This is a genomic window from Parasphingopyxis sp. (assembly GCF_052168295.1).
GTDB lineage: Bacteria > Pseudomonadota > Alphaproteobacteria > Sphingomonadales > Sphingomonadaceae > Parasphingopyxis.
On the sequence record NZ_JBQLZN010000031.1, the window covers coordinates 1 to 42,488 of the forward strand.

Here is a 42,488-nt window from a genome sequence, read left to right on the forward strand (position 1 = left end):
GCGAAGGCGATATCGGTCGCCGCCGGGATCGGCGTGCTCGCCCTGCTCGGCAAGCGCGCGCCGACATCGCTCAAGCTGTTCCTCGTGACCGTCGCAATCGTCGACGATATGGGCGCGGTCGCGATCATCGCGCTGGTTTACACCCCCTCGCTGTCGACCGTCTGGCTGTTCGCATCGGCGATGGTGCTTGCCGCCATGTATTATCTCAACGCCACCGGGGTGAAGCGGCTCCTGCCCTATATCCTGATGTCGGGCCTGCTCTGGTATTTCGTGTTGCTTTCGGGGGTGCATGCGACGATCGCGGGCGTGCTGGCCGCGATGATGATCCCGATTACCAAAACACCAGGCGCGCCCGACGCCGTCGACAGCCCGCTGCACAAGATGGAGCATGCGATCGCGCCGTGGAGCGCCTTCTTCATCGTGCCGGTCTTCGGTTTCGCCAATGCCGGCGTCAATCTCGACGGCATGGGTCCGGAACAAATTCTCGCGCCACTGCCGCTCGGCATCGCGCTCGGCCTGTTCGCGGGCAAGCAGCTCGGCATTTTCGGCAGCGTCTGGCTCGCCGTGAAGTTCGGCGTGGCGGGCAAGCTGCGCGGTGCGACCTGGCTGCAGATCTACGGCACGGCGATGCTCTGCGGCATCGGTTTCACCATGAGCCTGTTCATCGGCGGCCTCGCCTTCCCGGGCAACCAGCTGCTGATCGAAGAGGCGAAAATCGGCGTGCTGCTCGGCTCCGCCATGTCCGGAGTCGTCGGTTACCTCTTGCTGCGCTTCGCGCCGCTGCACGAGAACCACACCGAGATCGAAGCCGAGGAAGCCGGAGAGATTGCGCGGGACGGCGATGTCGAGAATGTCTGCGAGGACGTGCCGCCAAAAGGCGCCGAGCAGAGCTGAGCCAAGCGCGGGAGTTGCAATTCTCGCCGACCCGCTGTATTATTACGACAATACAGCAAGGAGAAGTCCGAGTGCGCACCTTACTCATTTCGATTTTCGCATTGGCGCTCGCCGCTTGCGACGGCGTCATCGAGATCAACGGCGACGGGCTGACCAACGGTCAGACGTTGAGCGAGCTGGAGCTGGCGGAGTTCGATTCCGTGTCCCTGCGTGGTCCCGACAATGTCGAGATCGTGCTTGGCGACACCTTCGATATCCGGGTCGAGGGCGATTCCGACGTGACCGACCGGGTGCGTTTCGAAATCCGCCGGGACACGCTGCGGATCGGGCGGGAAAGCTCGTCGGGCCTGTCGATCAACGATGAGCCTGCGACCATCTATATCACGATGCCGGTCATCAACGGTGCGTCGGTGCTTGGTTCCGGCGACATGCAGGTCGCGCGCGCCGAATCGGACGCCTTCGAGCTTTCAATTGCCGGCTCGGGCAGCCTGTCGATCGCCGAGCTGGTTGCCGACCGCGCGGAATTCGATATTGCCGGCTCCGGCGACGTTACCGCCGCCGGTACGGTCCGCAATCTCGAGATCGGAATAGCCGGCTCCGGCGATGTCGAGGCCGAGGACCTCGAGGTCGAGCGCGCCGAGATCGATATCGCCGGTTCGGGCAATGTCGAGATCACGGCGTCCGGCCGGGTCGAGGGCAATCTGATCGGATCGGGCGATGTGCGCGTGCGCGGCGATGCCGAATGCAGCGCCAATTCGATCGGCTCGGGCGAAATGCGCTGCGGGTAGAGCGGAAGCCTTTCGACCAACACCTGTATCGGCACGATTAACGGCAGTTGTCGTAATTTCTGCAATCCGCTAGGTTCGGATCACCGAACAGGGAGGATAAGATGCGGATAATTCTATCGGCTATGGCGCTCGCGATCGCGGCCTGCACGAACGGCGCTGCGCAGGAAAATCGTGCCGTCGCAGGAGAGTCGAACACGCAGACGCGGCAGTCCATGGCGGTTGTGACGCGCGACTATGATGTCCGCGATTTCCGGCGGGTGGCGCTGTCGACACCCGACAATGTCGAGATTCGGCCCGGCGCCGATTTCTCTGTTCGCGCGCGGGGCCCCGCGTCGATTCTCGATGAACTTGAATTGCGTGTTGAAGACGACGTCCTCGAAATCGGTTATCGCCATCGCGAGTCGGGCCGGCGCTGGAACCGCCCAAGCGGCGAACCGGCAACAATCGTCGTAACGATGCCGAGCCTGTCCGGCGTTTCGCTCGCGGGATCCGGGGATATCGATGTCGGGCGCTTCACGGCGCAGAGTTTCGAAGCCTCGATTGCCGGCTCCGGAAACATCGCGATCGAGTCTTTGCAAACCGACGAGGCGGCATTCGAAATCGCGGGCTCGGGCGATCTCAGCGTGGCCGGCACGGCGGGTGCTGTCGATCTCGCGATCGCCGGATCGGGCGATGTCGCGGCCAATGACTTCCGGGCGCAGAGCCTCGATGTCGATATCGCAGGCTCCGGCGATGTCAGCGCCTATGTTACCGATACGGTCCAGGCGTCCTTTGTCGGCTCTGGCGATGTCGTCGTGCGCGGCGGCGCGCAGTGTCGGTCGAGCGCGATCGGTTCCGGCCGGTTGCGCTGCGACTAGGTTTGCGGAACTAGGATTTCCGGCGGGCCTTTTCGTCCAGCCCGGACATGCCGTCGCGGCGCTCCAGCTCGGCCAGCACATCGGCAAGCGGCACATCGCGCTCGGCTAGCAGGATGAGCAGATGGAACAGCGCATCGGCCGCTTCGGCGGCCAGCGCCGCATCGTCTTCCACCAGCGCCGCGACGATAGTCTCGACCGATTCTTCGCCGAATTTCTGCGCGATCTTCTCGCGGCCCTTGCCGAACAGTTTCGCGACGTAGGATTTGTTGGGGTTGCCGTCCTTGCGGTCGTGGATGATCCGTTCGAGGCGAGTCAGCGTATGGGCCATCGGTTGCGTCTGCGCGGGTCGGTCCGCCGCGTCAACCGGCCTTGTCGATATCGGCCTTCTTGCGGCGCTTGCTGATCTGGCGGCCGACAAGCAGACCGGTGAGGCCCAACGCGAAGAGCATGATATCGCCGGGCGCATCGACGCTGACCGCGGATGCGATCGCCGGCGTCGCGCCAATCGCGATGGCGGCCAGGAAGGCGGCGATGATGCGCGGGACGGTCATCCACGCTCCCGAAACGGTGAACTCCGCGTTTACCACGCAAGAAATCGGCCAATTCCGGGATTCGCCGCATGTTTCGGTGGCGTAATGGTTAACGCCGGATTGGCGAACAGGGTTACTGTAAAGTTACCCGACGCTTTTGCCGCCGCGCACCGGGATTCCGGCCGCTGCCAGCGCGGCGCGCGCTTCGCCGATGCTGTGCGTGCCGAAATGGAAGATCGAGGCGGCGAGCACGGCGTCTGCATGGCCATCCCGTATCCCTTCGACGAGATGGTCGAGCGTACCGACACCGCCCGACGCGACGACGGGTATGGATACCGTGTCTGCTATCGTGCGCGTGAGTTCGAGGTCGTAGCCGTCCTTGGTACCGTCCCGGTCCATCGATGTGACGAGCAACTCTCCCGCGCCGAGTTCGGCCAGCCTTCGGGCATGCGCCACGGCGTCGATGCCGGTTCCGCGCCGCCCGCCATGGGTGAAGATTTCCCAGCCGCCCTTGCCGTCCGCCCGGGCGTCGATCGATCCGACCACGCACTGGCTGCCGAACCGTTCGGCCATCTCTCCAACAAGCTCGGGCCGGGCGACGGCGGCGCTGTTGACCGCGACCTTGTCCGCGCCAGCCAGAAGCAGTCGCCGGGCATCGTCGGGCGTGCGGACACCGCCGCCGACGGTGAACGGCATGAAACAGACGGCCGCGGTGCGCTCGACGATATGAAGCAGCGTGTCGCGCTCCTCATGGCTCGCCGTGATGTCCAGAAAACAGAGCTCGTCGGCCTCGGCCGCGTCATAGACGCGCGCCTGCTCGACCGGATCCCCGGCATCGGCAAGATCGACGAAATTGACGCCTTTGACGACACGGCCATTGGCGACATCGAGACAGGGAATGATGCGCTTGCGGAGGGTCATTGGATTTCTCTCGTCGGACCTTCGCTACGCTCAGGCGCGGCACCAGCCCGCTCCCCCTCCCGACCTCCCAGTGATTGTACCCTGTTGGGAGGCCGGGAGGGGGAGCGGGCTGGTGCCGCGATTTTCCGCCAGGAAAATTCTGACAAACGGCACTTCATTGCGCGGCAATCGCCAGCGCCGTCGCGAGGTCCAGCGTGCCGTCATAGAGCGCGCGGCCGGTGATTACGCCCTCGATCCCGGCATCGGCATGGATGGTGAGCGCATGGATATCGGCGATGCCCTTCACGCCGCCCGAGGCGATGACCGGGATGTCGGTCGCCTTCGCCAGATCCACCGTCGCCTCGATATTGCAGCCCTTGAGCAATCCGTCGCGCCCGACATCGGTGAAGAGCAGGGCGGCGACGCCGGCATCCTCGAACCGCTTGGCCATCTCGATCACGCTGACCTCGGAGGTTTCTGCCCAACCCTGTGTCGCTACAAACCCATCCTTCGCATCGACCGCGACGACGATCCCGCCCGGAAAATCGCGTGCGACTTCCCTGACGAAATCGGAGTCGGTGAGCGCCGCCGTGCCGATCACGATCCGGGCGACACCGAGATCGAACCAGCGCTCGACATCGGCGCGGTTCCGGATGCCGCCGCCAAGCTGCACATGGCCGGGGAAACTCTCGACGATCGACTCGACCGCGTCCGCATTCTTCGCTTCGCCCGCAAATGCCCCGTCGAGATCGACGACATGGAGGTGCCCGGCGCCGGCTTCTGCGAACAGCCGCGCCTGATCGGCCGGGTCGTCGCCATAGACCGTCGCGCGATCCATATCGCCCTCCGCAAGACGGACAACCTGCCCAGCCTTGAGGTCGATGGCGGGGAAAACAATCAAGCTCATGGTTTGATGCTTTCTGTCAGAATTTTCCTGGCGGAAAATCGCGGCACCGGTCCGCACCCCCTCCCGGCCTCCCAATCAGGGTACACTTGTGGGAGGCCGGGAGGGGGTGCGGGCCGGTGCCGCGCTCGACTGTCAGGTCGAGTCTGATAGGGAATCCTCATGGTTTCCACGCCAGAAAGCGGGCGAGGAAATCGAGGCCGTATTTCTGGCTCTTTTCCGGGTGGAACTGGACGCCGATCATCGTGTCCCGGCCGATCGCCGCGGTTACCGGGCCGCCATGGTCGGTCATCGCATAGGCGTCGGCCGGATCGGCGAGCGCGACATGATAGCCGTGCAGGAAATAGGCCTCGCCCGGTTCGATCAGCGGCGGTGCGCCTTGTGGCGTCACATCGTTCCAGCCCATATGCGGGATTTTGAGGCGCGGGTCGGTGCTCGCCAGCGGCTTTACGGCGCCGGCGATCCAGCCCAGCCCGTCATGCGTACCGTGCTCCTCGCCGCGTTCGGCCATCAGCTGCATGCCGACGCAGATCCCGAGAAAGGGGCGCGCCTTGTCCGCCGCTGCCTTGTGCAAGGCCTCTATCATGCCGGGCAGCGCCGAAAGGCCGTTCATACAGGCGGCGAATGCGCCGACACCGGGCAGAACGATGCGGTCGGCCGCTTCCAAGGCGTGTGCTTCCGCCGTGACGTCGATTGCGCCCGCGCCTGCGGCCATCAGCGCATTGTGCACCGACCGCAAATTCCCCGCGCCATAATCGATCAGCGCTATGCGCTCGCCCATCAGCCGAGCGTGCCCTTGGTCGAAGGGATCGCGCCGCCCTTACGCGGATCGATCTCGACCGCGTTGCGCAGCGCCCGCGCCAGCCCCTTGAACAGGCTCTCGCAGATATGATGGTTATTCTCGCCATACAGCGTTTCGATGTGGAGCGTGATGCCGGCAGTACCGGCGAAGCTGTGGAACCAGTGCTGGATCAGCTCGGTATCCATCTCGCCGAGCCGCTCCTGGCTGAAACCCGATTTCCAGACGAGATAGGGCCGTCCCGATATATCGAGCGCGACGCGCGAGAGCGTTTCGTCCATCGGCGAATAGGCGGAGCCGTAGCGCCGGATGCCGGCCTTGTCGCCGAGCGCCTTCGCCACCGCCTCGCCCAGCGCGATCGCGCTATCCTCGGTCGTGTGATGCTGGTCGACATGCAAATCGCCATCGACCTTCAGATCGATATCGATCAGCGAATGGCGCGAGAGCTGTTCGATCATATGATCGAGAAAGCCGATGCCCGTCGACACGGTATAGGTGCCGCTCCCATCGAGATTGATCTCGACGGCGATATCGGTTTCGCCGGTCTTACGTTCGATTGTCGCGCTGCGCATGGCGCGCGATATAGCCGAAAACGGCTTCCGCGCAACGTCATGTCTTGACCCTTGCCGCCGACGCGTTCACCAAACCGCTATGAGCGATGAGACGCCCGACAGCCTGATTCCCTATGACGAGATCGTGCAGGAGGCGCTGCGCGCGGTCGTCGGGCGGGTGCTGAGCGAAGTCGGCGAGGCGGGCGATCTGCCCGGCGAGCATCATTTCTACATAACCTTCAAGACCAGGGCGCCGGGCGTCGATATTCCTGGCCATCTGCTCGAACGCTTTCCGGACGAGATGACGATCGTGCTGCAGAAGCGCTTCTGGGAGCTGACCGTCGACGAAGAGGGATTCTCTGTCGGGCTGAGCTTCAACCAGGTGCCGTCGACGCTGATCGTGCCCTTCGCCGCGATCACCGGTTTCGTCGATCCGGCCGTCAATTTCGCGCTGCAGTTCCAGGCGCAGGGCGACGACAGCGCGCCCGGTGAACATGACGAGGCCGAGAACGATCCGCCGGCGGCCGAGCCGGTCGAAGACGGCTCCAACGTCGTCGCGGTCGATTTCAAACGCAAGAAATGAGCTTCGATCCGGGATTGCCGACGGCGCACTGAACATGTCTGATCTTTGTCTTGTCCGGTCAGGAGGAGGCCTTTCCCCTATGTTCGCGGCGCATCCTCCTGTCCTACAGGGCCGGCTTCGCGTTATAATCGGTGCCGTCATGATCCCCCGCCGCATACCGCGCCATCGGGCGCCGCTCCGGAAAGTCACACCCGGCACCGGGATACATGCCCTTTATCGGCGGTTTTTCGCGCTGGAACGGCAAAGGTCACACGGTGTAAAAGCGGCGTTCGGTGTCAATCGCCGCCAGGGTTTCGTTCCCTTCGAACCCGCGAATCCCGAACCGCCGGATCGGAGCAGGAAACAAGGGTCATCACGACCGCATGATACGAAAGACGAGAAATGACAGATAATACCCGCACCGAAACCGACTCCATCGGCCCGATCGAAGTGCCGGCCAGCGCCTATTGGGGCGCGCAGACGCAGCGCAGCCTGGAGAATTTCCCCTTTGCCCCGCATGAGCGGATGCCGCTCGGCATCGTCCATGCTCAGGCGGCGGTCAAACAGGCCGCGGCGCGGGTCAACAAGAAACACGGGCTGGACGCCAAGCTCGCCGATGCGATCGAAGCCGCGGCGACGGCGATCCGCGACGGGAAGCATGACCGCGAATTCCCCTTGACCATCTTCCAGACCGGTTCGGGCACGCAAACCAATATGAACGTCAACGAGGTGATCGCGGGGATCGCCAACGAGGCGCTTGCGGGCACGCGCGGCGGCAAGGACCCTGTGCATCCCAACGATCATGTGAACATGTCGCAAAGCTCGAACGACAGTTTCCCGACGGCGCTCCACGTTTCCACCGCGCTCGCGACCCGCGATGTGCTGCTGCCCGCGCTCGATACGCTGATCGCCTCGCTGACCGCGAAAGCCGAGGCCTGGGACCATATCGTCAAGATCGGCCGCACCCATACGCAGGACGCGACGCCGCTCACGCTGGGGCAGGAATTTTCCGGCTATGCGGCGCAGCTCGTCAGCTGCAAGGCGCGGATCGAGGGCGCGCTCGCCGGCAATATCGCGAAGCTCGCCATCGGCGGCACGGCGGTCGGCACCGGGCTCAACGCGCCCGAAGGCTGGGCGACGGATATGGCCGAGGCGATCTCGGACATCACCGGCTTTGATTTCGAAAGCGCGCCCAACAAGTTCGAGCAACTCGCCGCCAAGGACGGGCTCGTCTTCTTCTCCGGCGCGCTCAATACGCTGGCGGTGGCGCTCACCAAGATCGCCAACGATATCCGCTTCCTGGGATCCGGGCCGCGCTCGGGGCTCGGCGAGCTTTCGCTGCCGGCGAACGAGCCGGGCAGTTCGATCATGCCCGGCAAGGTGAACCCGACCCAGTGCGAAAGCCTGACCATGGTCGCCGGGCAAGTGATCGGCAATCATCAGGCGGTGACGGTCGGCGGCATGCAGGGGCATTTCGAGCTCAATGTCTTCATGCCGCTGATCGGATCGAACGTCCTGCGCTCTATCGACCTGCTCGCGACCGGCATGACGAGTTTCGCCGAACGCTGTGTCGACGGCATCGAAGCCAATGAGGAGCAGATCGCCGAACTGGTGGGCCGCTCGCTGATGCTGGTGACCGCGCTCGCGCCCGAAATCGGGTACGACAACGCCGCGAAGATCGCCAAACACGCGCATCAGAACGGCCAGACGCTCAAAGAGGCGGGTCTCGAGCTGGGCCTGGTCGACGAAGAGACTTTCGATCGTGTCGTCCGGCCGGAAAAGATGATCGGCCGTTAATCGGCCTCCGCTCCGCTTGACTATGGCGTTTCCGCCTGCAGGCCGACTGTAACAAGAATTACATAATATCTCTATTTAGGCGATATTAATGATGAGTCGCGCGACGATTGTTGTCGCGGCCAATATTTGATATATTCGCCTTATCGAGTCGTAATAAAAGAAAATGAAGACTCCGAAGAATACTTTCTTCGGGGCAAGGAGTACTTGTGCCTATATAAATCAGAAATAGACATGCGGAGACGGAAAATGGCAAAGAAAAAGAGCGGAAGTTCGGCGTCAGAGAGTAAAGGCAAGAAGCAGGACAATGGGGATTTCGACGATCCCGAAGGTGCCGACGTAACGGAAGCCGAAGATCAGAACGGTGACGAGCTCGAAGACCCGGTCGCCGAAATGGACGACATGCTCGACGAAGAAGAGGCGGAGGACGAAACCGACAGCGATTATGCCGAGACGGCCTATTCGGAAGCCGAAGGCGTCGATGCGCCGGAAAATGTGCTCGAGGCGAAAGAAAGCATCGAAGCCTTTATTGCCGGCGAGATCGGTTCGGAGAGTTATTCGGCATTCGATACGTCGGGAACGGCGAACATCGTCGGTGTCGGTATCGGCTCGGCCGAAGTCGATATGGAGCAGATATCCGAGGACGGCCCGGGAACGGCGACGCTCAACGTCTATGTCGCCGAACCGACCAGCGAGGAAGCGGTGCGGGCGGTGCTGTACGACGATATGTCGGTACAATCGGTCGGCGACGACGGCATGCCGGTGAACATCATCAATTGCGGCCCGATCGACGCGCTCGCGCATCGCTTCAAGGACCGTCCGGCGCCGGGCGGCATTTCCATCGGCAATGCGCGGGTGAATTCGGCCGGTACGCTCGGCTGCCTCGCGCGCGGCCGCCGTAACCCGCGCAACCGGCGTGTGTTGTTGCTCAGCAACAACCATGTGATCGCGCTGTCGAACCAGGGGCGTTACGGCGACTCGATCCTCCAGCCGGGGCGGCTCGACGGCGGCGTGAACACCCGCGATCGGATCGCGATCCTCGAACGGTTCATCACGATCCATTTCAACGGCCGCGCCAATTATGTCGATTGCGCGACGGGATGGTGCTGGCACCGCCGCGTGCGCCGCGAGCTCGTCTATCTCAGCGGCGGGAGCAGGCGCTATTTCCGGGTCGCGAGCCGGCCTGTGGCCTGCCGCCGGAACATGCTGGTCGGCAAGTCTGGCCGCACGACGCAGTTGCGCGCCGGGCGGGTGACCGACTGCAACGCCACGATCCGCGTCAACTATGGCAGCGGCCGCGTGGCGCTGTTCCGTGACCAGATCACGATCCGGGGCACGAGCGGCCAGTTCAGCGCGCCCGGCGACTCCGGTTCGCTGGTCTGGCAGTGGGACCGGCGCCGCAATCCGGTGGGCCTGCTTTTCGCGGGCGGCGGGGGCTTCACCTTTGCCAACAAGATTGGTCGCGTGCTCTCGGCACTCGATATCAATCTCTACACCTGATAGTCTCTGGCGGGGCGGGCTTCCGGCCGGCCCCAAGGAGGATGGCGATGACGAATAGCGGTAGCGCCCGACCCGAAGGCGACGATCCGGCGGCCTATGTCTATGACGGTGAAGACGAAGACGCCGCGGCGACCAGCTTCATGCGCCGCGCGGAAGCGGCCTTTCTTGACCGGGAAGGCGTGGTGGGCGTCGGCAGCGGTATCGGGAAGAGCGGCGAGGAGACGCTGCTCGTCTATGTCGAGACGGCCGAGGCCGGCGAGGCGCTGCCAGCGCGTTTTGCGGGGCGGCGCGTCGTGCCGCAGGTCAGCGGGGTGATCCGGGCGCAGGATACGTAATAGTCGCCCGCCGGACCCCTTCTGCCCTCTATCTTTTTTGGAACAGTTGGCGTCCTCTGCCGTTTGTTGCGTGAGTGCAACGAATGGATTGATGGTTTCTTATGGGTATGGACGGCGGTTTTCTCACGATATTGACGGATCAGATCGGCGATATGGGCGAGCAGCTCGTCCGCATGCTGCCGCAATTTGCGATTGCGCTGGTCGTGATCGTCATCACCTGGCTGCTCGCCAAGGGCGGGCGCAAGATCGCGCAGAAGCTGATCGGCAGCACCGAGGTGCGGCCAAGCCTGCTGACGCTGATCGAGACCGTTATCACCGTCCTGATCTGGATTCTCGGCCTGTTCATCGCCGCGACGATCATCCTGCCCGGACTGACGGCCGGCAGTATTCTCGCCGGTCTCGGCATCGGGGCGGTCGCGATCGGCTTCGCCTTTCAGGACATTTTCGAGAATTTTCTCGCCGGCGTGCTGATCATGGTGCGCGAAAAGATGCGCATCGGCGACGTGATCGAATGCGAAGGGATCAGCGGCAAGGTCGAGCAGATCACCATGCGCGAAACCTATGTCCGCAAGCTTTCCAACGAAGTGACGATCGTCCCCAATTCCATCCTGTTCAAGAACCCGGTCGAGATTTTCACCGACGATCCGGGGCGGCGGCACGAAGTCGTGTGCGGCGTCGCCTATGACGTTGATCTCGACGCGGCGGCGAAGGTGATCGAAGATGCGGTCAAAGGCTGCGATAAGATCGACCAGAGCAAGGGCGTCGATGTGTTCGCCTGCGAATTCAACTCGAGCTCGGTGGATTTTCGGATTCGCTGGTGGTCGGGCTCCAAGCCGCGCGATCGGCATGAAAGCACCGATCAGGTCGTTCGCGCCGTAAAGGCCGCGCTCGACACGGCGGGGATCGAAATCCCCTTCCCGTACGTTACCCATACGTTCAAGGAACCCGTACCGTTGGAGAGTCGATAATGAGCCTGATCAGAAGTCTTGTCGGTGGGGCGATGGGCGAAACGGCGCGTCGCCGGTCCGCCGGGCGCGGATTGCTGGGCTTCGGGGTCGGACTCATCGCCGCACGGATCGCGACACGCTCGCTGCCCGGCGCGGCCCTGGTCGGGGGCGGACTTCTCGCCAAATATCTGTGGGACAAGAAGCGCGAACGCGAGTCGGCCGAAGCCGGCGGCCTCGACGCGCGCGATGCCGAGATGACCATGGCGCGCGCCGAGGGCGAGACCGATATCGCCGCGTCCGCCTCGCCTGTCGGCAGATCGTCGCCAACCGCTTAGAGTCCGCCCTGCCACTCGCGGATCGCGTCGACCGGCCAGACGAGCATGAGCACATTGAGCGTGAGATTGTCGCGGATCGTCCAGAGCGTGAACAGTTCGAAGGCAAGTCCGACGATTACGGTCGGCCATAGCCCGATTCGCCGCGCGATCAGAAAACCCAGCCCCATCCAGCCGATATCGGCGACGGAGTTGATGATCGCATCGCCTGAATAGCCGAAGGCAGCCGTCGCCTCGCGATAGCGGTTGATGATGATTGGCGAGTTTTCGAGTATCTCCCACGCCGCCTCGATCGCGACGGCGAGGCAAAACCAAAGGCCGACCGGGCGGCTTCGCAACAGCAGCCAGCCCAGCCCGCAGAACAGGAAGCCATGGATGATATGGCTCGGCGTGTACCAGTCGGCGAGATGCTGGCTGTTGTCGGGGCCGTGCACCGTGCCGACCCAGAGCTTGATCTCGCCGCACTCGCAGATCGGGTTGCGGCCCATGACGTACAGAATGCCGGCCGCGACGATCACGATCGCTGCAGCGATGATCCAATAGTGCCGCGCGATATCCCCCTCCCCGTCTTGACCTCGCCGCGTAGCTGCGCGAACCGGGTCCATGGCCGATCCGATCCAGCTTGAGCGCCGCGGGCTGCTCTATGTGCTCTCATCGCCGAGCGGGGCGGGCAAGTCCACCATCGCGCGGATGCTGCTCGCCGGGGACGACGAGATCTCGCTGTCGGTGTCGGCGACGACCCGCCCCATCCGCGAGGGCGAGATCGATGGCCAGCATTATCATTTCGTCGACAATGAAGAATTCGACCGGCTGATCGCCGACGAGGCGTTTCTCGAATGGGCGCATGTGTTCGACCGGCGTTACGGCACGCTGAAGGCCGAAGTGAACAAGTCGCTCGACGCCGGACGCGACGTGCTGCTCGATATCGACTGGCAGGGGACGCAGCAGCTCAAACAGGTGGATCCCGATATCGTCCGAGTCTTCGTCCTGCCGCCGTCGATGGCGGAGCTCGAGCGCCGGTTGCGCGGACGGGGCACCGACAGCGATGAAGTGATCGCCGGGCGGATGGAGCGGGCCGCGGCCGAGATCAGCCATTGGGCCGAATATGATTATGTGCTGGTCAATGACGATGCGGACCGCTGCGCCGCGCGCGCCAAGGCGATCCTCGAAGCCGAGCGGCTGCGCCGCAACCGGCGGACCGGCCTTGTCGATTTCGTGCGCGGCCTGATCGGATAGCTCCGACGGGGGCAAGCGCGACGATGCAGTTTCCGGAATTTGCGTAATGAATGCAGTGCGCTAGATAAGCGGCTGGCCGAGTTACGGACGTTCGAGATCTGGAGGGGTGTATGAAGACTTTCATTCGACTCATGGCGTGCGGCCTCGCATCGATAGGCCTTGCCCAGCCCGCATTCTCGCAGAACGATACCGGAGCCGCGATATCGTCGGCCGACAATGCTGTTGCCGACTATACGGTAGGCAATCCGGAACCGCTGACGACCCGCATTCCGCAGGAACGGCTGGACCGCATCATGGCGCAGGTTCGCGCCCATCGCGCATTTCCGGATGCCGACCTCGAAGACTGGCAATGGGGCGTGCCTCAGGACTGGATGGCCGGCATGGTCGAGTATTGGGCGAATGACTATGATTGGCGCGCCGCGGAAGCGCGGCTCAATCGCTTCGACAACTTCATCGTGCCGATTGGCGGCAAGCGTCTGCATTTCATCCATGAGCGCGGGAGCGGCGCAAACCCGACGCCGTTGCTCATCCTTCATGGCTGGCCCTATTCGGTCTATTCCTTCACGGACGTCATCGATCGGCTGGCGCATCCGGAACGCTATGGCGGCAGCGCGGAAGATGCTTTCGATGTGGTCGTCGTCTCGATTCCGGGCGTGGGTTTCTCCGAGGCGCCGGAAGCGCCCGAAAGCCTGCGCACTTCCGGGCATCGCTACCACGCTCTGATGACACAGGTTTTGGGCTATAATCGCTTCATCACGCATGGCGGCGACCAGGGAGCGATCAGCGCAGCGTGGATGGCCTATGATTTTCCCGACGCGGTGATCGGGCACCATACGCACATGTTCTATCCCCGACACGCTGGCTCGCCTTGGCTGTCCGGTGAAGTGGGGCCTGATCCGAGTGAGGCCGAACTGGCGTGGATAGCGGCCGAGGCTCAATCGCCATTCGGCCAGCTCGCTTATATCCTGACCCATGTCGCGCGCGGCGAGACGCTGGCGGCGGCGCTTGCGGACAATCCGGTCGGTCAGGCCGCGTGGATCTGGGACAAATGGTATTATTGGACCGACAAGAGCGCGCGGCCGTTCGGCGAAGTCTATACCCGCGACCGGCTGATCGACGAGGCAATGTACTATATCGCCACGGACAGTTTCCGGACGTCGCTCTGGCCCTATATCGCGCTCGGGACCGAGAATGTGTCGACGCTGCCCGAAGGGGAAATGATCGACAATCCGGCCGGCGTGACCGCCTGGCCCGACCCGGTCTTCCCGCTGCCGCCGCGCGAATATGTCGAACGCAGCAGAACGAACCTCGTGCATTATACGACGCCGCCGCGCGGCGGCCATTTCCCGATGGTCGAGGAGCCCGAGCTCTATGTCGAGGATTTGCGGTCTTTTCGCGCAGCGATAATGGCGCCGGAGTGAGCACGAACTGATACTGTAATCGGTTCCCTTCCATTGAGGACTGGTTGCGCCTAGCGTCCCGTCATTATCCAGGGGAGGGATTTATGATCAAAGTCATTCCGGGCGCGATCCTTGGGGCGATCGCGATGTTCATCTTGGGGTTCATCTTTTTCGCGACGCCGCTGTCGAGCATTCATGTCGACAGTCTGGAAGATACCGAGGCCGCCGCCGTACAAACCGCGCTCGCCGCCAATATGCCGGCCGACGGCGCGGGCACCTATGTCGTGCCCGAGCCCTCGGCATCGCGCGAGCAGAGCGAACTCTATGCGCGCGGACCCATCGCAATGGTGCATTACAACTCCAGCGGCTTTGCCATCGGCGCGACCGGGTCGCTGCTCGGCGGCTTCGTGCATATGCTGATATCCGCGCTTGTGCTCGGCGCGGCCCTCTACACGCTTTCCGGCCATGTGCGCGATTTCGGGGCACGCCTCTCGATCACGATCCTGTTCGCGCTCGCGGCTTCCATATTCACCATGCTCGGCGATCCGATCTGGTATCATCAGGATTGGACGCACCACGTCTACCGGTTCATCGCCAATACGATCATGTTTGTCGCCGCGGGCGCGATAATCGCGCGCTGGTTCCTGCCCAAACATATCGACAGCGACGACCGGTTCGGGGCGGAAGAAAGTTAGGTTGGGTAATTGCGGCCAAGGCAATTGCCTGCCGCGACGGGATAGCCGTATCAGCGCCGCATGCTGACAGCCCTGCTCCCGGTCATCGCCTTTTTCACGGCGCTGCTATCGGGCATTTTCGGCATGGCAGGCGGCATGGTGCTGATGGGCGCGCTCGTCCTGCTGCTGCCCGTCAGCGCGGCGTTCGTGACCCATGGCATCATCCAGATCGTGTCGAACGGATGGCGCGCCTGGCTTAACCGCACCGATATCGTCTGGCCGATTATCGGCTGGTACGCGCTCGCTTCGCTCGTGACGGGCATCGCCTTTTTCGCGCTGCTGACCGAATGGCAGCCGGACCGCGCCCTGGTATTCGTTGCGCTGGGGCTGGTGGGGCTCTCGGTCTGGCTGCCGGCGAAGCGATTTGCGCTCGATGCGCAGCGGCCGCCGCACGCTTTCGCTTCGGGCGTCCTGGTGACGGGCACGAACCTCGTTGCGGGCGTCGCCGGGCCGCTGCTCGACATATTCTTCGTGCGCACGACGCTGACCCGGCACCAGATCGTCGCGACCAAAGCGCTGACCCAGGTCTTCGCGCATCTGGCCAAGATCGTCATCTATGGCTCGTTGCTCTTCATGGCGGTGCGCGGTGAGGCGCTGCCATGGCTCGGCATATTGCTTGCGATCCCACTGACCTTGCTCGGCACGCGCGTCGGCAAGGCCGTGCTCGACCGGATGTCGGATGCCAGCTTCCTCGGTTGGACCCGCTGGATCGTCACCCTGATCGGGCTCGTTTATCTCGCGCGTGGATTGGCAATTGTTGGCGGGTAAGGAAAAGTCCGCACCGCGCAATTTTCGAAAAATTTGATTTCGTGCATCGCCAGGTGCGGGAAAGCATATTGTGCGGCGCAGCATGTCGCGCCTATCCAAGAGCGCAGGAGAGCGATGTTTCGAAATGGCGATCAGTAACAGTCTGCCATTGGAGACCGACCATGAGAGCTTTCCGCATTTTCCCAGCCATCCTGTCCGTCATGGCCGTGCCGGCGCTTGCCGATGCCGGATCCGAACAGCGCTTCGAGCATGACGGCATCACCTATGTGTACGAGGTCGAAGAGCGCGAGGACCGTCGCATATTGAGCGGGCGGCAATATCCATCGGGCGCCCGATTCCGCCTCATCGTGCGCGAGGGCCGCGTATCGGGCCGGGTGAACGGCAGCGCGGTGTATTTCCGCCTGGCGGATATCGACGAAGCGCAGATACGCGCGATCGAACTCGCATCGAACTGACCGTCGGGGTGCTGGGCGGCCGGGGTGCCGGGCGCGCGCGTCGACGTCCGCTCCCTGCGATCAGGCTGGCACGATCAGAGCGGACGGATCAGGCCGCGCGATAGCAGCCGGCGGATCAGGTCTGCGGCATCATCGTCCTCAATGCCTTCCAGATCCGACCGCGCAAAGGGTTCGCCGGTCATCGCGCGTTCGAAAGCCGGCCGCTTCGTGCCGATAAACTCGCTCGAGCCGCCGCGCGTGACGACCGCGAACTCCTCGCTCTCCTCATCCTCGATGATGCGATAGAGCGCGCTCGGATCGGCGCGATATTGCTGGTCGTCCGCGATCGGGTTGGACGCGTGGCGGACGATCCCCGCCATGTCCGGTGTGCGGGATTTCAGATAATCCTCGGCGATGATGTCGAGCGGCTCGTCCAGCTCGGCCTTTTCGGCAAGCTCGGCGATGAAAGCGCGAAACTGTTCGGTTGCCGGGCCGCGATCGAAGTCGCGATTGGCATAGCCGGGCGGCAGGGCGCGCCGCAGCCCGTCGGTCTCCAGCGCCGCCTTCGAAATCGATTCGAGTACGACATCGGCCCAGGTCTTGGTGACGAGGCCGAGCGTGATGTGCAGCGAGGCTTCCTCATCATGTGCATCGGCGTCATGCATCATGCCGCGCGGGATGTAGACGGCGTCGCCGGCGCGCAGCACGAACTCATCGGTCGGATCGCCGACCTCGTGGACGCCAGGCTCGAAGCCCTCGCCGCGAAATGGCTTGCCCACAGGTTCATCGTAGATGCGCCAGCTTTTGGCGCCCGAGACCTGCAGCACGAACACGTCGTGATTGTCGTAATGGGTGCGAAAGCCCTTGGCGCCGGGCGGGGTCAGGTAAATGTTGGTCTGCACCGATGCGCTGAACACCGGTTCGAGCGCGCGGACGAAATCGCCGAGCGGTTTGTGATAGCTGTGAAGGTGCGGCGCGATGATCGTCGCCTTGTCTTGATAGAGCCGGAGCAGCGCGCTGCGGTCGATCTGGTCGTTGGCGAGGGTGAAGGCGTCGCGCGTGATCTGCGGTTCCGCCCGGGTCGCGTCGATCTGCCCTTCGAAGAGCTGGTTGTCAGCGATAAAGGCGTCGAGCACGTCGACCGAAACGAGATCGGCATAGCGCCCCGGCTCCTCGCGCTCGATCAGATATACGCGCTCTTCGAAAGTCTCGGTGAAGAAGGCGCTGGGGTCGACGGGGTCGAGAACCCGCGCAAGCGCGTCGCGCGATTCGTCGGGCAGGCCCGGCGTCGGATCATATTTGTGCATGTTCGTTTCCAGATATTCGGTGCCGGGCGCTAGTTACCGCGGCCCTGTCCCACCGGATCGGCATTCGCGCCGGTGTCGCTATCAGTGATGCCGCGGACGCTGCCCGGGCCGCCCCGGCCGCCGTTCAGCGGATCGGCTGATGCCCCGGTATCCCGGTCGGTAATGCCCGTATTGGCCCGGCGTCCCTGACCGACCGGATCGGCATTGGTGCCGGTGTCGGTGTCCGTCATGCCCGTGCCGCTGCCGCCACGGTTCCCGCCGCGTCCCTGGCCGACGGGGTCGGCATTGGCGCCGGTGTCGCTATCGGTAATGCCGCGGCTATTGCCGCTGCCGCCGCGTCCCTGGCCCACGGGATCGGCGTTCGCGCCGCCGTCGCTGTCCGTGATGCCGCTACCGCCATTGCGCGGTCCGCCGCGGCCATTGCCTGCGGGATCGGCACTCGCGCCGCTGTCGCTATCGGTGAGCCCGCTCTCCGGTGCGGATGTCTCCGACCCGGGCGAGGGCCGGTTGGAACCGGCCGAACCCGTTTCCGATGCGCCTGCGCCGCCCTCGGGCGCCAGATCGTCGGAGGGGTCGGTACCGCTCGTCTCATTGTCTTCGCTGCCGCCGAGGCCGAGCTGGTCGCATGCCCCGGTCACCACGCCCATCGCGCCGAGACTGGCGGTCGCGCCCACCCGGCTCAAAAAGGATCGACGATTGAGTTTTGCTGACATTGCGCTTTCCCCTCAGACAAATGCGTATCGCTGGCGCATAGTAATAAGGCGGCATTCACAGGGTGTGAACACCGCCGAATTCATGGTCGCCCGGGTGATAGTCCCGCGCGACGATTGCCCGGCATCGGGTCGCGGCGGACCGCTCTGCCGATGCCGGGCTATCTTCTAGTCGCTGTCGGTGCAGCCCCGGCCGCGTCCACCCGGATCGGCCCGGCCGCCAGCGTCATTGTCGCTGCAACGGCGGCCGTTCCCGGCCCGGTCGCTGCTGCCACGGCCCCGGCCGACCGGGTCCGAGTTGCGGCCCGTGTCGTTGTCGGTCACCTGCGCGCGTGCGGCGGTGGTGCCGGTCACGATGCCGAGTGCACCGATGCTGGCCGTCGCGCCAACACGGCGCAGAAAAGAACGGCGGTCTAACTTCTTACTCATGGTCTTCCCCCTTGCTTGCCGCACAATGCGGCTCTTCGGTTCGTCGTCAACGCATTCAACGGCACACCATAGCGCCGCTTCCGAAGTCCGCTAACGATCACTTCCCCGGCCATAGCCCGCGCTGTCGCGGGTCGGCCCGGAATCTGCATCGGTGATGCCGGTGCGATAGCTGCGTCGCGGCCCGCGTCCGTTACCACCTGGATCTGCCATGCTGCCGCTGTCCGCATCCGTGTAACCGGAGCGGCTGCCGCAGCGGCGTCCGCGCCCACCTGGATCGGCGTAGCGGCCGCCATCGCTGTCGGTGCAGCCCGTACGGCCCCGGCCGTTGCCGGCCGGATCGGCATAGCTGCCCGAGTCGCTGTCGGTGATACCGGACCGGCGACCACCGCGGCCGTTGCCGGCCGGGTCAGCATAGCTTCCGGTATCACTGTCTGTGATGCCTGTGCGCCCGCCGCCGCGGCCATTGCCGACCGGATCGGCATAGCTGCCCGTATCGCTGTCGGTTATGCCGCTACGTCCGCGTCCGCGGCCGACCGGGTCCGCATAGCGCCCAGTATCGCTGTCGGTTACGCCGCTGCTGCCGCGTCCACGGCCGATCGGGTCCGCATAGCGCCCGGTATCGCTGTCGGTGACCTGGAAAGCGCGAGCCGGCGCGCCGGCAACGGCGCCCAGAGCGCCGACACTGGCTGCAGCACCGACGCGACGCAGGAACGATCTGCGGTCGAGTTTCTTGCTCATGTGCCCCTACTCCACACAAAGTTACTCGCGACCCGTGCCCGGCTGTAACCTTCCTTCAGAAAGCTGTCAAAGATCAATCTCTTATTGCTAATCGCTCGCATTTGCGTTTCCTTTCTGCCACTTGTGACGGCTGCGAAATGTTCGACCCATGAACGTTTCATGTCCCTTCAAATTCGCGCATCGGGCTGTCCCGTAACCCATCGCAGAACGGGATTTGCGAGATCGACGGCCTCGCCGAGCTCGTAGACGTTCGGATATCCGTAACCGTGCAGATTGATCATCGTTTGGATGTTGAGCGCGAGCGACACGGCTTTGCGGACGACCGGCGCGACGTCGTTCACGAAATTATTGTTGCAATAGATCAAGATCGGCCGGTTGGCTTCGGGCCCGATCGTCGCCGCAAGGCTCTGCGCGGTAAAGTCGGGCAGCGGCAGGTTGACGGCACCGTCCATATGACCATGCGCGAAGGCCTCGGCCGATCGCGCGTCCAGCAGCAATATGTCGGGCCGGTCTGCCATCTCCCGGAACGTCGCGAGATCGATCAGCCGGTCCGCCCGCACCGCTTGCACATTGGCGGCCAAGGTAACGAATGCCGGGAAATCGATTTGCGGGTTGGTCGGCTGGGCCGCCACAGCCGTGGTGCCGGTATCTTCAGCGAGGGCCGCTGCCGGGACCGCCGCGATGGCGAGCGCCCAGAGCCCCATAAGAAATGCGCGCATGGAAATGCCTCTTTGGCAAGCAGGCGCGACCCGGCTAAGTCGATGCGCGATGCAAGATGAGCATGCGCTGAACGAGTATGAAAGACCGCAATGGCAATGAATGAAGCGGCACGGGCATTGCTCGATGCGCTCGACCTTAAGCCGCATCCCGAGGGCGGATGGTACCGGGAGACGTGGCGAGCGGATGCGCGGGACGGCGAGAGAGCGGTGGGCACCGCCATTCACTTCATGCTGGCGGCCGGAGAGCGCTCGCATTGGCACGCGGTCGATGCGACGGAGATCTGGTGCTGGCACGCCGGCGATCCGCTGCTCCTCGACACGGCCGATCGGGATGAAGGCAATCGCCGCACCGTCACCTTGGGCGCGGACGTGGGCGCCGGGCACGCGCCGCAAGCGATTGTGCCGGCGCATCATTGGCAGGCGGCGAGACTCGCGGACGCCCGAGCGGGCTATACGCTTGTCACCTGTATCGTCGTGCCGGGGTTCGACTTTGAAGGCTTTACGCTGGCGCCGCCCGATTGGGTGCCCGGCACCGCATGACGATCCCCCGTCTATGCTGCGCACAATAGCTGCAGCATGAAAATTTTGGGCAAATTCGCACAATCGAATCAACAGTTTAGCGAGTTATCCCCGATATCCTCCTAATTCGATGTCATTTTTCGCTTGGCGCGACTCGGAAGCGCATGACACTTTCAATTCGTCGGAAGGGAAAGCGACGGAAGGCAACGACCGAAGCCGGAACGGAAGACCGCAAATCGGACTGACTGCGGACCGCGAGCGAAGCAGGAAAGAAGAGGAGCGAGCTGTCTGGAAGATTTTCGCACCGTCATCGTGCAAGCGAAGACAAGGCGATAAATTGGAAAACAGCTAGGACAGGAAAGATATCTTCGGATGTTGGAACTGTCCGCCGTGCCTGAGCGCGGACTGGAAAGCCTTCGGGCGATCCAAACCCGGCGCTCGGCGCAGTGGGGGCTGATCCTCGGATCAGCCCCCATTTTCATTTGGGCGGCAGACATGCTGCACCGGAGAACAGCTTTACCCCGGCCGGCAAGCGGCTAGACACGGCCTTCGTGAAAAAGGGCGATCTCGACAGCAAGATATGTGCGACCTGCGGCCGGCCATTCGCCTGGCGCAAGAAATGGCGCGCGGTCTGGGACGAGGTCAAATATTGTTCGGAACGCTGCCGCCGCAATCGCAAGACCGCCACCCATGAATAGCCGCATGCTTGCCGCGTTGGCCTATGCCGGCACACTGCCCTTCATTGCCGGCGCAGTGCTGGCCGCGACCGGAGCGGCGCCCGTGCCCGGATTCGGTTCGGGGCCGCAGATCGCAACCGCCTGGGCATTGACTATCGCGTCCTTCATGGCGGGCGTCCATTGGGGGCAATATCTGTCCAAGGGTGATGAAATCGGCATCGGCCTGCCCATCGCCAGCAATGGAATCGCGATTCTCGGCTGGCTCGCGTTCCTGTCGCTGCAACTGCCGTACGCACTGATCGCTTTCGCGGCGCTGTTTGCGATCCTGCTAGCGACCGACCGGCGGCTTCTGAAAGCGGGCTTTATCGATACTGCCTATTGGCGCACCCGTTTGGGTGTCAGCGCCATCGTCATTGCTGCGCTGCTTGTCACGGCGCTCTTCGCATGACGCGTATCGCCATTATCGGCGCCGGTCTCGCCGGGCTCAGCCTTGCACATGCGGTGCGCGAGCGCGCGGAGGTAACGCTTTTTGAAAAGGCGCGGGGCGTTGGCGGACGGATGGCGACGCGCCGGGCCGATCTCTGGCAGTTCGATCACGGCGCGCAGTTCTTTACCGCGCAGTCGCAGCGTTTTCAGTCCTTTCTCGCGCCGGCCGTCGATGCCGGGATCGTGGCTCGCTGGGACGCGCGCTTCGTCGACTTCGACGGACCCGAACCCGTCCGGCGCTGGCAATGGGGTGCGGACCGCCCGCATTATGTTGGCGTGCCGAAGATGAGTGCGTTGGCCAAGTATCTGGCCGGGGGCCTCGATATCCGGCTCGCCACGCGGATCGGTTCGATAGACCGGGCGGGCGATGCCTGGGCGCTGGCCGACGAATCGGGGGCCGATCTCGGCCAGTTCGACTGGTGCGTATCGACCGCGCCCGCGCCGCAGAGCCTCGACCTGCTGCCCGAGAGTTTCGCGCACCGGCAAGCCATGGCCGATGCGCCGATGCGCGCCTGTTTCGCGCTGATGCTCGGCTTCGACGATCCGTTACCCCTAGACTGGGATGCGGCGCATGTGGGCAATGCCGATATCAGCTGGATGTCGGCCAACAGCGCCAAGCCGGGGCGTGACACCGCCCCCTCGCTGCTCGTCCATTCGACCAATGCCTGGGCCGATGCGCATATCGAGGACGATCCCGAAGATGTCACCGCGCATCTGATCGCCGAGGCGAGTCGTGTGACCGGCAACGATCTTGCCGGCGGGTCGCATGTCGCGCTTCATCGCTGGCGCTATGCGAACCTGCCCAAGCGCGACGGTCCGCCCGCGCTCATCGATCCCGCCAATCGGCTTGCCGCCTGTGGCGACTGGTGCATCCACGGCCGCGTCGAAGCCGCCTTTACCAGCGCGATGGCGCTCGCCGACGAACTCGTGCCGCTGCTCTAACCGGTGCTACTCCGCCCGCGCCGGGCGCATCTCCGCCGTCACATCGGGCGCGCGATTGTCCATGTCGCGCCACAGCCGCCATTCGCCGTCTTCGCCGCGCCGGAAGGTCAGCCAGCTGCGGCCCATCACCTCCATCGGCTCCGCATCTTCACCGGGCGGCTGGATCGTCAGCCAGTAGGGCGCGATGAGGTCGGCCCGGTCGCCGTCGATCGCCAGATCTTCCTCGAGGAAATCTATGGTGCTCCGCCAGCCCGCCTCGTAGCTCGCGCGCAGCGGCGCCAGGATCGCCTCCGGTCCGTCGCGTCGCGGCGCGTCCGCAGTCATCAACACCGCGTCCGGCGTATAGAGATCGGCCATCGCGTCGAAATCGCCGGCCTCGTAGAGCGCCTGCCAGCGCGCCGTATGCGCGCGCACCGCGGCGAGATCGCGCTGATACTGGCAGGCCGCTTCATATTCCGCGCTACCGATATCGGGCCCATGCCCCTGGTCGTCGAACACGCCGGGGCAGCCGTCCCGCTCCGCCTGCGCGCGATAGTCGTCGGCCCAGCCATAATCCTCGGCCTGCGCCGGCGCGGCGATCATCGCCGCCGCCAGCGCCGCCGCGCCCATTGCCCCTGTTCGCATTGCCCCGTCTCCCTTAGCGTTCGAGTTGCCCGCGCACCGCGCCGGCCGGAAATTCCTCGTTATGGATATTGACGTAGAAGTCGCCCGGATTGTCGCGGATCTCGCGGCGCAGCGCCGATTCGATCTCCATGCAGCCGTCCGCGCCGCCCGCCGCATCCGGCGTGCCGAGCGTCACGACCGGCGGCCCGGCTTCGCCCGCCCCGCCGCGATGGATATGCGCGGCCGTTGCCGGATCGATATCGTCGATCGACAGCGCGTAGCAGAGCTGCTCCTGCTCATCGTCCCAATCGAAGGTCGCGATGCCCGCGCCGTCCGGATCGCCGGGCCCCGGCACTTCGGCCGCACCGGTCAGGTCGGCACTGTACGACTCTTGCGCAAGGGCCGGTCCGGCCAGCCCGAGGGCGCACGCCGCGCCCAGCATAACCACAGCATTCTTCATGAGCATTCTCCCAGACTGATCGAGGCGGCCGCCCCGCGCCGCCGCCCGGTTCATGATGCTGCACCATAGCCGCTTTTTGCACGTCCGGGGAGAGGTTTCGCTATCGCTACCGCTGTCCGCCACACGCTGCTATCGTCCGCCCCGGCCGGGCCGTCCGGCCGCCGGGTGGGAGCGTGGAGGCATAGGCAGCTGGCAGGCAAAGGCGATCGGCCTCGGGCTCGCGGCGCTGCTCACCGCCGCGGCGCTGCTCGGCATGCGCTGCCTCTCGGTCACCAGCGCGCGCTGCTCCTTCGATACGCTGTTCGGCTCCGCCCCCGCGCTCGACGTGCCCTATGCCGAAACCCGGCCCGAGCTGATCGCCGCGATGCTGAGGATGGCGCAGGTGACGCCGGCGGACCGGGTGATCGATCTCGGCACCGGGGACGGGCGCATCCTGATCGCCGCGGCGCGCGATTTCGGGGCGAGCGGCCTCGGCGTCGATATCGATCCGGTGCTGGTCGCGGAAGCCGAGGAGAATGCGCGTGCCGCCGGCGTGGCGGAGCGCACCGCGTTCCGCACCGAAGACCTGTTCGAGACGCAGATCGCCGACGCCGATGTGCTGACCATGTTCCTCCTTCCCGAGGTCAATCTGCGCCTGCGCCCGCGCATCCTCGCCGAGATGGCGCCCGGCGCGCGGATCGTCTCTCACGCCTTCGACATGGGCGAGTGGCAGGCGGACGACCGGGTGCGGGTCGGTGGCGCCCATGCCTATCTCTGGATCGTGCCCGCGCGGATCGACGGCCGCTGGCGGATGACGGGCACAGACGGCGAGGCGCTGCTCGATATCGAGCAGGAGTTCCAGTTCTTCACCGGCACCGCGACCCTGTCGGACGGCAGTCGCACAGCGATCGCCGACGGCCGGATCACGGGCCCGCGCATCACGTTTCGGCTGGAGGGCGATGCCGGACCGCAGGACTATGCGGGCACGGTTTCGGGCGAGGGAATCGCGGGCGAAACCGGCTGGCGGGCCGAACGGGCGGAGTGAGGTTATTTGTCAGAATTTCCCTTTCGGGAAATCGCGGCAGAATCTTTTGTCAGACTCGACCTTGCGGCCGGTGCCGCGCCGAGGCGTAGCCGAGGTCTGACAAATAAACTGCGGCGCCCGGCCGAAAGGTCGAGTCTGACAAACAGATTCCCCACCCCCATCCGGTTGACACTGGTTGACACAGGTCAGGGGTCGCCGCCGCGCTCCCGGTCCCGCTCCGGCGCACTCTCCGTTTCCGTGCCGCCGCCCGTATCCTCCGTCTCCTCCGCGCCGCCGAGCCCCTCATCCTCGCCGAACAGCCGGTCGGCGAGGCCGCTATGTTCGGCGCGCAGCCATTGCTCCTCGGTCCACTCGTCCACCGCCGCCGGATCGAGATCGGAAATGTCGACCTCCTCCGGCCGCATCGTCAGCAGATATTTGTACGCGATCACCGCATCGGCGGCGTCCTCCTCGCTCGCGAAACGGGCCAGCGGATCCGGCTCGGCCGCGCGCGGGACCGAACCCGGCGCGCACAGCCCCGGATAATCGCGCTTGTCCCAGCCCAGCTCCGCGCTCTCCGCGATACAGGCGAGCAGCTCCGCGCGATCCGGCGGTCCGCCCTCGGCCTGCACCGTCTCGTCCGGATCGACGCAATCGAGCAAGGCTTCGAAATGCAGCTCGCTCTGATGCGCGGGCCGCGCGGCGAACGTCCCGTCGTCGCACAGCCGGTCCGCCCGGTTCAGCATATGGCGCAGCATCGCCCCGTCGGGCTTCGTTCGCTCGACCAGCGCGCCATCGACGACGATCTCTTCAGTGACCCCGAGCGTCGCCCGCTCCATGCAGATATCGACGAGCGCATCGCGATGGCGCAGCATCGCCCCCTGCCAGGCCCGCGCGAACGCCGCGTCCCGCGCGCGCAGCGCGTAGGCGGATTGCCGCGACATATCCATCTCCCGGCACACGCCGAGCACATTGCCTGTATCGGCGAGGCGGGAGAGGAAATAGCGTTGGCGGGCGGGCGTCCATCCGGGATCGGCGGGCGTGGCGGGGGCGGGGAGGGTGTGAGGGGCATCCGTACTCCGGCGCAGGCCGGAGTCCAGTTCCTCCGGCACAGGATCGCGCGGAGAGTGCGGGCCTAGGCTCCGGCCTTCGCCGGAGCACAGTTCTGGATTTTGCGGGTTTTCGGTGTTTGTCATCCAACAGGGTAGGTCAGATGATATCCTACATTGCAAGGGAATAGGGTATGCAGGAGCTATCCTAACAAGCTAGCCGAACTGGCTATACTATTCCGCACTAACATCACTTCTGCTAATTAGGCTCTTGAAAAACCCACGACCTTCATTGTCAATTCGGTCGGCCTCTTCTCGAAGAGATTGCGCTTGATTCATAGCCGCACGTCCCAATGCAATACCAATCGCCGCCTCTCCAGCGACGCCAATTAATATGACAATTACGCCAGCAATCAGCGCTGCGATCGATATCGCTTCAGAGAAAGTGAAATAGGGCAAAGCTGCTGACGCAAATGAGGTCCCGAAAGCCGCGGTGACTAGAAAGAAACCAAAGTAGCTGACCCTTCGAACGGGCGCCAAGTTAGCAAATTGCTCTGCGTGCTCAAAATATCTTTCAGAACTTTCCCTGACGCCGTCCGAAATTGAACGGAGCAATTGCGACTGTTCAACAGTTTCCTCGGATTCAGCCACCTTACACCTCGATCTGAATTTTCTGCATCATTGGCTCCGAAATTTCACCTAAGATTCTTCTTCTCTCTTTAAAATCTTGTGAGTGCTATGTCTAACGGCGCCAGTTCTCTTATCTTCTTCTAGTATAATAGCAATCTCAACATATTCGGCGTGCTTTGTCATAAAATCGCCTATGCTTTCTAAGACGACCATAGGACTGGATTTTGGGAGAATGGAGCAGATTTCCCTCCCTATCCTCGTGATCTTGATAACAGGCATCTTGAATTTCTTGTTCGCCTTTCCTCTGCTTATGAGCAGAAGATTTTCTCGTCTTTCATAATGAATTCCTTTTGAATCGAAATTAATCTCAAGCTCAATTCCTCCGAGCCCAGCAACATTTTGTAACAGGCCTATCTCTTCCATGAAAATAAGATCTATCAGCTTCTGACCAACCATCTCATCTGGTTTGATCAAAAAGTCGTCAGAAATTCTTTCTTTTGCTATTTCATCAAACGTAGACGCAATTTCTTTATCTAACTCGGAAATAAATCTCAATGTTGAAAGAGAATACGATCCAGGTTTTCGTATCTCACCTGCTAACACTCTACCCCACAACTTTTGAATATGGTCACTGGACGCTTTCTCGGCATGGCTGCTGAACATGTTCATCCAGTCATCATCTATTGACCCTGATTCTGATATATCGTCTTGGCTTTTTTCTCTTAAATCCTCAATTGCTTCGTAAGCAATGTTCTCTCGGTTAATGCGCTTATCCGCGAGTTCATCAGCAAAATTTTCGATGATCCGCTGCCCAAAATTTGGTTTTTCGCCGATTTTATCGAGCGCAGCTTGCCCCTCAGCAAGAAGCAGTTGCTCTCGCACTTGATTGCGAACTCGCTGCCGTCTCGAAATTCCCTCAATGTACCCACCTGGTATATCAATCATTCCGCCGAGGAGTCGGTCTATGGCAACTATAGCGCGGCTTTTTGCCGCCGCTTTTACGCCTTTCTCATCAAGTTTTACTTCGACAGAAAGCTCGCCGGAAAGAGGGTCTTGATCGTTTTCCAATTTTTTGCCTTAACCGAAATCTGATTGTCCAGACAATTGAGAATTTTTATTCTAAAGGGATATCTATGCGATGTCTAAATGTCGAAATTTTGGCTCATAGAAAACTAGAAATTACAGCATAACAATCAAATACATTCCCATATGGTTTCGGCCCATACCGATGCTCCGGCGGGAAAATCACCTAACCGGCCAGCATCCCCTTCAGATACTCCCCCGTATAGCTGCCCTTGGTTGCCGCCACTTCCTCCGGCGTCCCCTGCGCGCGCGACGATCGTCCCGCCCTTGTCGCCGCCTTCGGGGCCGAGGTCGAGGATATGGTCGGCCGTTTTGATCACATCGTGCTTCGCATATGCTCGATCGGACAGTCCCCCAGACTGTCCGGCCTATCGGCGACTCAGCCCTTCGCCGCACCCTTGCCCAGCATGTCTTTGAGATACCCGCCGGTGTAACTTCCCTTGGTTGCCGCAACTTTCTCAGGCGGGCCTTCCGCTATGATTTTGCCGCCTTTATCACCGCCTTCCGGTCCGAGATCGAGTATCCAGTCGGCCGTCTTTATGACGTCCAAATTATGTTCAATCACAACAACGGTATTCCCTTGCTCGACCAGCGCGTGGAGCACCTCGAGCAGCTTGCGGACATCCTCGAAATGCAGGCCCGTGGTCGGCTCGTCGAGGATGTAGAGCGTCTGGCCGGTCGCGCGTTTCGACAGCTCTTTCGACAGCTTCACGCGCTGCGCCTCGCCGCCCGATAGCGTCGTCGCCTGCTGGCCGACCTTGATATAGCCCAATCCCACGCGTTCGAGCATCGCCATCCGGTCGCGGATCGGGGGGACGGCCTTGAAGAATTCGTGCGCATCCTCGACCGTCATGTCGAGCACATCGGCGATGCTCTTGCCCTTGAACTTCACCTCCAGCGTTTCGCGATTGTAGCGCGCGCCGTGGCAGACGTCGCAGGTGACATAGACGTCCGGCAGGAAGTGCATCTCGATCTTGAGCACGCCATCGCCCTGGCAGGCCTCGCAGCGGCCGCCCTTGACGTTGAACGAAAAGCGCCCGGGCTTGTAGCCGCGCGCCTGCGCCTCGGGCAGGCCCGCGAACCAGTCGCGGATCGCGGTGAAGGCGCCGGTATAGGTGGCGGGGTTGGAGCGGGGCGTGCGGCCGATCGGCGACTGGTCGATATCGATCACCTTGTCGAGAAATTCGAGGCCTTCGAGTTTTTCATGCTTGCCGGCGACGATGCGCGCGCCGTTCAGCGAGCGCGCGGCGGCGGCATAGAGCGTGTCGATGGTGAAGGTGGATTTGCCCGAGCCGGAGAGGCCGGTGACGCAGGTGAAGGTACCGAGCGGGATGGAGGCGGTGACCGATTGGAGGTTGTTGGCCGTCGCGCCGCTCAGCCTCAGCGATTTGCCCGTGCCCGTGCGGCGCTGTGCGGGGACGGCGATTTCCTTGCGGCCGTTGAGATAATCGGCGGTGAGGCTCTTCTTCGCGCGCAGGATCTGCTTGAGCGTGCCTGCGGTGACGACCTCCCCGCCATGGACGCCCGCGCCCGGGCCCATATCGACGATATGGTCGGCGCTGCGGATCGCATCCTCGTCATGCTCGACCACGATGACCGTATTGCCGAGATCGCGGAGCCGCTTGAGCGTGGCGAGCAGGCGATCATTGTCGCGCTGGTGGAGGCCGATGCTCGGTTCATCCAAAACGTATAAAACGCCGGACAATCCTGAACCTATTTGGCTCGCTAGGCGGATGCGCTGGCTCTCCCCGCCCGATAGCGTGCCCGAACTGCGGTCGAGATTGAGGTAATCGAGGCCGACGTTATTCAGAAAGCCCAGCCGCTCGACGATTTCCTTGAGGATGGGCGTCGCGATCTGGAGCTGGGTTTCGGAAAGCTTCTCCGGCAGCGCCTCGAACCAGGCCAGCGCCTGGCCGACCGGGCGGCGCGCGCTCATCGAGATATCCTCTTCGCCGAGCTTCACCGCCAGCGCCTCGGGCTTGAGCCGCGCGCCGCCGCACACTTCGCAAGGCGCGGCCGTCTGGAACTTGCCCAGTTCCTCGCGCATCCAGGCGCTCTCGGTCTGCATCATGCGGCGGTTGAGATTGCCGATGACGCCCTCGAACGGCTTCTTCACGTCATAGCTTTTGCGCCCGTCCTTGAAGCTGAGCGTGATTGGCAGGCCCTGCGTCCCGTGCAGCACGACATCGCGGTGATGCTCGCTGAGTTCGTTCCACGGCGTATCGAGCGAGAATTCGAAATGCTTCGCGACGCTGCCCAGCACCTGCATATAATAGGGCGAAGGCGGGTTGGACTTGGCCCAGGGCACGACCGCGCCCTTTTTGAGCGACAGCTCGCCATTGGGCACGACGAGGTCGACATCGAACTCCAGCTTCTCGCCCAGCCCGTCACAGGCCGGGCAGGCCCCCTGCGGCGCGTTGAACGAAAAGAGCCGCGGCTCGATCTCCTCGATCGTGAAGCCGGACACCGGGCAGGCGAATTTCTCGGAGAACACGATGCGGTTGTCGGGCAGGCCCGTGCCTTTCATCTTGCCGCCATCAGCCTCGCCATCTTCGCGCCCGGGCACGACGCCGTCCGCGAGATCGACATAGGCCAGCCCGTCGGCCAGCCGGATCGCCGTCTCGAACGAATCCGCCAGTCGCGTCTCCATCCCCTCGCGGACCACCAGCCGGTCGACCACCACCTCGATGTCATGTTTGAATTTCTTGTCGAGCGCCGGCGCCTCTTCGATGTCGTAGAATTCGCCATCGACGCGCACGCGCGTGAAGCCGGCCTTCTGCCACTCGGCCAGCTCCTTGCGATACTCGCCCTTGCGCCCGCGCACGACCGGCGCGAGCAGATAGAAGCGCGTGCCCTCTTCGAGCTGCATCACCCGATCGACCATCTGGCTGACCGTCTGCGCGGCGATCGGCTCGCCCGTCGCGGGCGAGTAGGGCACGCCCGCCCGCGCCCAGAGCAGTCGCATATAATCGTAGATCTCGGTGACGGTCGCGACGGTCGAACGCGGATTGCGGCTCGTCGTCTTCTGCTCGATGCTGATCGCCGGCGAGAGCCCCTCGATATGCTCGACATCGGGCTTCTGCATCATCTCGAGAAACTGCCGCGCATAGGCGCTGAGCGATTCCACGTACCGCCGCTGCCCTTCGGCATAGATGGTATCGAAGGCGAGGCTCGACTTGCCCGACCCCGACAGCCCCGTAATCACAATCAGCTTGTCGCGCGGCAGATCGATATCGACGCCCTTGAGATTATGCTCGCGCGCGCCGCGCACTTGGATTTTGGTCAGCATATGGCAAACCTATGCTTCGTAATTTTAGTGAGGGACATGGGGCAAGTTTGTTCCAGATTTGTTCTGCAAGGGCAAGAGGGCGTTTCTCTCGGTCCAGATAGGAGGCGTACCCGGTAGACCCAAGGGGCGGCAGAGGATAGTCAAATGGGCAAGGGAGCCTAACGCGATGAACAGCGCCGGTATCAAGAAGGACGATTTTTATCTACCGACGCTGGAGGTTCTGCGCGATCTCGGCGGGTCCGGATCGATAGAGGAAATCGAGGAAAAGCTTATCGAGCGGTTCGGCTTCACCCAGGATCAGCTCGACGAGACCTATGAAGTCAGCGGCGATACCATCATCACGGACAAGATGTCCTGGGCGCGCAGCTATCTGAAGTTTCCCGAATTCGTATCGAATGACGGCCGTGGCATCTGGGTGTTGACCGAGGCCGGGCGGGCGGCGATCGAGCTGCCCGCTGAAACCATCCGCGACCGGATTCGAGAAGCCAAAGCGCGCCGCCGCGCCGCACAGCTTGCGGAACGCGAGGCCATGGCTGCCGATCTCGATGCGATCGTTGCCGATTCAGAAGGCGATGAGGACGAGGCGGAGGCCGCGCGTGATTGGAGCGATGTGCTTCTTGAAACCGTGCGGTCGATGGCGCCAGACGCGTTTGAACGTTTGACCCAGCGCTTGCTGCGCGAGAGCGGTTTCGTCCGGGTCGAGGTACTCGGCAAATCGGGCGATGGCGGTATTGACGGCGCCGGCGTACTGCGGATGAACCTGATTTCCTTTCAGGTGCTGTTCCAGTGCAAGCGCTACTCGGGATCGGTCCCGACCGGCACGGTGCGTGATTTTCGCGGCGCGATGCAGGGACGCGCCGATAAGGGGCTTATTATCACGACCGGGACCTTTACCGCCGATGCGCGCAAGGAAGCAACGCGAGACGGCGCCCCGGCAATCGACTTGATCGACGGCGAGGCGCTGTGTCAGCTCCTCAAGGAAAGGCGCTTGGGAGTCAAAGTGCGTGAAGTGGTTCGCGAGGAAATCGACATCGTACCGGAGTTCTTCGCGGAGATCTGACGAGGAACTGCGGTCGGCCCTGCCGATCCGCCGGTTTGCAAACATGCGCGCCCCGACGACCATCTTGCGATTGTATGTTGCTTGCGAATAAACGGCCCGATGGCCTTGCAATCCACTTTTTCGGCCGATCGGCTCAAACCCGGGCGTCCGGGTTTCTACTTTGCCGGACTGGTGCTGCTCGCGCTGGCCTATGCCGTAATTTTCCTCGTCACCGGCAATGCGCAGCCCGGGAAAATGGCGCTGGATGTGCTTGCGAATATCGTGCCGGTGGCGATCGGCGCGCTCGTCATCCGTGCGCTCTGGCGGGGAGCGCTGGCCGATCGCGGCGCGCTTGTTACGCTCGCGGGCCATGTGTTGCTCGCGGCGCTGTTCACCGTTTTCTGGTTCTGGCTGCTGATGATCCTGCTCGCGATCACCTCCAACGGGAGTCCGGTCGTGTTTTCCGTCGCGCCCTTTCTCGGGCCCGCGGCCGCCTGGCAGCTCTATCAGGGCCTGTTGCTCTACGCGGTGATCGCCATGGCCGTGCATCTCGAAATCGCGGCCGAGAAGACCGCGGCCGCACGCGAAGCGGGTGGCGGCGATGCGGCGGGCGCTGCCCCGGCCGCGCGGCCGTTCATCAAGGAGGGCGACGATATCCGTCCGCTCGATCCGGACCGCATTGTCCAGATTGCCGGGGCCGACGATTATGCCGAGGTCCGCACGGTCAGCGGGACGCATATGCTGCGCACGACGCTCGCCGAACTGGAGCGCGCGCTGGGCGACGGCTTTATGCGCGTGCATCGCTCGCACATTGTGAACATTGATCGGATCGCACGAATTGAGCCTGCGGGTAGCGGGCGGCTGTCGTTGCACATGGAGGGCGGCGAAACGGTCGTCGCGAGCCGCGCGGGCGCAAAGGCGATCCGCGAACGGCTGCTGTAACCCCGAAACCGGTGTCCATTGGCGGGCGCGCGATGTCCGTTCACCGAGTTTTTCGGGTGCGATCCCGCCGAAATCATAGCGTCCCGGGCAGCTTGGAGAATGCACTGATGCCGGTTTTTGCCGCCCGTCTATCATGTTTGCCGCTCGCCCTGTTGTTGGTCGTCGCGTTGGGTTTGTATCCGCGTATCGCATGGGCCGAAGCGCGGACAGGCGAGCGAATCATCGTCAGCAATGTCTCAGTGATACCGATGGATGTCGCGGGCGTGATCGCCGGGCGCGATATCGTGATCGCGGACGGACGGATCGCGGCCATCCTTCCTCATGGCGAGTCCGTCGCTGAGCCAGGGGACGAGCGCGTCGACGGCAGCGGTCTTTTCGTCATGCCGGGCCTGTGGGATATGCACACGCATATAGCCGCTTCAGACAATGCTTCGGCGCCCAATCCGGCAGACTTGCCGCCCGATATCGCGCGCATGCTGATCACGGACCGGCTGGCGCGCTATCTCAGGCACGGCGTGACCGGTGTGCGCGATCTCGGCATGCGGCGCGACCTGCTGCCACTCGCCGCGGAGCTGCGCGCGCGGCGCGATCTGCCGCACATGGTCTATGCCGGGCCGCTGATCGACGGCTCGCCCGTACCCTGGAGCAGCGGCCTCGAAATCCATCTCGAACGGCCCGAGGATGCCGCGGCGTTGATCGCCGAACTCGCCGGCGAGGGGATCGACTTCGTCAAAGTCTATAACCGCGTGACGCCCGAAGTCTTCGCCGCCGTCACCGCCGCGGCGCGCGACAATGGCCTGCCGGTCGCCGGTCACATCCCCTTTGCCGTTTCGACGCGCGACGCCGTCGCCGCCGGCATGACGTGGATCGAGCATGGCTATGTCAACCTGTTCAAGGATTGCACGGAGGCGGGAAACAGCGCGATGACGTCTGTGCTCGGCGCCTGGATGGAGGGCGGGTACGAAGCGCGCTACCGCCGCTTCGACGCGCTCTATGCGGGCCGCGACGCTACCGCCTGCCGCGCACTCTATTCGGAGATGGGCGAGGCCGGTGTTTTCGTCGCGCCGACGCCGCATCTCGATCTGCCGCTCGATCTTTTTGTCGGCGAAGTCGAGCTGGCCGAGCTCTCTCCGGCGGCGCGGGCATCCTGTGCCACGGGGCTCGGTCAGTTCGCCGACATACCAGCCGATCTGCGCGCGCGGATGATCGCGAACCTCACCGAGCATTATCGCGAATTGCGCGCGGCGGGCGTGCGCTTCCTCGCGGGCAGCGATGCGCCGACCGATTGCCAGGGCTATGGACGCAGCCTGCATCAGGCGCTTGAATTTTTCGTCCGCCTCGGCCTCACGCCGCACGAGGCGCTAGCCACCGCCACGGTCAATCCGGCATTGGCGCTCGGCCGGGAGGATATCGGCCGCGTCCGCGAAGGCGCGCGGGCGGATCTTCTGTTTCTCAGCGCAAACCCGCTGGAGGATATCGCCAATATCCATGCCGTGGCCGCTGTTATGCTGGGCGGCGCCTGGGTCGGGCAGGCCGCTCAGCCGAGATAGACCTTGCTCTCCGGATAACGGATGCGGCTCGGGATCTGCGTTGCGAGGAAGAAGCCCAAGGTCAGCGGGCCGACGCGGCCGAGGAACATCAGCAGCATGATGACGGCGCGGCCGAATTCGTCGAGCTCGCCGGTCGCCCCGCGCGACAGGCCGACCGTGCCGAACGCGCTCGTCACCTCGAAGGCGAGGTCGATAAACTCGCCCTCCCAGCTGATCGAGATGGCGAAGATGCTGGTCAGGATCAGGAAGATCGCGACGGTCGTCAGCGCCATGACCTTGAACGCCTGTTCCGGGCCGAGGCTGCGGCCGAAGGCGCGCATCCGCTCGCGCCGGCGGAAAAAGGCAATGGTCGCGAGGATGAGCACGACGAAAGTCGTCACCTTGATGCCGCCGGCGGTCGATGTGCTGCCGCCGCCGATCACCATCAGTCCCATCGTCGTCATCGTCGTCGCATCGTACATCGCGCCGGTATCGGTCGTGTTGAAACCCGCGGTGCGCGTGGTGACGCCCTGAAACCAGCTGACCCACAGCTTGTCGCCAGCGCTTTCGAGCGGGCCGAGCGTGCCTGGATTGTTCCATTCGAGCGCGGCGAAACCGACGACTGACAGCAGGATCAGGACGAGCGTGCCGGACAGCATCAGCTTGCTGTGCAGCGTCAGCGGCCGCCAGGCGCGGGTCCGGGCAAGGTCGGACAGCACGGCGAAGCCGATGCCGCTGATGATGAAGAGGGCGGGCACCGTGATATTGACGATCGGGTCGGTCGCCCAGCGCGTCAGGCTGTCCGGGAACAGCGCGAAGCCCGCATTGTTGAACGCAGAGATGGTGTGGAAGACCGCGTGCCACATGCCTTCGCCCCAGCCGAATTCGGGCACGAAGACGAAGGCGAGCGCAGCGATGCCGATCGCCTCCATCGCCAGCACGACCTTGAGGATGGTGAAGACGAGATAGACGAGCTCGCTGACCGAAGTCTGGTTGAGATCCTCGCGCAGATAGACGCGCTGACGCATGCCGATGGGCAGGCCGAGCGAGGCGAGGACGAGCACGGCGAAGGTCATCAGGCCCAGTCCGCCAAGCTGGATCAGCGTGGCGACGACGATCTGGCCGAATAGCGTGAAGGCGCTGCCGGTATCGACGACGACGAGCCCGGTAACGGTGACCGCCGAGGTCGCGGTGAAAAAGGCGTCCGACCAAGTAATCGGTTCGGTCGTCGCGCTCGGCAGCTTGAGGAGCAGCGCGCCCGCCGTGATAAAGGTGGCGTAGAGCAGGGCGAGCAGCGCGGGCGGGGGCAGGCGGATCGTCCGTCCGCCGATCGCTTCTCGTGCGGCGCTCTCCCCGTCCTGCGCCACGATCCGGCCCTACAGCTCTTCGGAGAATTTGCGGAGCAGCGCGCGCTCGCCCTGCAGCAGCAGATGATCGTTATATTCGAGCGGCGCTTCGGTGTCGGGGCCGGTCAGGAACGTCTTGGCGCGGGTAATGCCGAGGCAACGGATACCGAACCGGCCGCCGAGATCGAGCCATTTGAGCGTCTTGCCCGCCAGCGCAGCGGGTACTGAGATGTCGGCCAGATACTGGCCGTTGGCGAGCTTGATATGGTCGCGCATCAGCGGATTGTGCAGCGTCTGGGCGACACGTTCGCCGACCTCGCGTTCGGGCTCGATGATATGTTCGGCGCCGAGCGCCGCGAGGATGCGTTCGTGCGGCCCGTCCAGCGCCTTCACCCAGATCGTTTCGACGCCGATCTCGCGCAGGTTCATGAGGCACAGGATATTGGCTTCCAGGTCCTCGCCGATCGCGATCACGGCGGTGTCGTAGCTGGCGAGGCCCGCCTCTTTCAGCGCGTCGATATCGCGCCCGTCGGCGATGATCGCTTCGGCGAGCCGGCCGAGGCAGGGCGCGATGTGCCGTTCGGAAATGTCGATGCCGAGCACATGATCGCCAAGCCGCGCCAGCTCGAGCGCCAATGTGCTGCCGAACCCGCCCAATCCGATTACCGCGATATTGGCCATGGTCGCTCCCGCCGAATCCGATCCGATAATCAACGCGATAGCAGCGGCGCTGCGCAACGCCACAATTATTTGATGCGTCGACCGGGGCGGGCGGCTATGGCCCGCTGCATCATGCGCCTTTCGATTCACGCCCTGCTCGATTACCGGATCGACGCCGAAGCCGATGTGCTGCTGCAGATCGAGGCGGCGGCCGATGAACCGACGCAGAAAGTGATCGACGGCAAGATGCGGGTGGCGACCGGCTCCGAGCTGCATCCGGTGCCGGTGGAAGCGGGCGTCGGGCGGCGGACCTGGACGCGCGGGCGCGGGCCGTTCCGCGTCGAATATCGCGCGACGGTCGAGGTCGAGCGCGCGGTGCGCGAGATCGCGGGGCTCGGCATCACCCCCTATGCCGATCTGCCGGGCGAGGCCGTGCCCTATATCTGGCCGAGCCGCTATTGCCAGTCGGATCGGTTTGCGAGCTTTGTCGGCAAGGCGTTCGGCGATGTGGAGGGCGGCGCGAAAGTGCTCGCCATGGCGAACTGGGTGCATGACCAGCTCGATTATGTGCCGGGATCGAGCGACGGCGATACGGGCGCGGCCGACACCTTCATCTCGCGCGAGGGCATCTGCCGCGATTATGCGCACCTGCTGATCAGCTTCGCGCGCGCCGCCGGCATCCCCGCGCGCATGGTCTCTGCCTATGCCTGGGATCTCGACCCGCAGGATTTCCATGCGGTCGCCGAAGTCTGGCTCGACGATGGCTGGCACATGATCGACGCGACGCGGATGGCGCCGATCGAAGGCCTGGTCCCGATCATTACCGGGCGCGACGCAACCGATATCGCATTCATGACGATCTTCGGCCGGGCCGATCTGAACGCACAATCGGTGACCGTCGAGCGGCTGGACTAGGACGCGGATCTAGTGGGCCGGCGGCGTGTCCGATCTGTCCTGCCGTAAGGCTTCGCGCACGCCCGCAGCCGTCGCAATGAGGCTCTCGGCAAGTTGGCCGGCATCGGCGGGCGCGAGCGCCATCACCCAGCCGCGTACGGGCGCGAGCGACAGCTCCGCAAGCTGCAACGCCGCGAGCGGGAGCGGCAGTCGATACCGGTCTCCGATGGCTTCCAGCCGCTCGGCAATCTGGCCGGTCAGCAACCGTACCACCTTGTCCCTGTCCGCGCCGGTAAAAGTTTCGCGCGCCCGCGCCCGGTTTTCCCAGAAATGCGCGAGCAGCCATTCGAGCCGCTCGCGGTCGCCCGAACCCGTTACCGCGTCGGCGAGGATGGAGAGCGGCGCGGACAGCGCTTCCATGTGCAGTTCGTCGGCGCTGCGATAATGATCGTAAAAGGTCGAACGGCCGATATCCGCGCGCGCGACGATATCGGCGACCCGGATATCGCCTCGCCCGCCTTCGAGTACGAGCGCGTTGAAGGCCTGTCGCAGCGATTCCCGTGTTCGCCTGACGCGTCGATCCTCGCCGTTCGCCATCGCTTCGCCTTTCCGGACAATCGGGCCGCGATGTCCGATACCGGACCCGTCCCAGTCCATGTCGCTTCCGTTCGTCTTTTTGCGCCTTAACGCGGCCTGCGCAACCAGCAGGAGATGGATGATGCCGAATCCGGACACATATGAGAACCGGGACCGACTGGTGGGACTCGTCCTCATCGCCGCGGCGGCGTTGTCCGTCCTCGCCATGGGCCATCATCCGACCGGCGCGCACGCGACCGGCGGCGTGGCAGATTATGTCCATGGCACGATGATCGTTGTCGTCTGTGCGCTCTTTTTCGGTTTCGTGTATTTCTGCCGCCGGCGCGAGATGATGCGGCCCGCCATCCTCGCCGGGCTCATCGCCTATGCCGTCAGCCTCGCCGCCCATATCGGTGCGGCCACGATCAACGGGGCGGTGGTTCCGGCGCTCGCCGCGCGCGGCGGCGATGCGCTCGGGCACGATATCGCGATGCTGTGCTGGGAGACGAACCAGGCGCTGGCGCGAATGGGCGTCTGTGCGACCGGCACGGCCTTCGCGCTCTGGTCCGTCGATCTCCTGCGGCGCGATCGAGGCGCCAACCGGGCGATCGCGCTCGCCGGGCTTGCCGCCGGGCTGGGCCCGATGATTGGGCTCGCAGGCGGGTTGACGACGATGGACCTCGCGGGGGCCTTCGTGATCTACGCGGTCCACGCCGCCTGGGCTGTGCTGGTCGGCACCCAGCTTTACCGGCGCGCGCTGTAAGTGCGGGGACAGAGGCGATATCGCGGCCGGGCCGGTGCGGCGCCCGAGCGAGAGGTCGAGTCTGACAGACAAATCCCCGATATCGACAAAGGCGAGGCCCTTCCCTAACCCCGCCCGATGCTGCGCTATATCCTGATCGCCATTGTCCTGCTGCTCATAGCGGCCAGCGTCTATGTCTACACGGCCGACCGGCTGATGCTGTTCAACCGGCTCGTGCCCAAGGATGCGGGGTCCGCGCGCGTCGCCGCGGATATCGCGTTCGGCGATGGTGTGCGGCAGCGGCTCGATGTCTATGCGCCGACCGGTGGGCAGGATACGGCGCGGCCGGTTATCGTCTTCATCCATGGCGGCGGCTGGCGCGCGGGCGACAAGGCGGGCTACGAATTTGCCGGCCGCGCCTTCGCGTCGCTCGGCTTCGTGACGGTCGTTCCCAATTACCGGCTCTCGCCCGAAGCGCATTTTCCCGATTTCGTCGAGGATGGTGCGGCGGCGATCCGATGGGTGCGCGAGAATATCGCCGAGCGCGGCGGTGACCCGGACCGGATCGTGATGGTCGGGCACAGCGCCGGCGCCCATATCGCGGCGCTGCTCGCGATGGACGAAAGCTGGCTCGGCGGCGATCGGGAGGCCATCGCTGGATGGGTTGGCTTGGCCGGGCCTTATGATTTCCTGCCGCTCGATACGCCGAGCACGCGCGGCGCGTTCAGCCGCGCGCCCGATCTCGCGGCGACCCAGCCGATCAATTTCGCCGGCGAAGGCGATCCGCCGGCGCTGCTCCTCCACGGCGCGCTCGATACTGTCGTGCGCCCGCGCCACAGCAGCGGGCTCGCCGCGCGGCTGGAAGCGGCGGGCGTACCGGTGCGGCATATCGTCTATGACGGGATCGGCCATATCCGGATCATGACCGCGCTGTCGCGCTGGACGCGCGGCACGCCGCCCTCGCTTGCCGATATCGAGGCGTTCGCGCGCGAGGTGTCCTAGCCGCGCACCGGTTTCCCGGCGCTTACTGGCCGTGATGTTCCTGTATCTTCTTGCGGACGCGGGCCGGCGTTGCGCCATTGGCGATCGCGTTGCGGATACGGCCGGTATTGATCCGCGGCGTCTGCGCGCGCTCGCGCGGACGGACGGGGCGCACGGGCCGGACGCGTGGCGCGGCGTGTTGCGGCCGGCGTGCCGACTGCATGACGAGGACCGGAACGAGGCTGGTCGCTGCCGTGGTGGTTGAGCTGTCGGGCGCCATCGCCGCTGCGGGTGCGGCGGCGATCAGTACGAGGCCAAAGTCGAGGGGCGAGTACATGGTCGGATCTCCTTGGGTTGCCGGACCGGTGCGACGCCCGCATCCTTTTCAACGCATGAGGCGCTGAAATCCTTCGGTCCCGTTTCGCGGCGAGCGGCCCGGCCAATCCGACGAACGGCATCGGCCCTCCTGCGAACCGAGCCAAAGCGGCGACGATCCGAAACCCTGATCGATAGAATTCCGACGTTTGTCGATTTGACGCAAAGCCCTGCCCGGTTGTCGATCCCGCCGCGACCGGCACGAGCGAATCGCCTATACCCATGATCGACGGCGAGATCGGGAGCACCCGGCAGGCGACCGTCCCAACGGATCCACCGGGAATGGTCCCGGAGGGCCAAGGTTCAGGAGTATGATAATGCAGAAAATTGCTTTCGCTTTCGCTGCGGTCGCCATGGCTGGCGCCGCGACCGCTTTCACCACCTCCCCCGCGCTGGCCGGGGTCGGCCACACGGTCGATTATGTCACGATCGATACCCGTAGCTACGATCTCGACACTGCGCAGGGCTATGCCCGGCTGACGGACCGGATCGACCGCGCCTCCAAGCAGGTGTGCGGTACGGTGGACGTCCGCAATCTCGCCGGAGCGGAAACGATCCGCGCCTGCCAGGACGATGCGGTCAACGATGCCATGGTTCAGCTCAACGACCTGATGCGGTCGCCGACTGTCACGATCGGCGCATCGCGCTAGCCCGCACGGGCAAAACCGGCCCTGGACAGCCCCTCCAAGGCCTGACGGAACACCCCCGGGACCCTCTGCCCGGGGGTGTTTTGCGTTTGGGCCGGATCGGATGCGTCGGCGGCGACCCGGCGGATGACGGCACGCGCAGATATGCTAGACATGAAAGGCCGGCCGCTTTCGCCGTCGGTTCGGAAGCGGTCACGCATTCAACAGGGGAAGACCATCATGCATCTTGGAAATTTTTCGCTGAGCCTTGCGGTCAAGGACATCGCCGCGTCGCGTACCTTCTACGAAGCGCTGGGTTTCGACGTCATGCACGACCAGTCGGACCAGGGCTGGATGATCCTGCAATCGCCGGGCTGCACGATCGGGCTGTTCCAGGGCATGTTCGAGGACAATATCCTCACCTTCAATCCGGGCTGGGACGAAAAGGGCGAGCCGCTCGACGATTTCACCGATGTGCGCGAAATCCAGAAACGCCTGAAAGCGGCCGGCATCGAGATGGTCCAGGAAGCCGATGAAACGACGTCCGGGCCGGCGAGCTGCGTGTTCATCGATCCGGACGGCAATCAGATCATGCTCGACCAGCATGTCTGACGGGTCGGACTGAACCGTGGCATCGCGCATCATTCGCGGCATCGCGATACTGTACGGCGTACTCGGCGCGATCGCGCTGCTGCTGGTTCCGGCAAGTCTCTTCGGCTGGCTCGGCGTTCCGCCGGATCCGCTATCGGGCGTGTACGCCTATCTGCTTTCGCTGCCCTGGATACTCGTACTTCTGCCGTTCGAGGAAACGGGCACCTGGCTCGCTCTGGCGGTCGCGGCCATGGGCATTGCGATCAACATTTGGCTGTTATGGAGGATCGCACGACTGTTCCGGCGGTAGCCGCCGGCGCTATTTGCCCGCGATCTGCTTTACCTTCTTCAGGTACGTGCGGCCGATGCGGACTTCGGTGCCGTCTTCCATCTCGGCATACCAGCCGCCCGATCCGTCGTGCCGCAGCTTGGCGATCCGCCCGCGGTTGAGGATCGAGGACCGGTGGACGCGGATGAAATGGTCCGGGTCGAGCCGCTCTTCGAGATTGCTGATCGTTTGGTGAAGCAGATAGCTGCGCTCGCCGATATGGAGGCGCATATAATCCCGCTCCGCTTCGATCCGGTCGATATCCTCGGACGCGACACGGATCACTTCGGAGCGATGCGGAACCCAGAATTCCTCGGCCCAGGGCGACTCTTCGGCCGACTGTTCCTGCGTTTCGCGGATCTGTTCGGCCACCCGCGCGATCGCCTTTTCGAGCCGCTCGGGCGCGACGGGCTTGAGGAGATAGTCGACGGCCGCGACATCGAAGGCTTCGACCGCAAACTGGTCGAAAGCCGTGACGAAGATGATCGCCGGCGCGAGATCGACGCCGTCCAGCGCGCGCGCGACCTCCATTCCGTCCATCCCCGGCATCGCGATATCGAGCAATAGCAGCTCGGGTTGTAGCGCCTCGACCATGCGCAGCGCGGATTCGCCGTCCTGCGCGGTACCGATCAGGTCGATGCCCTCGGTGCGCGCGCAAAGGATCTGCATACGCTCGATGGCGAGCGGCTCGTCATCGACGAGGAGGGTGCGAAGCGGTGCTGTGTCGGTCATGGCTTTGGAAGTCTGTTGGGTTGCATGGGGTCATGTCCAGCTTTTTGTCGGAATTATCCTCGCGCAAAATCGCGGCGGGAAGCTTTGTTCGTCAGACTCGAACTGACGTTCGAGCGCGGCACCAGCCCGCTCCCCCTCCCGGCCTCCCAGTATGTGTACTCTGTGGGAGGCCGGGAGGGGGAGCGGGCTGGTGCCGCGCCTGAGCGAAGCGAAGGTCT

51 protein-coding genes are annotated in these 42,488 nt (G+C 63.8%); 28 read left to right on the forward strand and 23 right to left on the reverse strand.

Features of this window, described 5'->3' with window-relative positions; all coding sequences use genetic code 11:
* The 3 genes from nhaA to ACTS1Z_RS04840 all read left to right on the forward strand — a co-directional run.
* Nucleotides 1-894: Na+/H+ antiporter NhaA (gene nhaA, locus ACTS1Z_RS04830; RefSeq protein WP_442623311.1), on the forward strand; the 894-nt coding region annotated here is incomplete at its 5' end.
* A 71-nt stretch (nt 895-965) separates the two neighbouring features.
* Nucleotides 966-1,682: a head GIN domain-containing protein gene (locus tag ACTS1Z_RS04835; protein WP_442623312.1), complete on the forward strand. Its 717-nt coding sequence runs from the start codon at nt 966-968 to the stop codon at nt 1,680-1,682.
* Between the two features lie 101 nt (nt 1,683-1,783).
* A complete protein-coding gene (locus ACTS1Z_RS04840) occupies nt 1,784-2,539 on the forward strand; it encodes a head GIN domain-containing protein (protein ID WP_442623313.1) in 756 nt (251 codons plus the stop codon).
* Between the two features lie 10 nt (nt 2,540-2,549).
* Here the strand turns inward: ACTS1Z_RS04840 and ACTS1Z_RS04845 are convergent, their stop codons facing one another.
* From ACTS1Z_RS04845 to hisB, 6 genes are all read right to left on the reverse strand, one after another.
* Nucleotides 2,550-2,867, reverse strand: a complete 318-nt coding sequence (locus ACTS1Z_RS04845; RefSeq protein ID WP_442623314.1) for a phosphoribosyl-ATP diphosphatase — start codon at nt 2,865-2,867, stop codon at nt 2,550-2,552.
* 31 nt (nt 2,868-2,898) lie between these two features.
* Nucleotides 2,899-3,090, reverse strand: coding sequence for a hypothetical protein (locus ACTS1Z_RS04850; RefSeq protein WP_442623315.1), 192 nt, complete (start codon nt 3,088-3,090; stop codon nt 2,899-2,901).
* A gap of 123 nt (nt 3,091-3,213) precedes the next feature.
* Complete coding sequence (gene hisF / locus ACTS1Z_RS04855; protein ID WP_442623316.1) at nt 3,214-3,990, reverse strand: imidazole glycerol phosphate synthase subunit HisF; 777 nt, start codon at nt 3,988-3,990, stop codon at nt 3,214-3,216.
* Between the two features lie 154 nt (nt 3,991-4,144).
* On the reverse strand, nt 4,145-4,876 hold the full coding sequence (gene hisA / locus ACTS1Z_RS04860) for a 1-(5-phosphoribosyl)-5-[(5-phosphoribosylamino)methylideneamino]imidazole-4-carboxamide isomerase (RefSeq protein WP_442623317.1): 732 nt from the start codon (nt 4,874-4,876) through the stop codon (nt 4,145-4,147).
* A 157-nt stretch (nt 4,877-5,033) separates the two neighbouring features.
* Nucleotides 5,034-5,654: an imidazole glycerol phosphate synthase subunit HisH gene (gene hisH, locus ACTS1Z_RS04865; protein WP_442623318.1), complete on the reverse strand. Its 621-nt coding sequence runs from the start codon at nt 5,652-5,654 to the stop codon at nt 5,034-5,036.
* Nucleotides 5,654-6,244 carry an imidazoleglycerol-phosphate dehydratase HisB gene (gene hisB, locus ACTS1Z_RS04870; protein ID WP_442623319.1) on the reverse strand — a complete coding sequence of 197 codons (591 nt, stop codon included), beginning with the start codon at nt 6,242-6,244 and terminating at the stop codon, nt 5,654-5,656. The genes hisH and hisB overlap by 1 nt, the downstream gene beginning before the upstream one ends.
* A 79-nt stretch (nt 6,245-6,323) precedes the next feature.
* Here hisB and ACTS1Z_RS04875 point away from each other — a divergent pair, with 79 nt between their 5' ends.
* The 6 genes from ACTS1Z_RS04875 (at nt 6,324) to ACTS1Z_RS04900 (ending at nt 11,696) form a co-directional block, all read left to right on the forward strand.
* The gene (locus tag ACTS1Z_RS04875; protein ID WP_442623320.1) at nt 6,324-6,806 is read left to right on the forward strand and encodes an SspB family protein; all 483 of its coding nucleotides are present in this window, start codon (nt 6,324-6,326) and stop codon (nt 6,804-6,806) included.
* A 381-nt stretch (nt 6,807-7,187) separates the two neighbouring features.
* A complete protein-coding gene (fumC, locus tag ACTS1Z_RS04880; protein ID WP_442623321.1) occupies nt 7,188-8,582 on the forward strand; it encodes a class II fumarate hydratase in 1,395 nt (464 codons plus the stop codon).
* 246 nt (nt 8,583-8,828) lie between these two features.
* Nucleotides 8,829-10,079, forward strand: coding sequence for a hypothetical protein (locus ACTS1Z_RS04885; RefSeq protein WP_442623322.1), 1,251 nt, complete (start codon nt 8,829-8,831; stop codon nt 10,077-10,079).
* A 47-nt stretch (nt 10,080-10,126) separates the two neighbouring features.
* Nucleotides 10,127-10,414: a hypothetical protein gene (locus tag ACTS1Z_RS04890; protein WP_442623323.1), complete on the forward strand. Its 288-nt coding sequence runs from the start codon at nt 10,127-10,129 to the stop codon at nt 10,412-10,414.
* A gap of 101 nt (nt 10,415-10,515) precedes the next feature.
* Entirely contained in the window at nt 10,516-11,382 is an 867-nt protein-coding gene (locus ACTS1Z_RS04895) for a mechanosensitive ion channel family protein (protein ID WP_442623324.1), read from the forward strand.
* Nucleotides 11,382-11,696, forward strand: coding sequence for a hypothetical protein (locus ACTS1Z_RS04900; RefSeq protein ID WP_442623325.1), 315 nt, complete (start codon nt 11,382-11,384; stop codon nt 11,694-11,696). The genes ACTS1Z_RS04895 and ACTS1Z_RS04900 overlap by 1 nt, the downstream gene beginning before the upstream one ends.
* On the opposite strand, the gene ACTS1Z_RS04905 is transcribed toward ACTS1Z_RS04900, so the two are convergent.
* The gene (locus ACTS1Z_RS04905; protein ID WP_442623326.1) at nt 11,693-12,298 is read right to left on the reverse strand and encodes a DUF2585 domain-containing protein; all 606 of its coding nucleotides are present in this window, start codon (nt 12,296-12,298) and stop codon (nt 11,693-11,695) included. The two genes, ACTS1Z_RS04900 and ACTS1Z_RS04905, sit on opposite strands and share 4 nt — an antisense overlap.
* Here ACTS1Z_RS04905 and gmk point away from each other — a divergent pair.
* From gmk to ACTS1Z_RS04930, 5 genes are all read left to right on the forward strand, one after another.
* The gene (gmk, locus tag ACTS1Z_RS04910; RefSeq protein ID WP_442623327.1) at nt 12,297-12,929 is read left to right on the forward strand and encodes a guanylate kinase; all 633 of its coding nucleotides are present in this window, start codon (nt 12,297-12,299) and stop codon (nt 12,927-12,929) included. The two genes, ACTS1Z_RS04905 and gmk, sit on opposite strands and share 2 nt — an antisense overlap.
* A gap of 110 nt (nt 12,930-13,039) precedes the next feature.
* The gene (locus ACTS1Z_RS04915) at nt 13,040-14,350 is read left to right on the forward strand and encodes an epoxide hydrolase family protein (RefSeq protein WP_442623328.1); all 1,311 of its coding nucleotides are present in this window, start codon (nt 13,040-13,042) and stop codon (nt 14,348-14,350) included.
* Between the two features lie 83 nt (nt 14,351-14,433).
* Nucleotides 14,434-15,024 (forward strand): hypothetical protein, encoded by a 591-nt coding sequence (locus ACTS1Z_RS04920; protein WP_442623329.1) that lies wholly within the window; start codon nt 14,434-14,436, stop codon nt 15,022-15,024.
* Nucleotides 15,025-15,084: 60 nt separating this feature from the next.
* Nucleotides 15,085-15,831, forward strand: a complete 747-nt coding sequence (locus tag ACTS1Z_RS04925; RefSeq protein ID WP_442623330.1) for a TSUP family transporter — start codon at nt 15,085-15,087, stop codon at nt 15,829-15,831.
* A gap of 161 nt (nt 15,832-15,992) precedes the next feature.
* Nucleotides 15,993-16,286, forward strand: a complete 294-nt coding sequence (locus ACTS1Z_RS04930) for a hypothetical protein (RefSeq protein ID WP_442623331.1) — start codon at nt 15,993-15,995, stop codon at nt 16,284-16,286.
* Between the two features lie 74 nt (nt 16,287-16,360).
* On the opposite strand, the gene ACTS1Z_RS04935 is transcribed toward ACTS1Z_RS04930, so the two are convergent.
* From ACTS1Z_RS04935 to ACTS1Z_RS04955, 5 genes are all read right to left on the reverse strand, one after another.
* A complete protein-coding gene (locus tag ACTS1Z_RS04935; RefSeq protein WP_442623332.1) occupies nt 16,361-17,572 on the reverse strand; it encodes a cupin domain-containing protein in 1,212 nt (403 codons plus the stop codon).
* A gap of 29 nt (nt 17,573-17,601) precedes the next feature.
* Nucleotides 17,602-18,285, reverse strand: coding sequence for a hypothetical protein (locus ACTS1Z_RS04940; RefSeq protein ID WP_442623333.1), 684 nt, complete (start codon nt 18,283-18,285; stop codon nt 17,602-17,604).
* Between the two features lie 165 nt (nt 18,286-18,450).
* The gene (locus ACTS1Z_RS04945; protein WP_442623334.1) at nt 18,451-18,711 is read right to left on the reverse strand and encodes a hypothetical protein; all 261 of its coding nucleotides are present in this window, start codon (nt 18,709-18,711) and stop codon (nt 18,451-18,453) included.
* Between the two features lie 90 nt (nt 18,712-18,801).
* Nucleotides 18,802-19,449: a hypothetical protein gene (locus ACTS1Z_RS04950; protein WP_442623335.1), complete on the reverse strand. Its 648-nt coding sequence runs from the start codon at nt 19,447-19,449 to the stop codon at nt 18,802-18,804.
* 167 nt (nt 19,450-19,616) lie between these two features.
* Nucleotides 19,617-20,168: a rhodanese-like domain-containing protein gene (locus ACTS1Z_RS04955; protein ID WP_442623336.1), complete on the reverse strand. Its 552-nt coding sequence runs from the start codon at nt 20,166-20,168 to the stop codon at nt 19,617-19,619.
* Nucleotides 20,169-20,264: 96 nt separating this feature from the next.
* Between ACTS1Z_RS04955 and ACTS1Z_RS04960 the strand changes: the two genes are divergently transcribed.
* The 4 genes from ACTS1Z_RS04960 to ACTS1Z_RS04975 all read left to right on the forward strand — a co-directional run bounded on the left by ACTS1Z_RS04960 (nt 20,265) and on the right by ACTS1Z_RS04975 (nt 22,792).
* Nucleotides 20,265-20,708 (forward strand): cupin domain-containing protein, encoded by a 444-nt coding sequence (locus ACTS1Z_RS04960; RefSeq protein WP_442623361.1) that lies wholly within the window; start codon nt 20,265-20,267, stop codon nt 20,706-20,708.
* A 461-nt stretch (nt 20,709-21,169) separates the two neighbouring features.
* The gene (locus ACTS1Z_RS04965; RefSeq protein ID WP_442623337.1) at nt 21,170-21,385 is read left to right on the forward strand and encodes a DUF2256 domain-containing protein; all 216 of its coding nucleotides are present in this window, start codon (nt 21,170-21,172) and stop codon (nt 21,383-21,385) included.
* A 4-nt stretch (nt 21,386-21,389) separates the two neighbouring features.
* A complete protein-coding gene (locus ACTS1Z_RS04970; RefSeq protein ID WP_442623338.1) occupies nt 21,390-21,812 on the forward strand; it encodes a DUF3429 domain-containing protein in 423 nt (140 codons plus the stop codon).
* Nucleotides 21,809-22,792 carry an NAD(P)/FAD-dependent oxidoreductase gene (locus tag ACTS1Z_RS04975; RefSeq protein ID WP_442623339.1) on the forward strand — a complete coding sequence of 328 codons (984 nt, stop codon included), beginning with the start codon at nt 21,809-21,811 and terminating at the stop codon, nt 22,790-22,792. Before ACTS1Z_RS04970 ends, ACTS1Z_RS04975 begins: the two co-directional genes overlap by 4 nt.
* Nucleotides 22,793-22,798: 6 nt before the next feature.
* Here ACTS1Z_RS04975 and ACTS1Z_RS04980 read toward each other — a convergent pair whose 3' ends face one another.
* Both ACTS1Z_RS04980 and ACTS1Z_RS04985 read right to left on the reverse strand, forming a co-directional pair.
* Nucleotides 22,799-23,416 (reverse strand): YybH family protein, encoded by a 618-nt coding sequence (locus tag ACTS1Z_RS04980; protein WP_442623340.1) that lies wholly within the window; start codon nt 23,414-23,416, stop codon nt 22,799-22,801.
* A 13-nt stretch (nt 23,417-23,429) separates the two neighbouring features.
* Nucleotides 23,430-23,855: a CHRD domain-containing protein gene (locus ACTS1Z_RS04985; RefSeq protein ID WP_442623341.1), complete on the reverse strand. Its 426-nt coding sequence runs from the start codon at nt 23,853-23,855 to the stop codon at nt 23,430-23,432.
* 52 nt (nt 23,856-23,907) lie between these two features.
* On the opposite strand from ACTS1Z_RS04985, the gene ACTS1Z_RS04990 reads away from it, so the two are divergent.
* The gene (locus ACTS1Z_RS04990; protein WP_442623342.1) at nt 23,908-24,879 is read left to right on the forward strand and encodes an SAM-dependent methyltransferase; all 972 of its coding nucleotides are present in this window, start codon (nt 23,908-23,910) and stop codon (nt 24,877-24,879) included.
* A 185-nt stretch (nt 24,880-25,064) separates the two neighbouring features.
* Here ACTS1Z_RS04990 and ACTS1Z_RS04995 read toward each other — a convergent pair whose 3' ends face one another.
* From ACTS1Z_RS04995 to uvrA, 4 genes are all read right to left on the reverse strand, one after another.
* Entirely contained in the window at nt 25,065-25,802 is a 738-nt protein-coding gene (locus ACTS1Z_RS04995; RefSeq protein WP_442623343.1) for a hypothetical protein, read from the reverse strand.
* Between the two features lie 339 nt (nt 25,803-26,141).
* Nucleotides 26,142-26,558: a hypothetical protein gene (locus tag ACTS1Z_RS05000; RefSeq protein WP_442623344.1), complete on the reverse strand. Its 417-nt coding sequence runs from the start codon at nt 26,556-26,558 to the stop codon at nt 26,142-26,144.
* Nucleotides 26,559-26,606: 48 nt separating this feature from the next.
* Entirely contained in the window at nt 26,607-27,605 is a 999-nt protein-coding gene (locus ACTS1Z_RS05005; protein WP_442623345.1) for a DUF2806 domain-containing protein, read from the reverse strand.
* Nucleotides 27,606-27,999: 394 nt separating this feature from the next.
* On the reverse strand, nt 28,000-30,909 hold the full coding sequence (uvrA, locus tag ACTS1Z_RS05010) for an excinuclease ABC subunit UvrA (RefSeq protein WP_442623346.1): 2,910 nt from the start codon (nt 30,907-30,909) through the stop codon (nt 28,000-28,002).
* A 166-nt stretch (nt 30,910-31,075) separates the two neighbouring features.
* Between uvrA and ACTS1Z_RS05015 the strand changes: the two genes are divergently transcribed.
* From ACTS1Z_RS05015 to ACTS1Z_RS05025, 3 genes are all read left to right on the forward strand, one after another.
* Complete coding sequence (locus ACTS1Z_RS05015; RefSeq protein ID WP_442623347.1) at nt 31,076-31,969, forward strand: restriction endonuclease; 894 nt, start codon at nt 31,076-31,078, stop codon at nt 31,967-31,969.
* Nucleotides 31,970-32,068: 99 nt separating this feature from the next.
* A complete protein-coding gene (locus ACTS1Z_RS05020) occupies nt 32,069-32,890 on the forward strand; it encodes a LytTR family DNA-binding domain-containing protein (protein WP_442623348.1) in 822 nt (273 codons plus the stop codon).
* A gap of 173 nt (nt 32,891-33,063) precedes the next feature.
* Nucleotides 33,064-34,440, forward strand: a complete 1,377-nt coding sequence (locus ACTS1Z_RS05025; RefSeq protein ID WP_442623349.1) for an amidohydrolase family protein — start codon at nt 33,064-33,066, stop codon at nt 34,438-34,440.
* Here ACTS1Z_RS05025 and ACTS1Z_RS05030 read toward each other — a convergent pair.
* Nucleotides 34,428-35,786 (reverse strand): TrkH family potassium uptake protein, encoded by a 1,359-nt coding sequence (locus tag ACTS1Z_RS05030; RefSeq protein ID WP_442623350.1) that lies wholly within the window; start codon nt 35,784-35,786, stop codon nt 34,428-34,430. The genes ACTS1Z_RS05025 and ACTS1Z_RS05030 overlap by 13 nt on opposite strands.
* 9 nt (nt 35,787-35,795) lie before the next feature.
* Nucleotides 35,796-36,446, reverse strand: coding sequence for a potassium channel family protein (locus ACTS1Z_RS05035; protein WP_442623351.1), 651 nt, complete (start codon nt 36,444-36,446; stop codon nt 35,796-35,798).
* A 96-nt stretch (nt 36,447-36,542) separates the two neighbouring features.
* On the opposite strand from ACTS1Z_RS05035, the gene ACTS1Z_RS05040 reads away from it, so the two are divergent.
* Nucleotides 36,543-37,340, forward strand: a complete 798-nt coding sequence (locus ACTS1Z_RS05040) for a transglutaminase-like domain-containing protein (protein WP_442623352.1) — start codon at nt 36,543-36,545, stop codon at nt 37,338-37,340.
* Between the two features lie 9 nt (nt 37,341-37,349).
* Here ACTS1Z_RS05040 and ACTS1Z_RS05045 read toward each other — a convergent pair whose 3' ends face one another.
* Entirely contained in the window at nt 37,350-37,976 is a 627-nt protein-coding gene (locus ACTS1Z_RS05045) for a TetR/AcrR family transcriptional regulator (protein WP_442623353.1), read from the reverse strand.
* Nucleotides 37,977-38,037: 61 nt separating this feature from the next.
* On the opposite strand from ACTS1Z_RS05045, the gene ACTS1Z_RS05050 reads away from it, so the two are divergent.
* Nucleotides 38,038-38,658, forward strand: coding sequence for a hypothetical protein (locus ACTS1Z_RS05050; protein ID WP_442623354.1), 621 nt, complete (start codon nt 38,038-38,040; stop codon nt 38,656-38,658).
* Nucleotides 38,659-38,775: 117 nt separating this feature from the next.
* Nucleotides 38,776-39,639 carry an alpha/beta hydrolase gene (locus tag ACTS1Z_RS05055; RefSeq protein WP_442623355.1) on the forward strand — a complete coding sequence of 288 codons (864 nt, stop codon included), beginning with the start codon at nt 38,776-38,778 and terminating at the stop codon, nt 39,637-39,639.
* Nucleotides 39,640-39,661: 22 nt separating this feature from the next.
* On the opposite strand, the gene ACTS1Z_RS05060 is transcribed toward ACTS1Z_RS05055, so the two are convergent.
* Complete coding sequence (locus ACTS1Z_RS05060) at nt 39,662-39,955, reverse strand: hypothetical protein (protein WP_442623356.1); 294 nt, start codon at nt 39,953-39,955, stop codon at nt 39,662-39,664.
* Nucleotides 39,956-40,310: 355 nt separating this feature from the next.
* Between ACTS1Z_RS05060 and ACTS1Z_RS05065 the strand changes: the two genes are divergently transcribed.
* The 3 genes from ACTS1Z_RS05065 (at nt 40,311) to ACTS1Z_RS05075 (ending at nt 41,520) form a co-directional block, all read left to right on the forward strand.
* Nucleotides 40,311-40,643 carry a UrcA family protein gene (locus ACTS1Z_RS05065; RefSeq protein ID WP_442623357.1) on the forward strand — a complete coding sequence of 111 codons (333 nt, stop codon included), beginning with the start codon at nt 40,311-40,313 and terminating at the stop codon, nt 40,641-40,643.
* Between the two features lie 216 nt (nt 40,644-40,859).
* A complete protein-coding gene (locus tag ACTS1Z_RS05070; RefSeq protein ID WP_442623358.1) occupies nt 40,860-41,231 on the forward strand; it encodes a VOC family protein in 372 nt (123 codons plus the stop codon).
* A 16-nt stretch (nt 41,232-41,247) separates the two neighbouring features.
* A complete protein-coding gene (locus tag ACTS1Z_RS05075) occupies nt 41,248-41,520 on the forward strand; it encodes an SCO4225 family membrane protein (protein WP_442623359.1) in 273 nt (90 codons plus the stop codon).
* A 9-nt stretch (nt 41,521-41,529) separates the two neighbouring features.
* Here the strand turns inward: ACTS1Z_RS05075 and ACTS1Z_RS05080 are convergent, their stop codons facing one another.
* The gene (locus ACTS1Z_RS05080; RefSeq protein ID WP_442623360.1) at nt 41,530-42,270 is read right to left on the reverse strand and encodes a LytR/AlgR family response regulator transcription factor; all 741 of its coding nucleotides are present in this window, start codon (nt 42,268-42,270) and stop codon (nt 41,530-41,532) included.
* Between the last annotated feature and the right edge of the window lie 218 nt (nt 42,271-42,488).

Bases quoted from the DNA above. Each gene is read 5' to 3' on its own strand.
- hisH (WP_442623318.1), bottom strand. From the start codon at position 5,654: ATGGGCGAGCGCATAGCGCTGATCGATTATGGCGCGGGGAATTTGCGG.
- hisA (WP_442623317.1), bottom strand. From the start codon at position 4,876: ATGAGCTTGATTGTTTTCCCCGCCATCGACCTCAAGGCTGGGCAGGTT.
- ACTS1Z_RS04975 (WP_442623339.1), top strand. From the start codon at position 21,809: ATGACGCGTATCGCCATTATCGGCGCCGGTCTCGCCGGGCTCAGCCTT.
- ACTS1Z_RS04960 (WP_442623361.1), top strand. From the start codon at position 20,265: ATGAATGAAGCGGCACGGGCATTGCTCGATGCGCTCGACCTTAAGCCG.
- ACTS1Z_RS05020 (WP_442623348.1), top strand. From the start codon at position 32,069: ATGGCCTTGCAATCCACTTTTTCGGCCGATCGGCTCAAACCCGGGCGT.
- fumC (WP_442623321.1), top strand. From the start codon at position 7,188: ATGACAGATAATACCCGCACCGAAACCGACTCCATCGGCCCGATCGAA.
- ACTS1Z_RS04915 (WP_442623328.1), top strand. From the start codon at position 13,040: ATGAAGACTTTCATTCGACTCATGGCGTGCGGCCTCGCATCGATAGGC.
- ACTS1Z_RS04955 (WP_442623336.1), bottom strand. From the start codon at position 20,168: ATGCGCGCATTTCTTATGGGGCTCTGGGCGCTCGCCATCGCGGCGGTC.
- ACTS1Z_RS05055 (WP_442623355.1), top strand. From the start codon at position 38,776: ATGCTGCGCTATATCCTGATCGCCATTGTCCTGCTGCTCATAGCGGCC.
- ACTS1Z_RS04930 (WP_442623331.1), top strand. From the start codon at position 15,993: ATGAGAGCTTTCCGCATTTTCCCAGCCATCCTGTCCGTCATGGCCGTG.
- hisB (WP_442623319.1), bottom strand. From the start codon at position 6,244: ATGCGCAGCGCGACAATCGAACGTAAGACCGGCGAAACCGATATCGCC.
- ACTS1Z_RS05040 (WP_442623352.1), top strand. From the start codon at position 36,543: ATGGCCCGCTGCATCATGCGCCTTTCGATTCACGCCCTGCTCGATTAC.
- ACTS1Z_RS04850 (WP_442623315.1), bottom strand. From the start codon at position 3,090: ATGACCGTCCCGCGCATCATCGCCGCCTTCCTGGCCGCCATCGCGATT.
- ACTS1Z_RS04970 (WP_442623338.1), top strand. From the start codon at position 21,390: ATGCTTGCCGCGTTGGCCTATGCCGGCACACTGCCCTTCATTGCCGGC.
- ACTS1Z_RS05080 (WP_442623360.1), bottom strand. From the start codon at position 42,270: ATGACCGACACAGCACCGCTTCGCACCCTCCTCGTCGATGACGAGCCG.
- ACTS1Z_RS04905 (WP_442623326.1), bottom strand. From the start codon at position 12,298: ATGGACCCGGTTCGCGCAGCTACGCGGCGAGGTCAAGACGGGGAGGGG.
- ACTS1Z_RS04925 (WP_442623330.1), top strand. From the start codon at position 15,085: ATGCTGACAGCCCTGCTCCCGGTCATCGCCTTTTTCACGGCGCTGCTA.
- ACTS1Z_RS04935 (WP_442623332.1), bottom strand. From the start codon at position 17,572: ATGCACAAATATGATCCGACGCCGGGCCTGCCCGACGAATCGCGCGAC.
- ACTS1Z_RS05045 (WP_442623353.1), bottom strand. From the start codon at position 37,976: ATGGACTGGGACGGGTCCGGTATCGGACATCGCGGCCCGATTGTCCGG.
- uvrA (WP_442623346.1), bottom strand. From the start codon at position 30,909: ATGCTGACCAAAATCCAAGTGCGCGGCGCGCGCGAGCATAATCTCAAG.
- ACTS1Z_RS04945 (WP_442623334.1), bottom strand. From the start codon at position 18,711: ATGAGTAAGAAGTTAGACCGCCGTTCTTTTCTGCGCCGTGTTGGCGCG.
- hisF (WP_442623316.1), bottom strand. From the start codon at position 3,990: ATGACCCTCCGCAAGCGCATCATTCCCTGTCTCGATGTCGCCAATGGC.
- ACTS1Z_RS04840 (WP_442623313.1), top strand. From the start codon at position 1,784: ATGCGGATAATTCTATCGGCTATGGCGCTCGCGATCGCGGCCTGCACG.
- ACTS1Z_RS04890 (WP_442623323.1), top strand. From the start codon at position 10,127: ATGACGAATAGCGGTAGCGCCCGACCCGAAGGCGACGATCCGGCGGCC.
- ACTS1Z_RS04940 (WP_442623333.1), bottom strand. From the start codon at position 18,285: ATGTCAGCAAAACTCAATCGTCGATCCTTTTTGAGCCGGGTGGGCGCG.
- ACTS1Z_RS04995 (WP_442623343.1), bottom strand. From the start codon at position 25,802: ATGTCGCGGCAATCCGCCTACGCGCTGCGCGCGCGGGACGCGGCGTTC.
- ACTS1Z_RS04895 (WP_442623324.1), top strand. From the start codon at position 10,516: ATGGGTATGGACGGCGGTTTTCTCACGATATTGACGGATCAGATCGGC.
- ACTS1Z_RS05035 (WP_442623351.1), bottom strand. From the start codon at position 36,446: ATGGCCAATATCGCGGTAATCGGATTGGGCGGGTTCGGCAGCACATTG.
- ACTS1Z_RS04920 (WP_442623329.1), top strand. From the start codon at position 14,434: ATGATCAAAGTCATTCCGGGCGCGATCCTTGGGGCGATCGCGATGTTC.
- ACTS1Z_RS05050 (WP_442623354.1), top strand. From the start codon at position 38,038: ATGCCGAATCCGGACACATATGAGAACCGGGACCGACTGGTGGGACTC.
- ACTS1Z_RS04985 (WP_442623341.1), bottom strand. From the start codon at position 23,855: ATGAAGAATGCTGTGGTTATGCTGGGCGCGGCGTGCGCCCTCGGGCTG.
- ACTS1Z_RS05070 (WP_442623358.1), top strand. From the start codon at position 40,860: ATGCATCTTGGAAATTTTTCGCTGAGCCTTGCGGTCAAGGACATCGCC.
- ACTS1Z_RS04900 (WP_442623325.1), top strand. From the start codon at position 11,382: ATGAGCCTGATCAGAAGTCTTGTCGGTGGGGCGATGGGCGAAACGGCG.
- ACTS1Z_RS05060 (WP_442623356.1), bottom strand. From the start codon at position 39,955: ATGTACTCGCCCCTCGACTTTGGCCTCGTACTGATCGCCGCCGCACCC.
- ACTS1Z_RS05015 (WP_442623347.1), top strand. From the start codon at position 31,076: ATGAACAGCGCCGGTATCAAGAAGGACGATTTTTATCTACCGACGCTG.
- ACTS1Z_RS04875 (WP_442623320.1), top strand. From the start codon at position 6,324: ATGAGCGATGAGACGCCCGACAGCCTGATTCCCTATGACGAGATCGTG.
- ACTS1Z_RS05065 (WP_442623357.1), top strand. From the start codon at position 40,311: ATGCAGAAAATTGCTTTCGCTTTCGCTGCGGTCGCCATGGCTGGCGCC.
- ACTS1Z_RS04950 (WP_442623335.1), bottom strand. From the start codon at position 19,449: ATGAGCAAGAAACTCGACCGCAGATCGTTCCTGCGTCGCGTCGGTGCT.
- ACTS1Z_RS04990 (WP_442623342.1), top strand. From the start codon at position 23,908: ATGATGCTGCACCATAGCCGCTTTTTGCACGTCCGGGGAGAGGTTTCG.
- gmk (WP_442623327.1), top strand. From the start codon at position 12,297: ATGGCCGATCCGATCCAGCTTGAGCGCCGCGGGCTGCTCTATGTGCTC.
- ACTS1Z_RS04885 (WP_442623322.1), top strand. From the start codon at position 8,829: ATGGCAAAGAAAAAGAGCGGAAGTTCGGCGTCAGAGAGTAAAGGCAAG.
- ACTS1Z_RS04980 (WP_442623340.1), bottom strand. From the start codon at position 23,416: ATGCGAACAGGGGCAATGGGCGCGGCGGCGCTGGCGGCGGCGATGATC.
- ACTS1Z_RS04845 (WP_442623314.1), bottom strand. From the start codon at position 2,867: ATGGCCCATACGCTGACTCGCCTCGAACGGATCATCCACGACCGCAAG.